Raw genomic sequence first — 50,112 nt, 5'->3', positions numbered from 1 at the left:
TCATCGAGTAATCGGTGATCCCGAGACACGCCTGGTTGCTCCAGGAGATTTTCCCCCGGAAAATCTGCCAAGTGCAAAAAGGGCGACAAACAGAAAAGGCCGCTCCCCCGGAGCGGCCTTTTTCATGTCCTCAAACGATCCGATAACCGAGATTATTCGACGAATAATCTCGCAGGCCGCCACGCAGTGCGCCGTTTTCGATCGCGGTGAACTGGGTCACAGACAGAATCATTACGCTGGGTCAATCTGTCTGTGTCAGTCAAGACAGGGAGTGAGACAAATGCCGTTCCTCAGCAAAACCAATCCCGCCAGGATTATTGAAGCCGTTTACCGGTCGATCGCCCTTTGCGCGATGATGCAGAATCGTGTGAACAAGCTGCACTGATCCGTTGCTCCTTCGGCCGGATCGTTCTGGCCGTCGGAAACACGGGCCGAACCAGGCAGTTCCAGGGTCACACTATGCTTGGGTCAGGTCGACGGAGACCACGGACTCCGCCCGACCATAAGGTCCGCTTCTTCCGTTATGTCGTTCATATGACGTTCAAGGCTCTGGCGCAGTGTCTCGATCTCTTCTTCCGATGCCTTGCGCGGCACCGGATCGTGCCATTCCCGACACAAGAACACACCTTCGTTGCGCCAGGGGCGCGGTAGCAGCAGCCGGTCCCAACTCCCCATCTCGCGTCCATGCCGGACAGAATAGGTAATACCGAACACCCGCTTTCCTGAACTGCGCGCCCAGATCAGCGGGACAGTGGACGAAACCCGTTCCGGCCCGCGCGGGCCGTCCGCTGCAATCCCGATGGAAATTCCGTCCTTCATCTTGCCCAGCACCTCGCGCGAGAGGGCCACATGGCGTTTGTGGCTGGACATGGCGATGGTATCCATGCCGAAGAGCTTCTGCACCCGGCCCACCATGCTGCCTGCACGCGCGGCAGAAGTAATCGAACAGATCCGCCCCTTGTCGAGCGGAAAGAAATAGGGCGATTGCGCCAGTCGCTGGTGCCATAGCACCACGATCACCGGTTCCCCCGCAGCCGCCAATTGATCCAGTTCCTCATAGCCGATCCGCTGCCATTTGGTGTTGCGATGTATCAGGCGGATATAGGATGCGATCCGTCGGGCGACCCAATTCAGCACTGCTTCGCTGTCGGCGATCTTCTTGCGCAGGCTCATGGCGCCTCCTTCGGTTTGGACCGCTTCTGTCATACCCGACGAGAGGCGCGGTGCAACGCCTTTCCCTGCTCTCTTTTTGCGCCTGCTTGGCGAAAAGGGGCTTGAGTCCGCCGCATCGGTGGCATATCTCCATCGCCACGATAGGGGTATAGCTCAGTTGGTAGAGCGACGGTCTCCAAAACCGTAGGTCGCGGGTTCGAACCCTGCTGCCCCTGCCATTTTCCGACTTGATCAGTATTCGGCGACGCAGCGGACCCGGTGTCACGCTGATTTCTCTGCTCGGCCCGTGCACGCGGTCTGAAGAGGTATGCTGTTACGCTGGAACGTCTGTTCCGGCGTCGGTGGCAACCTTCCGTCGAGAGAATTGGAGTCTTGCGAAATTGCGCATGAGTGGTTTCATAAATCGATAAACCGAAGAAATATGAAAGCAAAGTGAGTGACAGTTTTCTGAACCGGGTCTATAACCACGGATACAGGAGGCGCGAGTGATGGACGCGGAAGCACGACAGCACGAGATATTGCAGAAGCTGCGCCAGCAGGAGCGGGTTGGGGTCGACGAACTCACCCAGGATTTCGGGGTCAGCAGTCAGACGGTGCGGGCCGATCTGCGCGATCTGCACGACCGCGGACTGCTCAAGCGAACCCATGGCGGCGCGGTGCGGGTCGAGACGGTGTCGAACCGTGAATATGGTGCGCGCCGGCAGCTGCACCGTGGGCAAAAGGCGGCGATGGGGGCGCTGGCGGCAACGCTGATCCCCGATGACAGCTCGGTCACCCTGAATATCGGGACCTCGACGGAACAGGTCGCCCGCGCATTGGCCGGGCATCGCGGGCTGACGGTTCTGTCCAACAATATCAACATCATCAACCTGTTGATCGGCACGCCGTCCAAGGAACTGGTGCTGGTCGGCGGTGCCGTCCGGCAAAGCGATGGCGCCATCGTGGGCGAGGATGCGGTCGAGTTCATCTCGCGCTACAAGGTGGATTTTGCGGTCATCGGCGCCTCGGCGATGGATGCCGACGGCGCGATCCTGGATTTCGACGCGCGCGAGGTCTCGGTGGCGCGCGCCATCCTGCGCAATGCGCGCAGCCGCATTCTGGTCTGTGACGGGTCCAAGTTCGACATCGCCGCCCCGGTGCGGATCTGCGATCTGGCCGAGCTTGATTACGTGGTGACCGACCGGGCACCACCGGCCGAGTTCCTGCGGCGTGCCGAAGCGGCAGAGACCGAAATTCTGATTGCGGAGTATACCGATGACTGAGACCGACAACCGGGTCTATGACCTTTTCGTCATTGGTGGCGGGATCAACGGCTGCGGCATCGCGCGCGATGCGGCGGGGCGGGGGTTGTCGGTGGCCCTGGCCGAGATGAAGGATCTGGCCTGGGCCACCTCATCGGCCTCGACCAAGTTGTTTCATGGCGGGCTGCGCTATCTGGAGTATTTCGAGTTCCGGCTGGTGCGCGAGGCGCTGATCGAGCGCGAGACGCTGCTGCGTGCGATGCCGCATATCAGCTGGCCGATGCGTTTCGTGCTGCCCTATCACCCCGACATGCGGTTCGAGAATGACACGCCCACCTCGCGGCTGTTATCGACGGTCATGCCCTGGATGAAGGGACGCCGCCCGGCCTGGCTGATCCGGTTGGGCCTGTTCATGTATGACCACCTGGGCGGGCGCAAGATCCTGCCCGGCACCCGGACGCTGGACCTGAGCAGCGACCCGGCGGGGGCGCCCTTGCAAGAGCGTTTTCGCAAGGCCTACGAGTACTCCGACTGCTGGGTCGAGGATGCTCGCCTTGTCGTGCTGAACGCACGCGACGCGGCGGCGCGCGGGGCGCGGATCATGACGCGGACACGGGTGGTTTCAGCCGCGCGCGGTGCCGATCACTGGACTGTCACGCTCGAGGATACGGTGACGGGAGAGACCCGCGAGCTCTGCGCCCGGGTGTTGGTGAACGCCGGCGGTCCCTGGGTGGGAGAGCTGATCCACGGCGCGCTGCGGCTCAACTCTTCAGAGCGGGTGAGGCTGGTGCGGGGCAGCCATATCGTGACCCGGCGGCTGTTCGATCATGACCGCTGCTATTTCTTTCAGGGCACTGATGGGCGGATCATATTCGCGATCCCCTATGAGGGAGAGTTCACCCTGATCGGTACCACCGATCAGGAGCATGACGAGCCGGGCACAAGCCCCACCTGCACCAAGGGTGAGCGGGATTATCTGCTGCGCTTCGCCTCGGACTATTTCAAGCAACAGCTGACGCCCGAGGATGTGGTCTGGACCTATTCCGGGGTACGCCCACTTTATGATGACGGGGCCAGTTCGGCCACCGCGGCGACGCGCGACTATGTGCTCAAGGTCGATCAGGCGGGCGGGGCGCCGGTGCTGAACGTCTTTGGTGGCAAGATCACCACCTATCGGCGGCTGGCGGAATCGGCTTTGGACAAGATCGCGCCTTTCTTTCCGGGCCTCTCCGGAAAATGGACGGCGGGTGTTGCCCTGCCGGGTGGCGACTTTCCGGTCGACGGGGTGGCGACGCTGACCGGGGACCTGCTGCGGCAATACCCGTTCCTGACGCAGGCCTGGGCCGCACGTCTGGTGCGGGCCTATGGCACCGAGGCGGCAGAGATGCTGGGCAAGGCCGACAGCGCCGAGGCGCTGGGCGAGGATTTCGGCGCCACCATCACCGCGCGCGAGCTGGATTGGGCCATGTCACGGGAATGGGTGCGCAGCGCCGAGGACTTTCTGTGGCGCCGCACCAAGCTGGGTTTGCGGCTCACCCCGGAACAGGTGGCGCGGGTCGAGGCCCATATCGCGGCGCGCGGCTGACCCCGCGCCCGTTCATCCGCGCAGGGTGGCAGGCACCCGGGTCGAGATCGACACGCCGCGAATGAACTCTTCGCATTGGTCAGGCGCGGTGATCGGCAGCATATGGCCGCGCCCGGGCAACAGTTCGCAACGCAGGCCGAATTTCTTCATCGGAACACCATGCTGGGTGGGGAGCAGCACCGCGTCCTCGGCCCCGAACAGGATGGCACCGGGGACATCGAGTTCGCGATAGCGCTGTGCCTGTGCCGCTATGCTGGCATCTGCGCCCACAACGTCCTCAGATGCGGTGACAAAGGCCTGTGGCCTGAGCCCCAGCGCACCACCGGCCCGGTCCAGGAAATCCTCGGGGAAATCCTCGGGGGCAAAGACCTGGGTCAGGGTCTGCTCTGCGGTCCAGTTCGCCATCGGCACCGCGATCGTATCCCCGATCAGGTGGCGCAGCCGGGTATTGCGGATTTCCAGCGGGCGGAACACGGCGGGCGGGCCTGCCATGTGATGGGTGAGCGGACAGATCAGCGCCAGCCCCGCCACCTTTCGCGGGCGGTCCAGTGCCATGGCAAGCGCGATCGCGCCGCCAAGCGAATGACCCACCAGTACCGGATCCTTGACCCCCTTGGCGTCCAGGAACTCTCCGATCATCCGGGCCTGTTCCGGCAGCTTGGCCAGCGCGGCCCCATTTCGGGTGGAATAGCCGCAGCCGGGCCGGTCCAGCGCGATGACGTGATGATCCTGCGCCAGCCGGTCAACCAGCGCATAGGTGAAATGCTGCAACTGCCCGGCCAGCCCGTGGATCAGCACCAGTGTCTGTTTGGCCGGGTCGCCGGCCTCGACATAGTGGATGGTGCCGCCGGTCACCGGTTGCACCTCGCCCGCCTGCGGTACCAGCGCCGCGCCGCGCCGCGCCAGCGACCGCGTTCTGAGCCAGCCCAATCCCAGCATCACGCCAATCAAGGCAAAGGGCAGACAGACGAGCAGAAGCAGGGTGGACATGGCAGCTCCGGGATCAGGTATGCGTCGGGGGCGAGGTTAGATATTGTTCCATCCCGGCGCCAGCCATGCGTTTGCGATATTCGCCAACCGTGCCGGGCCAGAGTGTGGTGTTGCGGCCGGTGCTGTCCTGATACCACGAGGAACAGCCGCCGGCCTGCCAGACCGAGTCCGTCAACCGCTCCTGCATCTCGGCTTCAAACGCGGCCTGCGCCTGTGGTTTCGGCGAGATCCTGGCGAGACGTTGTTTCTGCATGGCGTCCAGCAGCCGCCCGATATGTTCGACCTGCGCCTCGATCATCAGCACGACCGAGTTATGGCCCAACCCGGTATGCGGCCCGAGCAGGACGAAGAAGTTGGGAAAGCCTGCAACCGAAGTGCCCAGATGCGCGGACATGCCCTTGGCCCAGGCTGTGCGGATGGTCAGCCCGTGGGCGCCGGTGATGTCCAGCCGCTCGGCAGCGTCGGTGACGTGGAACCCGGTGCCCCAGATCAGGACGTCGGCCTGAACCCGGGTGCCGTCGGTGGCAACCAACGTGTCACCTTCGACCCGTGCCACGCCATGGGGGATCACCTCGACATTCTTCCGCGCCAAGGCCGGGTACCAGTCGTTGGAACTGAGGATACGCTTGCAGCCGATGCGATAGGGCGGGGTCAGCCTGGCCTGTTCCTCGGGGTCGGGGATGGCATCGGTCAGTGCCTTTTGCCACATGCGCATGGCGAAATCGACGGCCCTCGGCTTGCCGCGAAACACCGCGTGGCGGAACTCGAACACCGCATAGATCAGAGCGCGGCGGATACGTGGCAACAGTGGCAGGCGGGCATAGAGCCGCCGTACCCAGGGGGCGATTGGCCCGTCCGGTCGGGGCAGGACATAGGGCGGTGTGCGCTGAAAGATGCTGACCTGGGCGGCCTTGGGCGCGATTTCGGGCACGAATTGCACCGCCGAGGCGCCGGTGCCCACGACCGCAATCCGTTTGTCCGCCAGATCGACGCCATGATCCCATCGGGCCGAGTGAAAAGCCGGACCGGGAAAGCTGTCGGCGCCGGGCAGGTCGGGGATGTTCGGCACATGCAGCGCGCCGATGGCCGAGACCAGGAACCGCGCCGACCAATGCTGCCCCTCGGCGGTCTCGACCTGCCAGCGCACGCCGTCCCAGCGGGCCGCGCGCAGGGTCTGGCCGAAATGGCAGAGGTCATAGAGCGTCTCGTCGCGGGCGACCTTTTGCAGATAGCATTGGATTTCGCCGCCACCCGCATAGGCCGTGGACCAGCCCGGATTCGGGTGACTGGCCAATGAATAGAGATGCGAGGGCACGTCGCAGGCAACACCGGGATAGGTGTTCTCGCGCCAGGTGCCGCCGATATCATCGGCCTTTTCCAGAATGTCGATCCGCGCAAGGCCGCGTTTGCGGGCCTCCATCGCCATGATCAGCCCGGAAAACCCTGCCCCCACGATGAGCATATCCGTTTCGCGTGTCGCCATTCTGTCCGGCCTCCGCTCCTTGCCATGATCAAGTCTAGCGGATCCGCGTCGCAGGGACACAGTCTTGTCGTGGGGTCAATCCGTGGTATTCAGATCGGCCAGTCTGGGCAGGGGCAACGTGTCAAGCAGGGCAAAGACCTGTTCGCGGCAGGCAGGCCCGGTCCAGCCCCTGGGCTGGAAGGCCAGGGGCAAATCCGGGTGGCGCAGCGCTACCCGTCGCCAGCGATGCACCAGCAATGTCCGCAGCGTCGCCACCTGAACCGGTGTCAGAAACGCCGGTATGCCCGCCGCCCGCAACGCGGCACAGTCCTGTTGCAGGCTGTGACAGGCCGCCCCCAGATCTTCGGGAAAGAGCCGGGTCTGAAGCCAGCCGGGAACGGCATGCGCGGTAACTTCGAACCCGGCCAGATCGTCGCAATCGCCCGGCACCGGCCCCGACCCCAGCGCCACGGTGCGGCCTAGCCCGGTATAGGTATCGGTCAGCAACAGGTCGTTGAGCGTGTTCAGGCTGCCGCCATCCTCGGCGATCAGGATATGCCAGGTCTCGGGCAACTCGGGTGCGCGGGTATAGATGCGCGGTGTCACCCGGTCCGATTGCGTGCGGCCAAACTCGGACAGGTAATGGACCGAGCTGCGCCCCTCGCGGCTGCTTTCGATCCAGCCGTCCTTGCGCAGCCGGTGCAGGGCCACGCGCATCGCTTCGGGCTTGATACCCATCGGCTGGGTGATGCGGGTCAGTGCGCTGCCCGAGATCCGGTCGCCCTTGCGCCGGGCGAGATCACCGAACAACGAGACGATGATCGACCAGACCCGCTGGTTCTGCGGGTCGGTCAGCCGGGTGACGGCCGTGTCAAACCAAGAGGTATCTCGTATCATGCAGACAGTCTAAGCCGCCCGGACATAAATGAGAATCGCTTTCTGGCCCCCGCCGCCATGACCGGGGGCCAGTGCATTCAATAGGCGTTCATGGTCAACAGCTCGTATTCCGCGACCATCTCGTCATCCTGGTTGGTCAGCGTCACATGCCAGCGGACCTCGCCGTATTCGTCGGTGCGGCGGGTCTTTTTCTTGACTGTCAGGCGCACCTTGATGCTGTCCCCGGCCGAAACCGGTTTCATGAAGCGCAGACCATCCAGCCCGGTATTGGCCAGCACCGGGCCTTCGTTCGGTTCGACGAACAGACCGGCGGCAAAGCTGAGCAACAGATAGCCATGCGCCACCCGGCCCGGGAAGAACGGATTCCGCTTGGCGGCGGCGTCATCCATATGGGCATAGAATGTGTCGCCGGTGAAATGGGCGAAATGTTCGATATCGTCCATGGTGACGGTGCGCGACTGGGTATGCAGCGTCTCGCCAATCGACAACTCGTTGTAGCGACGGGTAAAGGGATGCGCGGGGCCTGCAACCTCGGTCGCGCCGGGCACCCATTTGCCGCCGATCCGGGCCAGCATCTCGGGCGAGCCCTGCACGGCGGTGCGCTGCATGTAATGCTTCACGCCCCGCACACCGCCCATTTCCTCGCCACCGCCGGCGCGACCCGGGCCGCCATGCACCATATGCGGCAGGGGCGAGCCGTGGCCGGTCGACTCCTTCATCGAGTCGCGGTTGTTGATGTAGATGCGCCCATGAAACGCGCCCGCGCCCATCACTACATCGCGGGCCACATCGGCGTCATGGGTGATCAGCGAGGTCACCAGCGATCCGCCGCCGCGATTGGCCAGCGCGACCGCATGATCCATGTCGCGATAACCCATGACGGTCGAGACCGGGCCAAAGGCTTCGGTATCGTGCACGCGCTGGGCGCGGTCGGGATCGGCGCAGTGGAACAGCATCGGCGGCACGAATGCGCCGTTGGCCAGGTCGCCGGACAGGCCGGGATCCATGGAGAACACCTGTTCGGCCTCTTGCCCGATGATCGCGGCCTTGGCCAGCACATCGGCCTTTTGTCCGTTTGATACCAGCGCGCCCATGCGGGTCGCCTCGTCACGCGGGTCGCCGATCACGGTCTTGGACAGGCGCGCGCTCAGCGCCTCGATCACCGCCTCGACACGCGGCTGCGGCGCGATGATGCGGCGGATCGCGGTGCATTTCTGCCCCGCCTTGGTGGTCATCTCGCGCGCGACCTCCTTGATGAAGAGGTCGAATTCGGGCGTGCCGGGTTCCGCATCGGGGCCAAGGATCGAGGCGTTCAGACTGTCCTGTTCGGCCACGAAACGCACCGCGTTTTGCAGGATCACCGGGTTCGAGCGCAGTTTCAGCGCGGTATCGGCGGAGCCGGTGAAACTGACCACATCCTGGCAGTCCAGATGATCCAGCATGTCGCCAAGGCCGCCCGACACCAGTTGCAGGGCGCCCGCGGGCAGAATGTCGGCCTCCAGCATGATGCGCACGGCCAGTTCGGTGACATAGCAGCTGTTGGTCGCGGGCTTCACGATCGAGGGGACACCGGCCAGCAGAGTGGGGGCCAGCTTCTCCAGCATGCCCCAGACAGGGAAGTTGAAGGCGTTGATATGCACCGCGACCCCTTTCAGCGGGGTGCAGACGTGCTGGCCCAGGAAGGTGCCGTTGCGGCTCAGCTGTTCCACCTCGCCGTCCAGATAGATCTGGCCGTCCGGCATCTCGCGCCGCCCCTTGGAGGCGAAGACGAACATGGTGCCGATGCCGCCGTCGATGTCGATCAGGTGGTCGGATTGGGTGGCGCCTGTGTCGAAGCTAGCGGCGTAAAGCTCTGCCTTGCGGGCGTTCAGCGCCTGACCCAGCGCCTTGATCATGCGGGCGCGGTCATGGAACCCCAGCTTGCGCAGGGCGGGGCCGCCGGTGTTGCGGGCATGATCGAGCATCGCCAGAACATCGAGCGCGTCATTGCCCGCGCTGGCGATCGGCGCGCCGGTGATGGCCGAGGCGATGGTGCGGGCGCCGGCGCCGGGCGCAACCCACTGACCGGCGGCAAAGCTGGAAATCTGTTGAAGGGCCATGGCAGTCTCCTGTTCCTGTCGCCCGCCAGTCTAGCCGGTTCCGGGCGCGAATTGTGAGGGATGGTATTCGCGACCGAACGGTCGGTCAATAAAATTCCAACATAGTGGCGCGCGTAAACGAAAACCGCCGGACCTTGCGGCCCGGCGGATCAGGGGTCAGTGGCCCATCGCGCCCATCTGCTGGGGCAGGTAGAGCACCACCACCGGCACCAGCACGATCAGCGCCAGCCGGAAGATGTCGGCGATCCAGAACGGGGTCACCCCGCGAAAGATCGTGCCGGTCGACACATCGCCCACCACGCCCTTGAGGATGAACACATTGAGGCCCACCGGTGGCGTGATCAGGCTGATCTCGGTCACCACCACCACAACAATGCCGAACCAGATCGGGTCATATCCCAGCGAGGTGACCAGCGGAAAAAAGATCGGCACGGTGAGCAACAGCATCGACAGCGATTCGAACACGCAGCCCAGAATGATGTAGATGCCGAGGATCATCAGGATCACCACAAAGGGCGCCACATCATAGGCGGTGACCATGGCGATCAGCGCCTCGGGCAGGCCGGCGAGGTTGATGAAGTTGGAAAACACCTGCGCCCCGATCAGCACCGAAAACAGGGACGCGGCGGTAAAGCTGGTCTCTTTCAGCACCTCGAAGGTGGAGCCAACCGTCAATCCGCCCCGGAAAAGCGCGATCAGAAAGGCGCCTGCTGCACCCATGCCCGCCGCCTCGGTCGGCGAGAAGGTCAGGTTCAGCGGGTGAAAGTCGAAAGCACCATACAGCCCGCCGATCACCAGGAAGAACAGCAAGAGCACCGCCCAGACCGACCCCAGCGCGCGGAACCGCTCGCCCCATCCGGCGCGCTCGCCGGCCGGACCCGCCGCGGGATTGCGCCACACGGTCCAGCGCACGGCGAAGAGGTAGAACAGGATGCCCAGGACACCCGGAATGATCCCCGCCATGAACAGCTTGCCGATCGAGGTTTCGGTCAAGAGGCCATAGATCACCAGAATGACCGAAGGCGGGATCAGAATGCCCAGCGTGCCGCCCGCCGCGATGGAGGCGGTCGACAGCTCGTCAGTATAGCCGTATCGGCGCATTTCCGGCATCGCGACCTTGGACATGGTCGCGGCTGTGGCCAGCGAAGAGCCGCAGATGGCCGAGAAGCCACCACAGGCGGCAACCGTTGCCATGGCGATGCCACCCCGGAAATGACCAAGAAAGGCGTTCGACACTGCATAAAGCTCGCGCGCCATGCCGCCCTTGTTGACGAAAAGCCCCATAAGGATGAACAGCGGCACCACGCTCAGGCCATAATCCTGCGCGGTATCCATCACCTGACGCCCCACCATGGACATCGCGGCCTTGAGCCCGCGTTCATCCAGGATCGAGCCGCCGCGCTCATAGGCAAAGCCCAGCGTGCCGACCAGACCCATGGCAAAGACGATGGGCAGGCGCAGCAGCACGAGCACCAGGACAAGTGCGAAACCGATCAGTGCGGCAGTCATTTCAGGGCCTCCGAAAGCAGGCGGGGAGCAAAGAGATGCAAGAGGCCGGTTACGATCAGCGCCACCGCGCTGATGCCCACCGAAATGGCGATGAACCAGCCCACGATATAGGTCGGGATCGCCAGATACTCGGTCACGTCGCCATAGTCGCGCGAGCGCTCGGCCAGGATCCAGACTCGGCTCATCGGCCAGTACAGCATGATGCCGCTGACCAGATGGATCACCCCGTCACGGATCCGGTCCAGCCGCAGGCGATGAAACAGGCCATCGGTCAGGTCGACGGCGATCTGGCCGTTGGTGACCGAGATGATGGGCAGGACCGAGAACACCAGCACCGCCATCAGGATGCGGGTCAGTTCGGTCGCGGCCTCGATGGGCGCGTTCAGGACGGATCTGAGGATCACGTCGCAGAAGGTCATCACCATCAGGATGAAGAGGGCAAGGCAGGCCACCAGCACAGGCGCAAAGCTGGCGTGGCGGGCAAGCCGGATCAGGGACGTCATGGGTTCCTCCGGCGGGCTGTCTGGGGCGGCGAAAGACGCCGCCCCGGTGAAAAGGCTCAGTTGGCGGCCATTTCCGATTTGATCAGGTCATAAGCGGCCTGGGCGTCGACCCCGGCGGCGGCGACCTCGGCAATCACCTTTTCGCGCACATCGGCGGCGATGGTGGCGAATTTCTCAAGATCGGCGGCCGAGGCAGCGTTGATCGCGTTGCCTGCGGTTGCTTCGGTCTCGGTCCGGCCGATGGCATCGATCTCGTCCCAGATCTTGCCGATCTCACGGCTCAGCGGCTCGCCGAACACCTTTTCCTCCAGCGCCTGCTGAACGTCCTCGGGCAGGTCGGCAAAGGTATCTTCGTTCATGATGAAGGCAAACGACCCACGATAGAGGCCACCGGGCATCTCATAGACGTTCTGGGCAACCTCGGTCAGCTTGAAACCCTTGCGCGATTCCATCGGCATCACCACGCCATCGGCGGCCTTGGAGGCGAGCGTTTCATAGACCTTGGGGGCCGGAACCTGGATGCCCGTGGCGCCCAGAGCGGTGCCCACATCGCCGCCGACACCGCCGGGGATGCGCACCTTGAGGCCCGCGATCTGCGCCATGTCGGTGACAGGTGCGGTCGAGTGCAGCTGTGCCGGGCCATGTGTATGCAGGGCGATCAGCTTGACGCCACGATGCTCGTCGGCCTTGCTCAGATATTGGTCATAGGCGCGCCAATAGGCGACCGAAGCGGCCTCGGCCGAACCCTCATAGCCCGGCAGTTCGATCAGCTTGGAGGTGACAAATCGGCCCGGCTGGTAGCCGTGGAAGATGATCGACAGATCGGCGGCACCGTCCTGGATCAGGTCCATCTGCGCGGGGGGCGGGGCGATGCCCAGTTTCAGTTCGGCGGTGACCTGACCGTCGGTGGCCTCTTCGACCATTTCGACGAATTTGGGCCACATCATCGCGTTGATGCCGTGGGTCGGGGGCGCCCAGCTGGAGATGGTCAGCGTATAGTCCGCCGCCATCGCGATGGTGCCGCTGACGGCCATCGCCGCCGAGGCCAGAAGGGTGCTGAGTTTGGTCAGTTTCATGGGTTTTACTCCTCCCTGAAAACGTGAGTCGAGAATGCGTTAATGGTCCTTTTTGTAACCATCAACGGCGGTTAGATTTCTGCTGGCGGGTTTCCCCGTGTCGCCAGAATCCACGAGCCGGGACTTTCTGTGACGACCAATGTCATGATTTCAATGGTTTTTTCCCAACCTTGCGATTGGGCCAGATGCATCGGCCCGCCCCGGTGCCGGGGAAAGCCGTATCCGTGCAGTTGCACCATATCGACATCCTCGGCGCGCTCGGCGATGCCTTCGGAAACGATTCGCGCGCCCTCGTTGGCGAGCACCGCAAGCAGGCGCTGGGCGATCTCTTCGGCGCTGAACGGGCGCCGGGTGATGCCCCGTTTGGCCGAGTAGTCGACGATCAGCGCCTCGACCTTGGGGTCGCGTTCGGGGGAACGCGATCCCTCGGAGTAGCGGTACCAGCCCTTGCCGCTGCGCTGGCCCAGACGATCCATCTCGCAGAGCGTATCGGCGATGCGCTCATAGCGTTCGGCGGGGTCGCGGGTGGCGGCCTGCCGCTTGCGGTTGGCCCAGGCAATTTGCAGCCCGGTCAGGTCCTGCAACTCGAACGGACCCATCGGCAGCCCCTCGGCCCGCATCGCGGCGTCCACCTCATGCGGCAGGGCGCCGTCGGCCAGCAGGTATTCCGCCTCGCGCCGATAGGCGGCCAGCATCCGGTTGCCGATGAACCCGTCGCAGATGCCCGACAGGACCGAGACCTTGCGCAGCCGCTTGCCGAGCGCAAAGCCGGTGGCCAGCACCTCGGGCGCGGTATCGGGGGTTTTGACGATTTCGAGCAGCTTCATCACATGCGCGGGGCTGAAGAAATGCAGGCCCAGGCAGCGCTCCGGGTTCGGGATACCGGCAAAGATCAGTTGCGGATCGAGGTAGGAGGTATTGGTCGCCAGAATGGAATCGGGCCGCATCACGGCGGCCAGATCAGCAAAGACCGCGCGCTTGACGTCGAGATCCTCGAACACCGCTTCGATGGCCAGATCAGCATCAGATGCACCGGCATAGGTGTCGGTGGTGCTGAGCCGCGCCAGCATATCGGCCTCGGCGCTGGGGCTGATCTTGCCGCGCTTGACGCCCGCCGCGACCAGTCCGGCAACCCGTTCATGTGCCGTTTGTGCCGACGCCGCGTCGCGTTCGATGACGGTGACGGACAGCCCGCCGCCAAGACAGGCCATGGCGATCCCGGCACCCATCAGCCCGCCGCCGACAATGGCAACGCGGCTCAGCTCGCGCGGGGCGACCCCGGCGATGGCATCGGGCCGGGCGACAAGACGCTCGGCAAAAAAGGCATAGCGCAGGGCGCGGCTTTCGTTGGACTGGCGCAGATCCAGATGCAGGGCGCGTTCGCGCGGCTGACCCTGGTCAAAGGGCAATGCGGCCCATTGCAGCGCGTCGAGATTGTGCAGCGGCGCAGCGCGGCCCTTGGCTGCCTTGGTCAGGGCGTCTGTGGCATCGGCGAGCGCGGAGCTATCCAGCGCCTGCACCTGCCGCAGCCGGGTCTTTTCCGGGCGCGGCGGCAGGTTACTGACAAAAGCCTGTGCGGCGGCCCGCAAATCGCCCTCGGCAATCTGGTCGAGGCCCCCCAGCGCCAGCATCTGCTCGGCGCCCAGCATCTTGCCGGAACAGGCCATGTCGATGGCTGCCTGCATGCCGATCAGTCGCGGCGCGCGTTGGGTGCCGCCCGCACCGGGGATCAGGCCCACATTGACCTCGGGCAGGCCGAATTTGGTTCCCGGCGCGGCGATGCGCCAGGCGCAAGCCAGTGCGATCTCGAAACCGCCGCCAAGAACCGTGCCATGCATCGCCGCGACAAAGGGTGTTTCGCTGTCCTCGATCATCTGCACAACGTCGGGCAGATGCGGTTCCTCGGCGGGACGGTCGAACTCGGTCATGTCGCCACCGGCGACAAAGGTGCGGCCGGCGCAGGTCAGGATCGCGACGCGGGCGCCCTGCACCTCGGCCACCGCACGGGCCAGCCCGGCACGCACCGGGGTCGAGGTCGCGTTGACCGGCGGGCTGTCGATTTCGACCCAGGCGATATCGCCCTCGCGCCTTACCGTAACCACCTCGTTTTCGCCCATCGCTCCGCCTCCACCGGTCGAGAATCAATTGCGAAGAATTTATTGACCAACCGTTCGGTTTATGCAAGATGGTTGTTGAAACATTCGCAAAGCGGGGCGGAGATGAGCGATACGATTCTTGCGCAAGATCATGGGAACTGGGTGGAAATCACGCTGAACCGCCCGGATCGGCTGAACAGCTTCACCGACGAGATGCACCTGGCCCTGCGTGCCGCGCTTGAGGCCGCGCGTGACAATGGCGCCCGTGCGGTACTGCTCACCGGGGCCGGGCGCGGGTTCTGCGCCGGCCAGGACCTGGGCGACCGCGACCCGTCGAAAATGGATGGCCCACCCGATCTGGGCTATACCGTGCGCACCTTCTATGCGCCTTTGGTGCGGCTCATCCGCTCGCTCGATTTCCCGGTGATCTGCGCCGTCAACGGCGTGGCCGCGGGGGCGGGCGCCAATATCGCGCTGGCCTGCGACATCGTGCTGGCGGGCGAAAGCGCCAAGTTCATCCAGTCCTTTGCCAAGGTGGGGCTGATCCCCGATACTGGCGGCTCATGGCACTTGCCGCGCCTCTTGGGCGAGGCGCGCGCCAAGGGGTTGGCGCTGACCGCACAACCCCTGCCTGCGAAACAGGCCGAGGACTGGGGCCTGATCTGGAAGGCGCTGCCCGACGATCAACTGATGACCGAGGCCCGCGCCATGGCCGAGCAATTCGCCAATGGCCCGACGCTGGGTTTTGGCCTGACCAAGCGCTGCATTCAGGCGGCCTGCGTCGACACGCTCGAAGATCATCTTGAACTCGAGGCGGATGCCATGAAAACCTGTGGTGAAAGCGCCGATTATGCCGAAGGTGTCAGCGCCTTTCTGGAAAAGCGCGCACCAAGGTTTCAGGGTAAGTGAGCATGACACCAAAAGAACGGGCGGAACGGTCGGCTGCGGCCATGTGGTCGGACGACAACGCCTCGAAATGGGCGGGGATGGAGATTGCCCGCGTCGACGAGGGGCTGGCGGTGCTGGAACTGACCGTCGCCGCGCATCACTGCAACGGGCATGGCATCTGCCATGGCGGCGTGACCTTCATGCTGGCCGACAGCGCCTTTGCCTTTGCCTGCAACAGCCGCAACCAGTCGACCGTCGCCCAGCATAACGTGATCAGCTATATCGCGCCGGGCCAATTGGGCGACCGACTGACCGCCACCGCGACCGAGCTCAGCCTGACCGGACGCAGCGGGATTTACGACGTGAAAGTGACCAATCAGGACGGCCGCACCATCGCCGAATTCCGGGGCATGTCCCGGGCGATCAAGGGCCACCTGTTCGACGAGGATTAAGGCGAGGAGGACGTCATGAAGGACCTGAGCCCCAAGAAAGAAGACCTGGACCCGATCGAGATCGCCTCGATCGACGAGATCCGCGCATTGCAGTTGGACCGCCTGAAATGGTCGCTGCGCCATGCCTATGACAACGTGCCGATGTACAAGCAGCGGTTCGACGAGGCGGGCGTGCACCCCGAAGACCTGCAAACGCTGGCCGATCTGGCCAAGTTCCCGTTCACCTACAAGAACGACCTGCGCGACAACTATCCCTTTGGCCTGTTTGCCGTGCCGCGCGAGCAGATCATCCGCCTGCATGCTTCGTCGGGCACCACGGGCAAGCCGACCGTGGTGGGTTATACAAAGGGTGACATCGACAATTGGGCCGATCTGGTGGCGCGCAGCTTGCGCGCGGCGGGGCTGCGCAAGGGCGACATGATCCACAACGCCTATGGTTACGGCCTGTTCACCGGGGGCCTTGGCGCCCATTACGGGATCGAGCGGCTGGGCGCCACCGTGGTGCCGATGTCGGGCGGCCAGACCGAGAAGCAGGTGGGTCTGATCACCGATTTCAAACCCACCGGCATCATGGTGACCCCGTCCTATATGCTCAACATCCTTGAGCAGTATCACAAGGTCGGCATGGATCCGCGTGAAAGCTCGCTCCAGGTGGGTGTATTCGGTGCCGAACCCTGGACCGACGCCATGCGGCGCGAGGTCGAGGAAGCGTTCGACATGCACGCCGTCGATATCTACGGCCTGTCCGAGATCATGGGGCCGGGTGTGGCCAATGAATGCGTCGAGACCAAGGACGGCCCGGTCATCTGGGAGGATCACTTCCTGCCCGAGATCATCGACCCGGCCACCGGTGAGGTGCTGCCCGATGGCGAGATGGGTGAACTGGTGTTCACCACGCTGACCAAAGAGGGCCTGCCGATGATCCGCTATCGTACCCGCGACCTGACCCGGCTGTTGCCCGGCACCGCGCGCTCGATGCGGCGGATGGAAAAGATCACCGGTCGCAGCGACGACATGATCATCCTGCGTGGCGTCAACGTCTTCCCCAGCCAGGTCGAGGAACAGGTGATGGCCACTGGCGGCATTGCCCCGCATTACCAGATCGAACTGTACAAGGCTGGGCGCATGGACGCGATGCGCGTCTTTGTCGAAGCGCTGCCCAACAAGACCGACGAACTCAGCAAGACCGCCGCCGCGCGGATGCTGACCAAGCGGATCAAGGACATTGTTGGCGTTTCGACCGAGATTGTTGTAGGCAACCCCGGAGATGTCGAACGCAGCCAGGGCAAGGCCAAGCGCGTCGTCGACAACCGTGACAAGGAGTAGGGTTTGGCCCGGACGATTGCCAAGGACCACGATCAGAAGCGCGCCCAGATATTGAAGTCTGCGGCGCGCGTCTTTGCACGCGAGGGGTTCGACCGCGCCTCGATGACCCAGCTCGCGCGCGAATGCGGGATCTCAAAGGCCAATATCTATCACTATTACGACAGCAAGGATGCGATCCTGTTCGACATCCTCGAAACCTATCTGCACGACCTGCGCGACCGCATCTGCGGCATCGAGATCGAAGGGCTGAGCGGGCCGCAGCGGTTGCATACCGTGGTGCGAGAAATTCTGCTGGCCTATCAGGGCGTGGATGACGAACACCGGGTGCAGACCAGCGGCATGTCCGCCCTGCCTGCCGAGCAGCAGAAACAGCTGCGCGGCTATCAACGCGACATGATCGGGTTTCTCAGCGATATCCTGAACGGCATCGCGCCCGAAACCTTTGCTGGCAACCCCGGCAAGCTGCGCGGCGCCACCATGTCGGTATTCGGCATGCTGAACTGGTATTACATGTGGAATTCCGGCGCCGACACCGCCGCGCGCGAGGACTATGCCCGCATGGTCAGCGACCTGACGCTGCACGGGCTCAAGGGGCTCTGATCCCGGGGAAGAGGCGCCGGGTATCGCTCTACACAGGCGGGCTTGCGTCTCCCCGGGCGTGCTGCTCAAGAGGTGCCGCGTTGGTTTGATACGGGATACGGCGCTTTTCGTTTTCCGAGTCCGCCATGCGGGACGAATTTGCCGTTCAGTTTGCTCATCTGAACGTCCGCTCTGCTGCGGGTGTGGTTTGATGTTGTACACCCCTCCTTCTGCCTTCAGCTTTCAATGATATGTCCGCGAAGCTTACTTTCTTAGAATATCATCGGCGGGGCAGGAAAACGCAAAGGCGCTTTGCGCCTATGAAGATTGCAGGAGGCACTTTTTGTTCACTAGAGAAGAAGCTGGAGTTTTTGTTAAGGCAAACCAAGCGCACGTAAACCGACTCCGAAAGACCATCACAAACCTTATGACGATGAGGCACGTCCTCTACTTCTATGACCGCCTCGATGGGCTTACGTACGACGATCAGGGCCAATCATTGAAAGATGGTGTTTTCGAGGCAGAGGCTTTCATGACTGCCATCGTGATGTCGTACGGTCGCCTTTTTGCAGAGAGCAAAGGCGCTCCAGTGTTTAAGAAAAAACTCATCCCGAAGCACCTTATCGACGCACATGATGAGATAATCGGATTTCGAAACGAGCGATATGCGCATCATGGTGATCACGCTACTACAGCGGCGGAGATAGAGCTATTTGTCGGGGAAAATGAGGTCGAAGTGAAATTGCATTGGCGTGCGAGCATGTATAACGGAGCACCGCCACACTGGCGGGAACTGTTTAAGTGGGTCGATGAATACCTAAAAGCCTCATTTAAAAAACAAGTTGCGCATCTCAGCGCGACCTCTGGCAAGGATTGGCTCCCGTTTGAGCCAGATATGGACATTGAGAGCATCACAATGGACGAGACCGACAAGCTCGATCTACCGCCGTTGATCGCGAAATGAATCACAGAAAATTCAGTTTTGGGGACCGTTACATAGCTCCAGTAAGAGCGCTCAACTGAAACGGCAAAAACAGTCGTTTTGGGCACTTTTCATGGCTGACCCAACGGGACCGGACATTCGCGCACAGCGCAGCATCGGTCAAAGTGTGCTCAACCCCGCCATTCTCCAATCCAGTCGTTGTGTATCGGCGTACGCACCCATGGCGATAACATGGAAAGCCAAGGGCGGAACCATCCGGCGCGCTTTGCGGTGCCATTCTCGCAGTGTCAGCGGGCAGCAATCCGGGTGGTTGAAGACCGGCCTACCGGGCCGGTCTCCGCGTGCCATACCGGGGCGCTTGGGGCGCCCCGGCGGCAATTCACGGGCGTTTCAGGCCCAGGCTGTCCAGCAGGTTGGCGGCTTCGGCCTCCCAGCGGGTGCGCATCTCTGCATTGCCGGTGCGGCGCAGGCCCATGGCGCGCAGCGCCTCGGTCCGCCCGGCGCTGCCGGTGCCAAAGCTGGCGGCGACACGCGGCCACCAGTAATCGGCAGAGGCTTGCAGGGCCGCGGCACCGCCGTCTTCGACCAGCTTTGCCGCGCCTTCCAGCGCCAGCTCGCCATGCCGGGTCTCGATCGGGGCAATGGTGCGGAACGCCTCGGCCAGCGGCTGATACGAGATCATGGTGAAATCGGCCAGCTGCACCACCACGGCGCGTGCCATCAAGAGGTTCATCATCACCGCGTCGGCCCAGCCCTGGATAGGATAATTGAACACTGCCAGGCGCATGTCCTGCTCGGTCCGGGCGGCGCCGATATCGGCGTCCCGCTCCAGCCGCGCGGTCCAGGGGTGATGGTTGGCATAGCGCTGGGTGTCGGCCCCGAACTCTCCCATGATCCGCAGCACGCGGTCGGCATTGTCGGTCTTTTCCAGCACGATCTTGGCGGCGGCGATCCGCTCCTTGATGCCCGGCCCCTGATTGATGATATCGGCAAAGCCCGCCGCACCGGCCAGTTCGCTGTCCACGAATGTGGCCATCAGCTTCATCAGCTCGGCGCGATAGCGCGCGGGCACGTTGGTTGGATTTGTCAGCATCCCGCCAGCGGCGAGATAGCTGTCGATCGTCATATCTTCGGCCATGTCTCTCTCCTCACTGGTCGTAGTCGACAACGACATTGTCGGTCAGCGGATAGGCCTGACAGCTGAGCACATAGCCCTTCTCGACCTCGTAATCCTCAAGCGCGTGGTTGGCGACCATTTCGACCTCGCCTTCCAGCACCCTACAGCGACATGTTGAACAAACTCCTGCCTTGCAGGCATAAGGCGCATCCAGGCTGTTTTGCAGGGCCGCATCCAGGATCGACAGGTCCTTGGGCATGTCGAAACTCTGGGTCGAACCGTCCAGCGTGACGGCGGCACGCGTCTGGTTGCCCCCCTTGGCCGCCTCGGCCGAGACCGCCTTGCGCTTGGCCCGGCCGGGCTGGGCGCTGGCGAACAGCTCAAACTTGATCTGCGCATCGCTCAGCCCGTGCGCGCGCAACGCGGCGGCAATGCCCAGCATCATCGGCTCAGGCCCGCAGATAAAGGCGGTGTCGACATGCTGGATGTCGATCCAGTGCTCGAACAGCTGGGTGCATTTCTCTTCGGTCACCAGACCGGTGAACAGCTCGATCTCCTGCGCATCCGTCTCCAGGATATGCAGCACGTTGAACCGGCCCATGTAGAGGTTCTTCAGATCCTCCAGCTCCTCGCGGAACATGATCGTGTTCACGCCCTTGTTGGCATATACCAAGGTAAACTCCGACCGGGGCTCGCGCGCCAGCGTGGTCTTGATGATCGACAGCACCGGGGTGATGCCCGAGCCACCGGCAAAGCCCAGATACTGTTTCTCGGCGCCGGGATCGAGCGGGGTGTGAAAGCCCCCCATCGGCGGCATCGCCTGAACTGTGTCGCCCACCTTCAACTCTTCGTTGGCCCAAGTCGAGAAGGCGCCGCCATCGACGCGCTTGATCCCGATCTGGAGCACGCCGTCATCCTTGCCCGAACAGATCGAGTAGGACCGGCGCAGCTCTTCGCCCTCGAATTCGCGGCGAAAGGTCAGGTATTGGCCTTGGGTGAAATCAAACTCGCTGGCCGCGCCGTTGACGGGTTTCAGCGTGACCACGACAGCGTCGCGGATCGTCTTGTGGATGTCGGTGACTTCCAGATCGTGAAAGCGTGCCATCCGGTCCTCCTCAGATACATTTGAAATAGTCGAAGGGTTCCAGGCAGTCGGTACAGCGCCAATGGGCCTTGCACGGGGTCGAGCCGAACTGGCTCACCTTTTCGACCGCCTTGCTGCCGCAGCGCGGACAGCGTTCGGGGCCACCGGCAGGGCGGGGCGGGGCGATGCCGTATTCCTCCAGCTTCACCTTGCCCTTGTCGCTAAGCCAGTCGGTGGTCCAGGCGGGCGATATCTGGGTCTTGACCCGGATATCCCTGACCCCCCGGTTGCGCAGCGCGGATTCGATATCCATCGAGATGATCGCGGTTGCGGGGCAGCCCGAATAAGTGGGGGTGACGGTCACGGTCAGAGTCTCCCCCTCCCAGGCGACATCGCGCACGATGCCCAGATCGACAACCGAGATCACGGGGATCTCGGGGTCTGGAACGGTGTCGAGCCAATCCCAGACCTGCTGTTCCGACGGCTGGTCCATGGGCTTACCAGCGTGCGCCGGGATAGGCGCGTTGCAGCCATTGCATGCTGGTCAGGAGATGGCCCAGATGCTCGGTATGCATGCGCCCGTCGCGGCCGCCCTTGTGGGCGAAACCCGATTTCGGAATGCTCAGCGTCGCCTCGGCCATGACCTCGGCCAGGATCGCGTCGTAATCGGCGCGCAGGCTGGCCGGATCCGGGGCAATGCCTGCCGCGACCATCTCTGCATCCACCGCGTCGCCGGTGAACAGCTCGCCCACATAGGGCCACAGGTAGTCCAGCGCCTCTTGCATGCGCGCATGGCTTTCCTCGGTGCCGTCGCCCAGGCCGATCACCGTGTCGCGCGAGCGTTCCACGTGATAGGTGACCTCTTTCACCGCCTTTTCGGCGATGGCGGCGACACGCTCGTCCGAGGACCCCTTGAGCCGCTCAAGCATCAGCTTGTGCCAGCTGTCGAACAGGAACTGGCGCATCAGGGTGCGGCCGAAATCGCCGTTGGGCACCTCGACCAGCAGCGCGTTGCGGAAATCCCAGGCGTCGCGCAGAAAGGCCAGGTCATCGGCGCTCTTGCCGTCGCCCTGTACCTCGCCGGCGAGGGCCAGCCACATCTGCGTCTGGCCGATCAGGTCCAGCGCGGTATTGGCCAGCGCGATATCCTCTTCCAGCACCGGTGCGTGACCGCACCATTCGCTGACCCGGTGGCCAAGGACCAGTGTATTGTCCCCCATCCTGAGCAGGAATTGCAGGAATGCGTCGTCGCGGGTCATTACATGGCCCCCACTTCTTCGGGAATGTCGAAGAAGGTCGGGTGACGATAGACCTTGCTTTCGCTGGGCTCGTAGAGCGGGCCCTTGTCGCTGGGCGAACTGGCGGCGACATGCTGTGCCTCGACCACCCAGATGCTGACGCCTTCGTTGCGGCGGGTATAGACGTCGCGGGCGTTCTTGATCGCCATTGCCGCGTCGGGGGCGTGCAGGCTGCCCACATGGCGGTGGCTCATGCCGTGCTGGCCGCGGATAAAGATTTCCCACAGGGGCCATTCGTTTTTCATCAGTCGATCTCCTCCTGACTGGGCGCGGGGCAAGAAGCCGGTGGCAATACCCCGGAGCCGCGCGCTGCGATGCTTTGCGTTTTGTGTCTTCGGTCTTACTCGGCCGCTATCCGGGCGGCTGCTTTCTTGCGGGAATGGGCCAGCAAACCGTCGCGCACCCATTGGCCGTCGTCCCAGGCCTTGCGGCGGGCTGCCAGGCGGTCGGTGTTGCAGGGGCCGTTGCCCTTGATCACGTTGAAGAATTCCGACCAGTCCGGGTCCGAGAAATCGTAATGGCCACGTTCCTCGTTCCACTGGATATTCGGGTCGGGCAGATCGAGGCCCAGATACAGGATCTGCGGCACCGTCTGGTCCACGAATTGCTGGCGAAGCTCGTCGTTGGTCTTGATCTTGATCTTCCAGGCCATCGACTGTTCAGAATGGACCGAGTCCTTGTCCGAGGGGCCGAACATCATCAGCGCCGGGAACCACAGCCGGTTGACCGCGTCCTGTGCCATCTTCTTCTGCTCCGGCGTACCAAACGCCATCGCCATGATCGCGTGATACCCTTGGCGGGCATGAAAGCTCTCTTCCTTGCAGATGCGGATCATCGCGCGGCTGTAGGGGCCGTAAGAGGTGCGCTGCAACGCCACCTGGTTGATGATCGCCGCCCCATCGACCAGCCAGCCGACCGCGCCGATATCGGCCCAGTTGAGGGTCGGGTAGTTGAAGATCGAAGAGTATTTCATCTTGCCCGACAGCAGCATCTCGACCAGTTCATCGCGGCTGACACCCAGGGTCTCGGCGGCAGAGTAGAGGTAGAGTCCGTGGCCTGCCTCGTCCTGCACCTTGGCCAGCAGGATCGCCTTGCGTTCCAGCGTCGGCGCGCGGGTGATCCAGTTGCCCTCGGGCAGCTGGCCGACAACTTCGGAATGGGCGTGCTGGCCGATCTGGCGGATCAATGTGCGGCGATAATCCTCCGGCATCCAGTCCTTGGGTTCGATCTTGATATCCGCGTCGATCTTGTCCTGGAACGTGCGTTCCTCGTCGGACATCTCATCGCGGGATTTAATGCCATCGCTGGCGGTCTTGATCATCTGCGCATACATTCGGGCTCTCCTCCCTTACACACGTTCCAGGATCAGGGCAGCGCCCTGACCAACTCCGACGCACATGGTGCAGAGCGCATAGCGCCCGCCGGTGCGTTTCAACTGATAGGCCGCGGTCATCACCAGACGCGCGCCCGACATGCCCAGCGGGTGGCCGATGGCTATGGCGCCGCCATTGGGGTTCACATGCGGCGCATCGTCGGCAACCCCCAGCGCCCGCAGAGTCGCCAGACCCTGCGAAGCGAAGGCTTCGTTCAACTCTATCACATCCATCTGCTCGATGGTGAGCCCCGCGCGTGCAAGTACCTTGCGGCTGGCGGGAACCGGGCCGATGCCCATCACGCGCGGCTCGACACCTGCGACAGACATGCCCACCACGCGGGCGATCGGGGTCAGGCCGTTTTTGGCGGCGCTGGCTTCGTTGGCCATCAGGATCGCGGCGGCGCCGTCATTGACACCCGAGGCATTGCCTGCGGTCACGCTCTTGTCGGGGCCGTTCACGCCCTTGAGCTTGCCCAGCTGCTCGGCGCTGGTGCCGGGGCGGGGGTGTTCGTCGGTATCCACCACGATGGCGTCGCCCTTGCGCTGGGGGATGGTCACGGGGGTAATCTCGTCGCCAAAGACGCCAGCCGCATGGGCAGCCGCCCAGCGGGCCTGGCTGCGCGCGGCGAATGCGTCCTGATCGGCGCGCGAGATGTCGTAGTCCTCGGCCACGTTGTCGGCGGTCTGCGGCATCGAGTCGGTGCCGTACATCTCGTGCATCTTCTTGTTGATGAAGCGCCAGCCGATGGTGGTGTCATAGACCGCGTTGGCGCGGGTAAAGGCGCTGGTGGCCTTGGGCATCACGAAAGGCGCCCGGCTCATGCTCTCGACACCGCCGGCTACGGCCATGTCATAATCACCGGCCTTGATGGCGCGGGCGGCCATGCCCACCGCATCCATGCCGCTGGCACAGAGGCGGTTCACCGTGGTGCCGGGTACGTCGACCGGAAGCCCGGCCAGCAGAGCGGCCATGCGGGCAACGTTGCGGTTGCTTTCACCGGCCTGATTGGCGTCGCCATAGATCACATCGTCAAGGCTGGCCCAGTCCACCTGCGGGTTGCGCGCGACCAGGGCGGCCAGCGGCACGGCGGCCAGATCGTCGGTGCGTACCTGGCTCAGGGCGCCACCATAGCGTCCGATCGGGGTGCGCTGCGCGTCGCAGATGAATGCGTCCATGGTCATGTTCTCTCCGTCTCCTCCGCCACCATTAGGTGACCGCTTGGTCGGGTAATACGATGGAAAACGATTCGCGGCAAGTTAAATGTAACAGAGACAAGTCATGAATTGAAATTCGGTAACATGTTTGCTGACGCGAAACCGCGAAACGGGTTGGACCAGAAAATTCGTCGAATTTTCTGGTCAAATTTTCGTTGAAAATTTGGTGCTCTTGTCCGGGGTCAGACGCGGTCGCTCATCACCCATCGGATGATGTCCGCCCGCCGCAAGCCACGTGCGGCCAACTCCGCATCGGTCAGGGCGGACAGGGCATTGATACGGCGGATCCGGGCGTTTGCCTCGCCGATGCGGACCAGAGCGTCGAAGATGCCTGCCAAGATATCGCCCAGCACGTAGGGCAGGGTCGCAAGCGAGCGGAGGTGGAGGGTCGACTGGGCCATGGCGCGATCCTGATCTTTGGGTCATCCGAATTGCCCGACTGTATAGGCTGCTCGGTCCGGATGTGCCATGTCGCGGAAGGCATAGCTGACGTGCATCGCGCGCAAATCTGCGGCGAAAACCCTTCTTTTCGACGCGGCGCTCAGGCCTTGAAGAGATCGTCCACAGGCACCTGCAATCCCGTTACGATGCCGTTGGTCTGCATTGCCATGCCGATCACGGCCAACATCTCGCTATGTTGCGCAGGCGTCATGCCCTTGGCCCGCGCCGCCGCAGTATGGGAATGGACGCAGTATTCACAGCCATTGGCGGTCGAGACCGCGACATAGATCATTTCCTTGACAAGCGGGTCCAGCGCGCCGGGGCCCATAACCACCTTCAGACGTTCCCATGTGGCGCGTAACAACGCCGGGTCATGCGCCAGGGCCCGCCAGAAATTGTTGACGTAATCGGTGCCGCGGGTGGCGCGGATGTCGTCGAAGACGGCCAGCGTCTCGGCGCTGGCCTCCTCGTCACTCAGCAGAGGGACAGTTGCCATGGTTCAGACCATGGCAAAGATGCGGGCAGGGCCACCCGAGCCGCCGCGATGATTGGGGGCGCCGACGATCAGGGTGGCGCCGCTGGCGGGTACCTTGTCGAGATTGGCGAGGTTCTCGATCCCATAGCGGTTGGTGGGCAGCCAGGCGTAGTGGGTGGCGAAATCGGCCGAGGGGCCGTGATCGAGCGACAGCGTGTCCACAGCCATGGCCACGGCACCGGTTTCCTCGATCAGCATCTGCGCCGCCTCGACATGGAAGCCGGGGAAATGCATCTTGCCTTCGCTGTCGGCGTTGCGGAAGCCGGGCCCGCCTGTCTTGCCGCCCCATCCCGAGTGCATCGCCACACAGGCGCCGTCGGGGATCGGGCCATGGGCGCTGATCCAGGCCTTGAGGTCATCGGGGGTGACCTGCGCATCGGCATCCGCTGCCGCCTTTTCATGGATATGCACTACGCAGAGCGGGCAGATCAGGTTGCCAACGGGAATCTCGTCAACCGACTGGCCATCGGCCGAGAAATGCAACGGTGCGTCCACATGGGTGCCGGTATGTTCGTTCAGCGTGAGCGTGAACAGGTTGAAGCCGTGTTCCTTGAAATTGAAGTTCTGCGTGGCCTCAACGCCGGGTGCCCCGAAATAGGTGGGGAAATCGGCGTCATAGACATGAGTCATATCCGTCACTTCGCCGATGCCGGCCGCCATGGCCGGGGGTGCCGCCACGGTGCCAAGCGCCGCCCCTGCGGCAACCGCCGCGCCCGAGCGGAACAGGTCGCGGCGGCTCAGCATCCGGTCTTTCACTGCTTTCATTACGCAAATATCACACATATGTGGTCTCCCTGTCTGGTGGTGATCCGGCGTCTGCTGCGCCCTGTAACCAAGGGGCAGCCTAGCACAGTTACTTCGGTTTCGGGTCAAGTCTTTGGTACTGGCCGCGCTGACGGTCACGTTTGTGTGCGCCCCCGCGTTGCACCCTGCGCGCGCCGGTCCTAGGGTTGGCACATCTAAGCAAGGTGAAGACGATGGCGGGACAGACCGAACAGGTTTTGAATGGGGTGCTCGAAGATATCGAGCATGGCCGCCTGGGGCCTGGCGATCTGCTGGAGGAGGCCGCGCTGACCGAGCGGCATGGCGTGTCGCGCACCCCGGTGCGCGAGGCGCTGATCCAGCTGGAAACCCAAGGTCTGATCCGCCGGCTGCCGCGCAAGGGCGCGGTCGTGTTCAAGCCGACCTTGGAAGAGTTCCTGGCCATTCTGGAGGTTCACGCCCGCTTGGAGGGGCAGGCGGCAGGGCTTGCCGCACGGCGCATGAACGCCGCGCAGGCGGCCGAACTGGAGGCGGTGGTGGCCGCCTGCGAGGCCCATGCCCGCGACAAGGGCGACGGGGATCCGTTCGGCTATTACCGGTTGAACCTGAAGTTTCACGAGACCGTCGCGCTGGGCGCGGGCAATCCCTATCTGGTCGAGATGATCAAGACCCATGCCCGCAAGCTGTTGGCCTATTACCGGGCGCGTTACAGCTATCCGGGGTCAATCCCGGCCTCGGCGCGGGAGCACCGCGAAATCGCCACGCTGATCTTTGACCGGCGGCGCGAGGAAGCCGAGGCGGCGATGATCCGCCATGTGCAGTTCGATCAGGTGACGGTGATGGACCTGCTGGCCGCGCTGGGGTGAGCCTGTCCTGGCCGTTGCGGCGGCCGAGGGGGCGGGATTTGAGTATTTTTGACCAGAAAGAAGCAGCAGGGCTGGTGTGCCCTATTCGGGGCGCGCCTGTTCGAAGAAGCGCGCGATGCTTTCGGCAAAGGCGTCCATATCCGAGGGGTGGGCAAGCGAGGCCAGGGCGCGGGCACAGATCTCTTCTCCCAGCTCCTCGGCCATTTCCTCGGTCAGCGCCTCGACGAAATCATGGGTCATCTCTGGGTGATGCTGGGTGGTATAGATATGCTGGCCAAGCACGAAGCCAGTCACCGGGCAATCCGGCCCTTCGGCAATCACGCGTGCGCCCTGTGGCAAGGCGGTCACCTGTTCCATGTGAGATCCATAAAGCCTGACCTCGTCCGGCAGGTCGCGCGTCCAGTCTGGGCGCTCCAGCATCCGGTTGCGGGTCAGCCCATGCACCCAGCCACCGGGATTGCGCCCGATGCTGCCCCCCAAAGCCAGCGCGATGGCCTGATGGCCGAAGCAGGCGCCAAAGACCGGCAGGCGGCGCGCGTGCATGTCCCGGATCAGGTCCAGCAGCCGCGCGATCCAGGGCGCGTCGTCCAATACCGAGGCAGGGCTGCCGGTGATCATCGCCCCGTCGACCCCGTCAAGCGTTTCCGGAAACTGCCCGTCCTTGACCACATAGGCCGTGGTGGTCCAGTCGGGGCGCGCCATCTGGATCAGCTCTGCGAATTTCTGCTCGTCCTTGGGGTGGCGTTGGGCGAAATCGCTTTCGTCCGTATTTGTCATCAGGATCGCCAAGTGCATGATTTTCCCCAAGAGATTTTCGTTTACATATTTAGGACCTCTTATAATATACATATGTTCGCGACATGAGGGAAGGTGAAAAACATGACGGTCTGGACCCCCACCGATGACGGCCATGCCGATCTGACCAGCCATGACGCTTTTGCCGGAGGCGCGCCGCACAACACCTTTGCCCGGCTGCGTCGCGAGGATCCGCTGCACTGGACCGAATATGCCGATGGGCAGGATTTCTGGTCGGTCACCCGCCATGCCGACATTGCCGAGATGAACAAGAACACCGCGGTGTTTTCCTCGGCCCGCGGCATCCGGATGGAGGATCAGAGCTATGAGGAATACCTGGCGCGCCGCACCTTTCAGGAGACCGACCCGCCCGAGCACAGCCAGACCCGGATGAAGCTGATGAAGGCGTTCTCGCGCACCACCATGGCGCAGTATGAGGACGACATCCGGGCGATCTGCGTCGATATCCTGGACGAGGTGCTGGACAAGGGCACGTTCGACGCCACCAAGGAAATCGCGCGCCAGCTGCCGATGCGCATGCTGGGCCGCATCGTCGGCCTGCCCGATGCCGATCTGCCCTGGCTGGTGGAAAAGGGCGACGCGCTGATCGCCAATACCGATCCCGATTTCACCACCCATGTGCTCGACAAGCTCGACACCGACGAATACCGGATGATGCCCTTCAACTCGCCCGCCGGGGCCGAGCTGTACCTCTATGCCAAGGACCTGATGGAGCAGAAGGAGAAGGCCGGCGATACCTCGGGCGTGCTGCACATGATCCTGCAACCGTCCAAGGACGGCTCGGTCATCAGCGATACCGAGTTCCGCAACTTCTTTTGCCTCGTGGTGGCGGCGGGCAACGACACCACGCGCTATTCCATCGCCGCCGGTATCCAGGCCATGTGCCACCAGCCCGAGTTGCTGGAACAGATGCAGGCGGGCGGCGACATCTGGGAGACCGCGCCGGACGAGATCATCCGCTGGGCGACGCCCGCGCTCTATTTCCGGCGCACCGCGCTTCGGGATCACGAGATGCATGGCAAGACGATCCGGGCGGGCGACAAGGTGCTTTATTGGTGGTCTTCGGCCAATCGCGACGAGACGGTGTTCGACGACCCGTTCCGGGTCGATCTCTACCGCAACCCGAACCGGCATCTGAGTTTCGGGCAGGGTGGACCGCATGTCTGCCTGGGCATGTGGCTGGCCCGGCTCGAGGTCAAAGTGCTGTTCCAGGAGCTGGCCAAGCGGTTAAGCTCGATCGAACCGGCCGGACCGCACAAGTTCCTGCGCTCGAATTTCGTGGGCGGGATCAAGGAACTGCCGGTCACCGTCCGCCGCGCCTGACCCGGCATCAGAACAGGCTCAACAGGGAGGAGCCCCGACATGAAAGACAGATTGCGCGCGATGTTCTGCGACCATCTCAGCGTGATGCGGGGCAAATACCTGCCCAATTCCAAGATCGCCGACAGTTCCACCAGGTTCTGCCGCTCGACCTTTGGCGTGCATTACGACCGCGACCTGCTGGATGCGCCCGGCGCGATGATGAAGCAGGGGCTGCCGGATATGGAACTGAAATGGGTCCATGACGATATCCGCGACAGCTGGCACACCGGCACCAAGGTGGTTCTGGGCGATCTCTATGACGACCAGGACCAGCCGCTGCCGCTCTGCCCGCGCGGCGCGCTGAAACGGGCGGTGGCCGATTGGCAGGCGCATGGTCTCAGCCCCAAGGTTGGGATCGAACTGGAATGTTTCGCGCTTCAGGCCGACGACAATGGGCGGCTGGTGCCCTATGACGCGCCGGGCGGCGTGGTCTATGGCACCGGTCCCTTTGCCGATCCGCTGCGGTTCAACGACCGGATCTGGGCGATGGCCGAGGAGATGGGTTTCTCCCTCGACATGATCACCGCCGAGTTCGACAGCCCGCAGTTCGAATACACGCTGACCTTTGACGATGCGCTCAAGGCGGTGGACGATATCGTGCTGTTCCGCCTGATGGCGCGCGAGATCGCGCTGGAATACGGCATCGTGCTGACCTTCATGCCGAAACCGATTGCCGAGGCGGGCGGCTCGGGCATGCATATCAACTTCTCCTTCCAGGATGCGACCGGCGCCAATGCGCTGTCCTCCGGCCCGCGCGGCGGGCCCGAGCATATGAACGATCTGGCGCGTGGGTGCCTGGCGGGGCTCTTGCACCACCACAAGGGGCTGGCGGGGCTGATTGCGCCCACCGCCAATTCCTACATGCGGCTGCAACCGGGTTCGCTGTCGGGGTACTGGCAGAACTGGGGCGGCGATCACCGCAACGTCACCACCCGCATCAGCTCCGAAGGCGGCGCCAAGGCGCGGCTGGAACACCGGATGGCCGATGCCTCGTCAAACCCCTATACCGCCGTTGCCGCCGTGTTGCAGGCGGCAAGGCTGGGGGTCGAGAACGGTCATGCGCTGCCGCCGATGGAGACCGGCGACGGGTTCGACAGCACCGATGCCAAGGAGGGCACCGCCATCGACCTGGCCGGCGCGGTGCGCGATCTGGAGCGTGACACCGTGCTGGCCCAGGCGGTGGGCGCCGAGCTGGTCGCCAACCATGTGTTCATGAAGGCCAAGGAAGTGCGCAAGACCCGCGATCTCGAAGGCGATGCGCTGCGCGATTTCTATGTCTACTTCATCTGAGGAGCTTGCCATGCGCGTGATCTGGAAACTGGCCGACGGTCGCGAGATTGCGGCCGAGGTCGCCCCTGGCCTGTCGCTGATGGAGGCGGCGCAGGCCAACAACGTGCCCGGCGTGATCGGCGAATGCGGCGGCTGCCTGAGCTGTGCCACCTGCCACGTGGTGGTGGATCCGGCCTGGGCCGAGCGGACCGGCGTTCCGGGCGAGTTCGAAGACGCGATGCTGGACATCACCGCCGCCGAGCGTCAGCCGCGAAGCCGCCTCAGTTGCCAGATCGAGGCGCATCCAGATCTCGACGGGCTGGTTTTGCACGTGCCCGAGGCCTGACAACTGCCGACACCTGTTCAGCGCATGGCTCTGCCCCTTTCACTTTGCTGAATATACTCCCGCCGGAGGCATCCCAAACCAGCGGCAGACGCCTCATTTTCCAAGGCGAACACCGCATAAGGCTTGCCTTTTCGCCCCTTGAAACACAGGATGCGCGCAAGACAAGCATAAGGTGAGGCAAGGCAGTGCCCGAAACGAATTCCGTCGCCGCCGAGTGTCTGGGCATCAAGGTCCCGGCCTCGCGGTTTCTCAACGAGACCCGGATCGAACGCATCAACACCGCCCGCTATGAGGGGCAGGAAATCGCGGGCGCGCTGCATGTCACCGGCCCCAAGGACGTGGTGCTGGAAATCGGCGCCGGGCTTGGCATCGTCGGCGCGGTGGTGGCCAGGAACGCCAAGCCGAAATCGGTGACCTCGTTCGAGGCCAACCCCGAACTGGTGCCAGAGATCGAGGCGCTTTATGCGCTCAACCGGCTGGGCAAGAAGATCAGTCTGCGCAACCAGATCCTGATCAGCGCGCCGGACCGGCCCGAAACCATCCCCTTTCACATCCGCAGCAGCTATCTCGGCTCGTCGCTTCTCAACCCGGCCGAGCGGCCCTCGACCGTGGTCGAGGTGCCCACTGCCGATTTCGCCGAGGTCTGTGCCGAGACCGGTGCCACCGTTCTGATCATGGATATCGAGGGCGGCGAACTGGAACTGCTGCGCCATGCCGATCTAAGCCAGTTCCGTGCCATCGTGCTGGAATTCCACCCCGAGGCCTATGAGATCGCAGGCATGCGCGAATGCAAGAGTATCCTGACCCAGGCAGGGTTCACGAAGGTAGAGGAGAAATCTACCCGCACCGTCTGGACCTGTCTGCGTCCTGACGCCTGACCCTAGGCCGCGCCGGGATAGTCCGGTGGACAGAACCCGCCGGTGCGCTGGGTCAGGTCAAGTGCCGCCGCCTTGAGTGCGGCGCGCACGCGGCTCTTGAGTTCGGCGGTCATCCGCGACACGGGCGCCGCCACCGCCAGTGCCCCGATCGGGCGCTGGTCGGCGCCAAAGATCGGGGCCGCGTGGGAATATACATCCGCCTCGAACCCGCCCACCGATTCCGCGATACCGCTCTCATGTGCCTCGGCCAGCGCATGGCGCAGGCGCTCGGGGTCGGTTTCGGTCTGGGGTGTGTGTTTGACCAGCGGTGCCGACAGCGCGCGCGTTACCACCTCTTCGGGTGAGAAGGCGAGGAAGGCCAGGCCCGACCCGGTGGCATGCAGCGACAGTATCTCGGCATCCTCCATCGCCACGCGGGTGCCGTGGTGGCTGCTATAGGCATGGGTCAGCGTGGTCAGCTGCCCATTGCGCTGGATCGACATATGCGAGGTCTCTCCGGTCTCGTCGCACAGGCGCCGCAGCACGTCGCGCGACACCGACAGCAGCGGCACCGCTGCCTCGCGCAAAGCGGCCAACCGCAGCACTTCGGGACCCAGCCGATAGGCCCGGTCGCCGTTCATCTGTTCGACGAATCCCGCCGCCTGAAGCTCGGTCATCATCCGATAGACCGTTGCCTTGTTCATGCCCGACAGGCGTGTCAGCTCGCTCAGGCCCATTTCGAGCCGCCCGTGGTTGAACAATGCCAGCAGGGACAATGCCTTGGAAACCGTTCCCATCCTGCCTTTCCGTCACCGATCTGTGCGAAACAGGGGCGTTTCGCGATTTCAGGGCGCCTTTTGGCAGAAATAGTTGACAGATGGTAGTCTCGCCTGTCAATCTGTAATTAAACCACAGGTTCAAATAATGAACCGACTTGCGGAAGAAAACCGAACTGGGAGGACAACATGACCATCAAGACCAAGATCGCGGGCGCCCTTGCGACCGCAGCGATTGCGCTGAGCGCAGGCATGGCCGCAGCCGAATACCCCGAGAAGCCGGTGAATTTCATCGTGCCGTGGCCGCCGGGCGATCTCGAGGACGTGCTGACCCGCATGATCGCCGATGATTTCCAGGAGAAATACGGTGTCGCGGCAGCCGTGGTGAACAAGCCCGGCGGTGGCGGTGGCCCCTTCCCGGGTGCCATCGAGGTCGCCAATGCGCCCGCCGACGGCTATACTATCGGCTCTTTCGTGATCGGGGTGCCGGTGATGGGCCACCAGATCGACATCGCGCCGCTGACGCCCGCGAAATTCGACCCGCTGGGGATTTTCCTGACCTATCCCTTTGTCATCGCCACCTCGGGCGACGCGCCCTATAGCAGCATGGCGGAACTGGCCGAATACGCCAAATCCAACGACGTGGCGCTGGGCCATTTTGGCGACGTTCTGACCCCGACTCAGGTGACGAAGGCGTTCGCCAAGAATGCCGGTTTCGAATGGGGATCGGACGCGGCCTTTGACGCGCTCGACTGCAACACGCTTGCCTCGGGCGATGCGGATGTAATCAACACCACGCTGCAACTGATCCTGCCCTGTCTGGACAGCGTCAAGGTGCTGACCTCGATCACCGACGAGCGTATCCCGCTGGTGCCGGATGCGCCCGCCATCGGCGAGCTGGATGCCGATCTGAACATCGCGCTTTGGAACGGCCTCTTCGTGACCAAGGACACGCCGCAGGACGTGCGCGACAAGATCGTTGCCGTCGCCAAGGAATCGATGATGAGCGATCGCGCCCAGGCGGTGGCCAAGGAGACCGGCGCGCTGGTCTATTGGCAGGACGCGGCCGAAAGCGCCGCGCGGATCGACAATGACATCGCCACCATGGCCCGTATCGGCGGCCTGCTGGAATGATGCCGACCGGGCCGGGGCCATGCGCCCCGGCCCCTTTCTCTGCCGGAACCCTGCCTCATGCCCACTGAACGCGAGCGCCGCTTTGTCGGTCCCCGGCGCGGCCAGCTGATCTTTGCCCTGTTCTTTGTCGCGGTGTCGATCCTGCTGCTCGGCCAGATCGGGACCGAGACCCGCTGGGTCGCCAAGACCAAGCTGTTCGCCCAGCCCCGGTTCTGGCCCGCCGTCGGATTGGGCGGCATGGTGCTGCTGGGTGGGGTTCACCTCTATCTGCTGCCCTGGCGCCGGGCGACCCGCTATGACTGGTGGGAGCTGCGCAAATGGGCGCAGGTGCTGGAATTCGCGATCTGGTTCCTGGCCTATGTGCTGCTGGTGCCGCTGATCGGCTATCTGCCGGTGACGCTGGTCTTTGTGCCGCTGCTGGCCTGGCGGATGGGCTATAGAGACCGGCGGATGCTGGGCCTGTCGATCCTGTTCGCGGTGGCGGTGGTGGTTCTGTTCAAGGGGCTGTTGGGGGTCAAGATCCCCGGCGGCGCGATCTACGAATACCTTCCCGGCGCGTTGCGCAGCTTCTTTATCCTGTATCTCTGATGGACCTGCTTCTTTCCGCTCTCGACATCCTGATGCGCTGGGACGTGGCGCTGGCGCTGCTGACCGGCTCGGTGGGCGGGGTCCTGATCGGCGCCATTCCCGGTGTCGGCCCTGCTGTGGCCATCGCCATCCTGCTGCCGGCCACCTTTTCGATGGACCCGATCGTGGGGCTGACCGTGCTGTTGGGGATCTATGGCAGTTCCATGTATGGCGGCGCGATTCCCGCCATCCTGATCAACACGCCCGGCACCGCGGTGAACGCGCTGACCACCTATGACGGCTATCCGATGACCGCGCGGGGCGAGCCGCGCCGGGCGCTGAGCCTGGCCTATTCCGCCAGTTTCTTCGGTGGCATCTTCTCGGTGATCTGCCTGATCCTGTTCGCGCCGGTGCTGGCGCGGGTGGCGCCCTATTTCGGCAGTCGCGAGATCTTTCTTGCCGCCCTTCTGGGCATCATCCTGATGGTGGTGGCCCATCGCGGGCAGACCCTGATCGCAGGCGCGCTGGCGGCCTTTGGCATCTTCATCCAGTCGATCGGGCTGGAGCCGGTGAAATACACCTCGCGCTATACGTTCGACCAGCCGTTCCTGTCGGGCGGCATCAACCTGATCGTGGTGGTGCTGGGCCTGTTCGCGCTCAGCCAGGCCTTTGTCCTGCTCACCTCGGAAGATGAGAAAATCCGCATGACCCGCCTGAGGGGCGGCATGTTCCAGGGCCTGCGCGAACTGGCGCGTCACCCGCGCGTGGCGACGGTATCGGCCAGTTTCGGCGTGGTGATGGGGATGATCCCCGGCGTCGGCGAGTTCACCGCGCAGTTCATGTCCTATACCTATGCGCAGCGCTCGTCCAAGCGGCCGCAGGATTTCGGCAATGGCTCTTCCGAAGGGCTGATCGCCGCCGAGACCGCCAACAACGCGGTGCCCGCCGCCGCCATGGTGCCGCTCTTGGCACTGGGCATTCCGGGCGAGGCGCTGACCGCGATGATGCTGAGCGTGTTCTACGTGCATAACGTGGTTCCCGGCCCGGGCCTGTTCCAGAACCAGATGGATTTCGTGGTGGCGCTCTACCTCGCGCTCCTCATCCTCAACGTGCTGGTTCTGGTGTTCCTGCTGTTCGCCACCCGGTCGCTGATCCAGGTGGTGCGGATCCCCAACCGCTTTCTGGGGGTCTGTATCCTGACGCTCAGCTTTGTCGGGGTCTATTCGCTGCGCAATTCGGCCACCGATTGCGTGATGGCCGCGCTGTTCGGGGTGCTGGGCTATATCCTCAAACGCCTGTCGATGCCTTCGGTGCCGATCATCCTCGGCATGGTCCTGGGCGGTATCATGGAGGTCAAGCTGCGCGCTGGCATGGCCCGCGTCAAGGAGCCGCTCGATTTCATCGACCGTCCGGTCGCATTCCTGCTGTTCCTTGCCATCGTGCTGGTGCTGATCGGCCATTTCCGCCGGGTTCTGCGCGAGCGGGCCGAGGTCAAGGCCGCCGAACGGGGCGCGCTGAAATCGGGGCACCGGTTCGGCCAGATGCTGGGACGGCGGCGCGGGCGCTTCGTCAAGGACCGGTTCAAGCTGGTGCGCGCCCGCCATGCCAAGCGGCTGCGCGCGCTCAAGGACCTGTTCTAGGGCCGCATCCGCGCGGCGTCGGACTCCAACCGGACCCTACGTCGCTTTGGCCATTCCCCCTTGATCTCGGATGCGCGGCGGATCACCCTGCCAGCGCGCGGAACGCCATTTCGCAGATTGAAACAGGGAGGAGAGGCCCCATGCCCGAGGCCATCGGATACGAACGCGTTGGAGATATCGTCATTCTGGCGGCCGACAATCCGCCGGTCAATGCGCTGGGCCACGCGGTGCGTCAGGGGCTGGCCGACGGGCTTGACCGGGCCGAGGCCGAGGGTGCGCGCGGGGTACTGATCTATGGCACCGGGCGGACCTTTTTTGCCGGGGCCGATATTCGTGAATTCGGCAAGCCGCCCAAGGAACCGCACCTGCCCGAGCTGTGCAACCGGATCGAGGCCTCGCCGCTGCTTGTCGTGTCGGCGCTGCACGGCACCGCGCTGGGCGGCGGGCTCGAGGTGGCGCTGTCCACCCATTACCGGATCGCGGTACCGCAAGCCAAGGTCGGGTTGCCCGAGGTGCATCTGGGCATCCTGCCGGGCGCAGGTGGCACCCAACGCCTGCCCCGCGTCGCCGGGGTCGAGGCGGCGCTCGATATGATCACCACCGGTCGCCATGTGCGCGCCGACGAGGCGCTGCGCCTGGGGGTGATCGACCGCGTTGCCGAGGGTGAGCCGCGCGAGATCGGCCTGAGCTACCTGCGCGAACTGCTGGACGAGGGTGCCTCGCGCCGCCCGGTCGGTGAAATGCCCGCGCCCGCGCCGGTCGATTTCGACGCGGTCTATGCCGCCGTGCTGAAAAAGGGCCGGGGCCAGCTGTCGCCCGCAACTGCCGTGCGGGCGGTGCAGGCGGCGTGCGAGGCCGAGAGCTTTGCCGCCGGGCTGAAGCGCGAGCGTGAGCTGTTCATGGAGCTCATGAACTCGGACCAGCGCGAGGGGCTGATCCATGCGTTCTTCGCCGACCGCGCGGTGGGCAAGCTGCCGGAACTGGAAGGTGTGGCGCCGCGCCCGCTGGCCGCGATCGGCGTCATCGGCGGCGGCACCATGGGGGCGGGTATCGCCACCGCCGCGCTCTTGTCGGGGTTGACGGTCACCATGCTGGAGATGACGCCCGAGGCCGCCGAGGCCGCAAAGGGCCGGATCGAGGGCAATCTGTCGGGTGCGCTGAAACGCGGCAAGCTGACATCGCAGCAGTTCGACACCCTGACCACCAAGGCGCTGACGCTGGCCACCGATTACGCGGCGCTTTCCGAGGCCGATCTGGTGATCGAGGCGGTGTTCGAGGACATGGAGGTCAAGAAGCAGGTGTTCACCAAGCTTGACGCCGTGTGCAAGCCGGGTGCGGTGCTGGCCTCGAACACCTCGTATCTCGATATCAACCAGATCGCGGCGGTGACGAGTCGGCCGCAGGATGTGCTGGGGCTGCATTTCTTCTCGCCCGCGCATGTGATGAAGCTTTTGGAGGTCGTCATTGCCGACGAGACCGCGCCCGATGTGGCGGCCACCGGCTTTGCGCTTGGCAAGCGGCTGGGCAAGGTCTCGGTCCGGGCCGGGGTCTGTGACGGGTTCATCGGCAACCGCATCCTGTCGGTCTATCGTACCTGCGCCGATCACATGATCCTGGACGGGGCATCGCCCTATGAGATCGACGAGGCGCTGGAAGAGTTCGGATTTGCCATGGGTCCGTTCGCAGTGGCCGACCTGGCCGGGCTGGATATCGGCTGGGCGGTGCGCAAGCGCAAGCGGGCCGAGGCGCTGGACCCGCGCGCCCGCGACAGCGCCTATGCCGACAAGCTGTGCGAGGCGGGTCATTTTGGCCAGAAGACCGGCAAGGGCTATTACGACTATGCCGCCGGTGCCAAGGCACGCGTGCCGAACCCCGAGGTGATGCCGCTGATCGAGGCGGAGCGCGCCCAGCAGGGGATCACCCCGCGCGCGTTCAGCAAGGACGAGATCGTGCGCCGCTACATGGCGGCGATGGTCAACGAGGCAGCCAAGGTGGTGGGCGAGGGCATCGCGCGCCGTCCGCTCGATGTGGATGTGACCCTGCTCTACGGTTACGGCTTTCCGCGCTATCGCGGCGGGCCGCTGAAATGGGCCGATATGCAGGGCCTGCCGGAACTGCTGGCCGATATCAAACGCTGGGCGGCGGAGGATGCCTATTTCTGGCAACCCGCGCCGCTCTTGGAACAACTGGTGGCCGAGGGCCGCTCTTTCGACGATCTGAACAAGGAAGCCGTGTCATGAAACAAGCCGTTATCGTATCCACCGCCCGGACCGGGCTGGCGAAGTCCTTTCGCGGGTCGTTCAACGTGACCCACGGGGCCACCATGGGTGGCCATGCGGTTCAGGCGGCGGTGTCGCGCGCGGGGCTGGATGGCTCGGAGATTGAGGATTGCATCATCGGCTGCGGGTTCCCCGAGGGTGAGACCGGAAGCAATATCGGCCGCCAGATCGCCATTCGCGCAGGCCTGCCGATCACCGCATCGGGCATGACGGTGAACCGGTTCTGCTCGTCTGGCCTGCAAACCGTGGCCCTGGCGGCGCAGGCGATCACCGAGGGTGGGTCGGGTCCGATGGTGGCAGGCGGGGTCGAGAGCATCTCGATGGTGCAGCCCAAGACGCGCCCGGCGCCCGAGGCCTGGATCCAGGAGCACAAGCCCGCCATCTACATGGCGATGATCGAGACGGCGGATATCGTGGCACAGCGCTATGGCCTCAGCCGCGAGTATCAAGACGAGTATTCGCTGCGCAGCCAGCAGCGCATCGCGGCGGCGCAGGCCGAGGGCAAGTTCGCCGACGAGATCGTGCCGATGCAAACCAAGATGGCGGTGAAGGACAAGGACAGCGGCGAAATCTCGATGCACGAGGTCACCGTGGACCGCGACGAATGCAACCGCCCCTCGACCACGCTGGAGGGTCTGGCGGGGCTGGAGCCGGTGCGGGGCGCGGGCAATTTCGTGACCGCCGGCAATGCCTCGCAACTGTCGGACGGTGCCGCGGCGCTGGTGCTGATGGAGGCGAAAGAGGCCGAGCGCCGGGGGCTGGAACCGCTGGGCGCGTTCAAGGGGTTCTGTGTGGCGGGCTGTGAGCCGGACGAGATGGGCATCGGGCCGGTGTTCGCGGTGCCGCGCCTGCTGGAGCGGCACGGGCTGAAGGTCGACGATATCGACCTGTGGGAATTGAACGAGGCCTTTGCCAGCCAGTGCCTCTATAGCCGCGACCAGCTGGGCATCGACCCGGAAAAATACAACGTGAACGGCGGCTCGATCGCCATTGGTCACCCGTTCGGCATGACGGGCGCGCGGATGACCGGTCATCTGATGCTGGAAGGCAAGCGGCGCGGCGCCAAGCTGGGCGTGGTCAGCATGTGCATCGGCGGCGGCATGGGCGCGGCCGGACTGTTCGAGATTTTCTGAGCGGGCATGTGCGTCCGGGCGGGCCATCGAGGCCCGCCCGGACGCGGCCCGGCGCGGGGCGTCGGGCAAAGCCGCCCGAAACGGGCGGCAAGGGAGGAAAGCGGATATGGACCTGAACTACAGCGACGAGGAAAAGGCGTTTCGCGCCGAGGTGCGCGCCTTTCTGGCCGAAAACCTGCCGGTGGACGTGTCCGACAAGGTGCGCCGCGGCATCAGCCTGGGCAAGGAAGGCCATGAGAAATGGCATGCCACGCTGAACGCGCGCGGCTGGCTGGCCTATAACTGGCCGCGCGAGTTTGGCGGGGCCGAGTGGAACGCGGTGCAGCGGCACATCTTTGAAGAGGAATGCGCCGCCGCCTATGCGCCCCGCATCGTGCCCTTTGGCCTGTCGATGCTGGCGCCGGTGTTGCAGAAATTCGGTACCAAGGAACAGCAGGACCATTACCTGCCGCGCATCCTGTCGGGCGAGGACTGGTGGTGTCAGGGCTATTCCGAGCCCGGCGCCGGATCCGACCTGGCCTCGCTGAAAACCCGCGCGGTGCGGGACGGTGACCACTATGTCGTCAACGGGCAGAAGACATGGACCACGCTGGGCCAATACGCCAACTGGATCTTTTGCCTGGTCCGCACCGACCCCGAGGCCAAGCAGCAGGAGGGCATCAGTTTCCTGCTGATCGACATGACCACGCCGGGCATCACCGTGCGCCCCATCGTGCTGCTGGACGGCACGCCCGAGGTGAACGAGGTCTTCTTTGACGACGTGCGGGTGCCGGTCGAGAATCTGGTGGGCGAGGAGAACAAGGGCTGGACCTATGCCAAGTACCTGCTGACCCATGAGCGCACCAATATCGCGGGCGTGGGCTTCAGCCAGGCGGGGCTGGACGCGGTCAAGCGTATCGCGCGGATCGAGACGGCCAACGGTCGCCCCTTGATCGAGAACCCGCATTTCGCCGCCCGTCTGGCCCAGATCGAGATCGACCTGATGGCGATGGCCACCACCAACATGCGCATCATCAGCCAGGCCGCCAGTGGCCAGGCGCCGGGCGTCGAAAGCTCGATGCTCAAGGTCAAGGGCACCATCATCCGGCAAGAGATCAACGACCTGACCCGCCGCGCGGTGGGGCCTTATGCGATGCCCTTCGCCTCGGAAGCGGTCGAGGGCGACAATGCGCCCATTGGCCCCGACTATGCCGGGCCGGTGGCGGCGCATTATTTCAACAACCGCAAACTGTCGATCTTTGGCGGGTCGAACGAGATCCAGCGCGGGATCATCGCCAAGGTCAAGATGGGGGGCTGAGGGATATGGATTTCAACCTGACCGAAGAACGCCAGATGTTGCAGGATACCCTGCGCCGCTATCTGGCTGATCGTTACACAACCTCGGTTCGCAATACGATTCTGGACAGTGACAGCGGCATGAGCGCGGAGATCTGGGCCGGGCTGGCGGAACTGGGCGTGATCGGGGCGCTGTTTTCCGAGGAGGACGGCGGGTTTGGCGGCGCCGGTTTCGACATTGCCACCGTGTTCGAGGAACTGGGCCGCGCGGGCGTGGTCGAGCCGATGCTGGACAGTGCCATTCTGGGCGGACGTCTGATCGCGGCGCTGGGAGACGATACTCAGCGCGGCCTGCTGGAGGAGATCATCGGCGGGGCGGCGCATCTGGCGCTGGCCCATGGCGAACCGGCCAGCCGCTATGACCTGACGCGGGTGGAGACCACCTCACGCGTTGACGGTGACGAGATCGTGCTGAATGGTCGCAAGGCGGTGGTGGTGAATGCCGAAGCTGCCGGCCACCTGATCGTCTCGGCCCGCGAAAGCGGCGGGATCTTTGACCTGGACGGTATTTCGCTGTTCCTTGTGCCCGCAGGCACGCCGGGCGTGACGCTGCATGGCTATCCGATGCTGGCAGGAGGACGCGCCGCCGAGGTGACGCTGGACAATGTCCACCTGCCGCAGTCGGCGCGGTTGGGCGCGGCGGGGGCCGGGCTGGCGCCGCTGATGGATGCGATTGCCGCCGCCAATGTGGCGCTTTGTGCCGAATGCGTGGGCGCGATGCAAAGCGCGGTGGAACTGACGCGCGGCTATCTGATGACGCGCAAGCAGTTTGGCCGTCCCATCGGCACGTTTCAGGCGCTGCAACACCGGTTCGCCGACATGCTGATCGAGCTGGAACAGGCGCGCTCGGCCCTGATCAATGCGAGCGGCCACCTCGACAGCGCCGACCGCGACCGCCAGATCGCCGCCGCCCGCAATCTGATCGCGCGGGTGGGCCGGCTGGTGGCCGAAGAGGCGATCCAGATGCATGGCGGTATCGCGATGACGCAGGAATACGAGCTGGCCCATATCGCCAAGCGCATCGTGATGGCCGATCACCGGTTCGGCGATGCCGATTACCATCTGGAGCGGTTCATTGCCCTCAGCGCCGCCTGACCTGTCCGCATCCTGGACCCGCGAGAAATCCGGCTGCCAGTCGATGGTGGGTTACGAATTGGACCATGACCGGACCGGCGTCAGCAGGGCCTGTCACCTGGACCTTGGGCCACAGCACCTGAACTATCACGGCATCCTGCATGGCGGACTGGTGTCGATGCTGCTGGACGTGGCCTGTGGCCAGACCGCATCGGCGATGTTCCGGCCCGAGGATCCGATCCCGGTGGTCACCGTCTCGCTCAACGTGCAGTTCGTGGCGGCCGCGCGGGGCGGCCGGGTGACGGCGGTGGGCATCCCGTCGGGCAATGGCCGCACGCTGGCCTATGTGAACGGCGAGTTGCGCGACGAGGACGGCCGCCTGCTGGCCACGGCGGCGGGCGTGTTCAAACGCGGCAGCCTGAGGAAGAAGACATGACGCTGGCGCGCGTGGATGACCGGGGCGACCGGCTGGTCGTGGTCAACATGAACAGCGCCCGGCGCGGCGCGCTGTCGCCCGATCTTTATGCCGCGATTGCCGAGGCAATGGAACAGGCGGTGGAACCGCGCATTCGCGCGGTGATCCTGTCGTCCGAAGGCGGGTTCTTTTGCGCAGGCGGCGACCTGAACGTGCTGATCGAACGGCGCCAGCTGAGCGAGGCCGAACGGCGCGGCAAGGTCGATCTGTTGCACGACCTGATCCGCGCCATCCGCGCCTGCCCGGTACCGGTGATCGCAGCGGTCGAAGGCGGTGCCGCGGGCGCTGGCGCCTCGCTGGCGCTGGCCTGCGACCTGTTGGTCGCGGCCGAGGGTGCGAAATTCACCGCCGCCTATGTCAAGGCGGGGCTGGTGCCCGATGCTGGCCTCACCTCGGCGCTCGCGCGGATGCTGCCCCGGCAACTCGCGATGGAGATGTGCCTCCTGGCCCGACCGGTCACAGCTGAGCGCATGGCCGAACTGGGGGTGGTCAACGTACTGGCGTCGCCGGGTGAGGCCGAGACGCAGGCCCATGCGCTGGCCGATGCGCTGGCACAGGGGCCGCGCGGCGCCCAAGGCGTGATCCGGCGACTGGTGGCGGAAGCTTATGAAGCGAGCGAGGCGCAGCAACTGGATGCCGAGCGCGACGCCATGGCGCGCGCGGCGGGCGGGGACGAGGCTGCCGAAGGGATCGCGGCCTTTCTGGACAAGCGCAAGCCCCGGTTCTGACCGGGCAACAGGGGATCAGGCGATGGAGAAATGGCACGACTACCCCGGCGCACAGATCGCCAGCCGCCCCGACGCGCCCGCGTTTTCCGACAGCGGCGGCGCTGACTGGAGCTATGGCGATCTGGACCGCGCCATTTCGGCGCTGGTCGATGTGCTTGCCGCCCAGGGCGTGCAGGCCAACGACCGGGTGATGATCCTGGCCGAGAATTGCTGTGCGGTGGTGGCCGCCCTCTTTGCCGTCTCGCGGCTGGGGGCCTGCGCGGTGCCGATCAACGCGCGCCAGACCGGGCCCGAGGTGGACAAGATCGTCGCCCATACCGAACCCGCCGCGATCCTCTGCGCCTCGGACATATCGACGGATGCCGCCGCCCATGCCGTGCGTCTGGGCGCGCATCCGATCGAAGGCGCCTTTGGCCGGATGCATCTGGTCACACCCTGCCCCAGCAACCCTGATCCGGTGCTGAGCGATGTGGCGGTGATGCTGTTCACCACCGGCACCACTGGAACACCCAAGGGGGTGATGCTGACCCATGGCAACCTGCGCTTCGGCGGCCGCAGTTCGGCGGAACTGCGCGGCATGACGCCGGACGACGTGATCTATGGCGTGCTGCCGGTCACCCATGTGTTTGGCCTCGCCTCGGTGGTGACGGCGGCCAGCTATATCGGCGCGCCGGTACGGCTCGATGCGCGCTTCACCGCCGCGCGCAGCTATGCGGCGCTGACCTCGGGCGTGACCTTGTTTTCCGCCGTGCCGCAGATGCATGCGCTCTTGATGCAATACGCCCGCGAACAGGGATATGATCATCTACCGGGCGGCACGCTGCGCTATACCTCCTCGGGTGCGGCGCCGCTCGACCCTGCGTGGAAACGCAAGGCCGAGGCGTTCTATGGCGTCGCCCTGCAAAACGGCTATGGCCTGACCGAGACCACCGCCGGCGTCTCGGCCACGCGCAACCGGATCGGCCTGCCGGATATCTCGGTCGGTAAGCCCCTGCCGCAGGTCGAGGTCCGGCTGGACGAGGCGGTTACTGGCGGTGGCGATGGCGTGGGCGAGGTGCTGACCCGCGGCCCGCATGTGATGAAGGGCTATTACCGCAACCCGCAGGCGACCGAGGCCGCACTGCAAGACGGATGGTTCCGCACCGGCGACCTGGGCCGCCATGATGCCGATGGCAACCTGCATATCGCGGGGCGCAGCAAGGAGCTGATCATCCACGGCGGTTTCAACGTCTACCCGCCCGAGGTCGAGGCGGCGCTGAACGACCACCCGCAGGTGATCCAGGCGGCGGTGGTGGGGCGCATGGTTGCGGGCGATGAAAAAGTGGTCGCCTTTGTTCAGGTTGCACTTGGCGCCACCCCCGACCCTGACGAGTTGCGGGCCTTCGCCGCCGCGCGGCTAGCGGGCTACAAACGCCCCAGCCAGATCGTCGTCGCCACGGCGTTGCCAGCCGCACCCACCGGCAAGATCCTCAAACACAAACTGCTCGACCATTTCGCCGATCAACTCGATTGATCACGACCAAGGGCCCAAATGGGCGCCCCAAATGGGGCCGCCCATGCCTCCGGCGGGAGTATTGTGGACCAGAAAGAAGCGCCAAAGGGCCCGCTCCTCCTTCATTTCGCTGCAAAATACTCCGGGGGAGGCACGGCTGGCCGTGCCGGGGGCAGCGCCCCCATCGCCGCGCATCACGCGGCGCCCGGCCCAACGGGAGGCGGTGTTTTCGTCAGAAAACGCCAACGACGGGCGGGAGCGCGCCGCTTGCCGAGGCGTCAGGCCCAGACGCCTTCGGCGGCGGCGCGGATCTCGGCAATGTTCTGGCCATAAACGCCCGGATTGTCGACCGAACCGCCCCGGAACACCGCCGAACCCGCGACCAGCACATCAGCCCCGGCCTGCGCCACCAGCGGCGCGGTCTTCGGGTCAACGCCGCCGTCGATCTCGATATGCACGGGCCGGTCGCCGATCATCTCGCGCAGGCGGGCGATCTTGGCGGTCATGTCGATGAATTTCTGGCCGCCAAAGCCCGGGTTCACCGTCATCACGCAGATGAGGTCGGTGAGATCCAGCAGATGCGCCACCGCCTCGGCCGGGGTGCCGGGGTTCAGCGCCACGCCCGCCTTCATCCCCGCGCCCCGGATCGCTTGCAGCGTGCGGTGGATATGCGGGCCGGCCTCGACATGGGCGGTCAGCACATCGGCGCCCGCGTCGGCATAGGCGTCGATATAGGGATCGACCGGCGCGATCATCAGATGCACATCCATCACCGTCTTCACATGCGGGCGGAACGCCTTGACCGCCATCGGGCCAAAGGTCAGGTTCGGCACGAAATGGCCGTCCATCACGTCCACATGCACCCAATCGGCGCCCTCGGCCTCGATGGCGCGGATCTCGGCGCCGAAATTGGCGAAATCGGCGGACAGGATCGACGGGGCGATCTTGATCTTGCGGTCAAAGCTCATGGCGGCCTCACGGTGGAAACAGAGTCGCCCGCCCTATACAGGCTCTCGTCGCCGATGGGTAGGGTCAGCTCAGACCCGCCTCGGCCCGACCCTCGGCCGTCTTCAGCGAGAAATCGGTCCCCCGATGCGCATCGCCCCCCGGACCGCAGAGATAGGCCAGCGCCTGTGCCACCCAATCGGCCGGTATATGCGCCGAAGGGTCCATCCGGCTGACCGGGTTGATCCCCGAGGCGCGGATCTGCACCTGCATCCCGGTCGCAACTGTCCCGGGGCTCAGTCCGATCACCCGGATGCCCTGATCGCGATACTCGCGGTCGGCGCAGCGGGTCAGCGCCAGCACCGCCGCCTTGGTGGCGCAATAATGGCTCCACCCCTCCAGCGCCGAGGTGGCCGCGCCCGAGGACAGGTTCAACACCGTGCCGCCCCCGGTGGCCAGCATCCCCGGCAGCACCGCGCGCAGCCCGTGATAGACACCCTTGAGGTTCACATCGACCACCCGGCCCCAGTCCTTCGGGTCGCTGTCGGCCAGCCGGGCGATCGGGTCGATCAGCCCGGCATTGTTGATCAGCACGTGGATTGGGCCAAACCGCGCCTCTGTCGCCGCAACCGCCGCCGCGACCGCCGCCCAGTCGCCCATGTCACAGGGCAGGGCCAGCGCCTGATTGCCAATATCGCCCGCCAGCGCCTCCAGCGCCGCGCCATCGCGCGCCAGCAGCGCCACCTGAGCCCCGAGACCCGCAAAATGGCGCGCTGTGGCGGCGCCGATACCCCGGCTTGCGCCGGTGATCACCACGGTCTGTCCTGTCAGATCGGTCATGTCTCTTCTCCCGCTATGCTGGGCAGACACTAGGCGGGCGAATGATGCGGAAAAATACTGTCTTTCCCATCATGTTCGTGCAAAATCTGCATGAATGGATACGGATACCCTGAAAACCCTCCTGTTGATCGCCCGGCAGGGCAGCCTTGCCGGTGCGGCCCGCGTGCTCGACACTGATCCGTCGGTGCTCTCGCGCCTGCTTTCCGGGGCCGAGGACAGGTTGGGCTTTCGCCTGTTCCATCGCAGCACAAGGCGGCTGTCGGTCACCGAGGCGGGGCAGGATTACCTGACCCGGATCGAACCGCTGGTCGAGGCGCTTGAGGCCGCCCGTGACACCGCTGCAGGGGCCGACCGCGTGCTGCGCGGTCCTGTGCGGCTCACCACTTCCACCGCTTTCGGGCAGGTCTGCGTGCTGCCGCATCTGCCCGCCTTGCGCCGGGCCTGTCCCGAGATCACGCTGGAGCTTCTGCTTGACGACGCTCCCCGCGATCTGGTGGCCGAGCATATCGACCTGGCCCTGCGCCTCGCGCCTGTGCCACGCGGCGACCTGATGTCGACCCGGCTGATGCGGACCCGCTACCATGTCTGCGCGACCCCCGGCTATCTGGCGCAACACGGCACCCCGGAGCATCCCACGGGCCTTTCCCGGCACGACTGCCTGCGCATGGCCTTGCCCGAGTTCCGCACCCGCTGGCTGTTCCGCGACACCCGGGGAGAGACCGAAGAGGTGCCCATCAACGGCACCCTGATCCTTTCGGGCGCGCTGGCACTGCGCGAGGCGGCGCTCCTCGGTCTCGGGCCCGCGCTCTTGGCCGATTGGCTGGCGGCCGAGGCGCTGGCAAGCGGCGCGCTGGTCGATCTCTTTCCCGACCATCAGGTCACCGCGACCGGCTTCGACACCGGCGTCTGGGCGCTTTACCCCGACCGGGCACATCTGCCCGCCCGTACCCGCGCGGTGCTGGATGTCCTGCGCCGGAACCTTGGGCGCGGGCCGGGGCGCGTTACAAAACTTTCACCCCCCTGACATATCGGCTTCGTCTGGCAGGCTTAGCACCCCCCTCGACAAGACCGGGGGAAACACGTGCTGCGGATCGACAAACTGACCAAACGGTTCGGCGACAATATCGCGGTGAATGCCGCGACGCTGGATGTGGACAAGCCCTGCATGATCGGCATCATCGGCCGCTCGGGCGCGGGGAAATCGACGCTGTTGCGGATGATCAACCGGCTGAGTGATGCCAGTGACGGCCGCATCCTGTTTCAGGGCCGCGACATCACCCGCCTGCGCGGCGCCGAAAAACGCGCCTGGCAGGCGCAATGCGCGATGATCTTTCAGCAGTTCAATCTGGTGCCGCGCATGGATGTGGTCTCGAACGTGCTGCACGGCACGCTGAACCGCCGCTCGACGCTGGCCACCATGTTCAACCTCTACCCGACCGAGGATATCCACCGCGCCATCGACATTCTCGACCGGCTCGGCATCGCGGCTCATGCGGCCAAACGGGCCGAGGCGCTGTCGGGCGGCCAGCAACAGCGCGTCGCCATCGCCCGCGCCCTGATGCAGGACCCGGCGATCATCCTTGCTGACGAACCCATCGCCTCGCTCGACCCGATGAATGCGCAAGTGGTCATGCAATCCCTGCGACGCATCCACGAAGAGGACGGCCGCACCGTCATCGCCAACCTGCACACGCTGGATACCGCGCGCCGCTATTGCGACCGTGTCATCGGCATGCGCGACGGGCGCATCGTGTTCGACGGGCTGCCCGAGCAACTGACGACCGGTGTCGCGCGCGAGATCTATGGCGCCGATGCCAGCTTTTCCGAGGCCGCGACCTCGACAGAGATCGACACGCTCGATGCCCCGCATCCCGTGCCGCGGCGCGCCGGGGCCACGGCCTGACCCTTTTCCACCGCAATCCCGGCCTTGGGATGGGCCGGACCAACCAACCGGAGATATCAGAGATGAAAAAGCTTGTTGCAGTTCTGGCGGCCACCACCGCCCTTGCCACCCCGGCGCTGGCGCAGGAGATCACCGAATTCCGCATCGGCATCCTGGGCGGCGAAAACGCCCAGGACCGTCTGAATTCCAACGAGTGCCTGCGCGAAAAGGCCGAGGAACTGCTGGGTGTCGAGACCAAGCTCTTTGCCCCCGCCGACTACAACGGTGTCATTCAGGGCCTCTTGGGCGGCACCATCGACATGGCCTGGCTGGGCGCCTCGGGCTATGCCAAGACCTATCTGAGCGACCCCGAGGCGGTCGAGCCGATCCTGGTCAAGGTCAACAATGACGGCGGTTACGGCTACTACTCCATCGGGTTCGCCCGCAAGGACAGCGGCATCACCTCGCTGGCGGACATGAAGGGCAAGGTCTTCGGCTTTGGCGATCCGAACTCGACCAGCGGCTTCCTGATACCCTCGATCGAGATCCCGCAGGAAACCGGCGCCTCCATGACCTCGGGCGATTATTTCGGTGAGGTCAAGTTCACCGGCGGCCATGAACAGACCATCGTCGCGGTCGGCAATGGCGAGGTTGACGGCGGCGTGACCTGGGCCGACGGTCTGGGCGCGTGGGAAGACGGGTTCAACTCGGGCGCGCTGCGCAAGGCGGTCGATGCCGGTCTGGTCGACATGAACGACCTGGTGCAGATCTGGCAGTCGAAACCGATCCCCGAAGGCCCGTTTGTCGTCCGCAAGGCGCTGCCCGCCGACGTCAAGGTCAAGATGACCGGCCTCCTGGCCTCGCTCAAGTCGATGGACGAGGAGTGCGCCTATGGCGTGCTGCAGGGCGATGCCAAGGGGTTCATGCCGATCACCCATGACGCCTATCAGGTGATCATCGAGGCGCGCAAGCTCAAGTCGAACTGATCCGGGTTCATTCTTCAGGCGGGGTCCGCGCCAAGCGGGCCCCGTTCCTGCATCGGGAGCATTCCATGACAGACCTCACCGCCGGGCAAGGCGAGCTTGCCCGCATCCGCGAGGACTATACCGCGCTTACACGGCGCAAACGGGTCTATGGCGGTATCCTCCTGATCCTCTTCGTCTCCCTGATGGCAGCAGGGTTCCACACCGCCGACGACCGCAACGCGGGCGGATTCGTTGATGGCTGGCGGCGCATCCTTGACTATCCGGCCGAGGTTCTGACCGAGGCGCTGGAGAAATCGGCGCAACTGCCCGGCCATCTGGTGCATTTCCTGCCCGCGCTGGTCGAGACGCTGAACATCGCCGCTGCCGCCACCCTGTTGGGCGCGCTCGGCGGCACCGTTCTGGCGCTCCTCTCGACCCGCGGTCTGGCCTATTGGCCGCGCCTCATCCCGCTGTTTCGCCGCATCGCCGATATCTGCCGCGCGGTGCCCGAGATCGTCATCGCGCTGGTGCTGATCTTTGTGCTGGGCGGCGGCCCGGTGCCCGCGATGATCGCCATCGCCATCCATACCGCCGGGGCGCTGGGCAAGCTCTTCTCCGAGGTTGCCGAGAATGCCTCGCTGAAACCGGTCGAGGGGCTGGAATCCACCGGCGCCAACTGGGCGCA

At 64.5% G+C, this 50,112-nt stretch carries 50 protein-coding genes and 1 tRNA gene (1 of these 51 running past the window's edge); 28 read left to right on the top strand and 23 right to left on the bottom strand.

The window, feature by feature from the left end:
- Window positions 1-385, top strand: a 385-nt coding sequence (locus tag MB818_RS15245) for a hypothetical protein (protein ID WP_238905645.1), incomplete at its 5' end; no start/stop codon positions are given.
- An 83-nt stretch (window positions 386-468) separates the two neighbouring features.
- Here MB818_RS15245 and MB818_RS15240 read toward each other — a convergent pair.
- On the bottom strand, window positions 469-1,173 hold the full coding sequence (locus tag MB818_RS15240; RefSeq protein WP_234143029.1) for a lysophospholipid acyltransferase family protein: 705 nt from the start codon (window positions 1,171-1,173) through the stop codon (window positions 469-471).
- Between the two features lie 142 nt (window positions 1,174-1,315).
- Here MB818_RS15240 and MB818_RS15235 point away from each other — a divergent pair.
- The 3 genes from MB818_RS15235 to glpD all read left to right on the top strand — a co-directional run bounded on the left by MB818_RS15235 (window position 1,316) and on the right by glpD (window position 3,999).
- Window positions 1,316-1,391: transfer RNA gene (locus tag MB818_RS15235), tRNA-Trp, on the top strand.
- A 270-nt stretch (window positions 1,392-1,661) separates the two neighbouring features.
- Window positions 1,662-2,435, top strand: a complete 774-nt coding sequence (locus MB818_RS15230) for a DeoR/GlpR family DNA-binding transcription regulator (RefSeq protein WP_234140112.1) — start codon at window positions 1,662-1,664, stop codon at window positions 2,433-2,435.
- Window positions 2,428-3,999, top strand: a complete 1,572-nt coding sequence (gene glpD, locus MB818_RS15225; RefSeq protein ID WP_234140111.1) for a glycerol-3-phosphate dehydrogenase — start codon at window positions 2,428-2,430, stop codon at window positions 3,997-3,999. Before MB818_RS15230 ends, glpD begins: the two co-directional genes overlap by 8 nt.
- Before the next feature lie 12 nt (window positions 4,000-4,011).
- Here glpD and MB818_RS15220 read toward each other — a convergent pair whose 3' ends face one another.
- The 8 genes from MB818_RS15220 to MB818_RS15185 all read right to left on the bottom strand — a co-directional run bounded on the left by MB818_RS15220 (window position 4,012) and on the right by MB818_RS15185 (window position 14,652).
- The gene (locus MB818_RS15220; RefSeq protein ID WP_234164053.1) at window positions 4,012-4,989 is read right to left on the bottom strand and encodes an alpha/beta hydrolase; all 978 of its coding nucleotides are present in this window, start codon (window positions 4,987-4,989) and stop codon (window positions 4,012-4,014) included.
- A gap of 13 nt (window positions 4,990-5,002) precedes the next feature.
- The gene (locus tag MB818_RS15215; protein ID WP_238905642.1) at window positions 5,003-6,472 is read right to left on the bottom strand and encodes a flavin-containing monooxygenase; all 1,470 of its coding nucleotides are present in this window, start codon (window positions 6,470-6,472) and stop codon (window positions 5,003-5,005) included.
- 75 nt (window positions 6,473-6,547) lie between these two features.
- A complete protein-coding gene (locus tag MB818_RS15210) occupies window positions 6,548-7,348 on the bottom strand; it encodes a PaaX family transcriptional regulator C-terminal domain-containing protein (RefSeq protein WP_238905640.1) in 801 nt (266 codons plus the stop codon).
- 77 nt (window positions 7,349-7,425) lie between these two features.
- A complete protein-coding gene (paaZ, locus tag MB818_RS15205; RefSeq protein WP_238905638.1) occupies window positions 7,426-9,447 on the bottom strand; it encodes a phenylacetic acid degradation bifunctional protein PaaZ in 2,022 nt (673 codons plus the stop codon).
- Window positions 9,448-9,603: 156 nt separating this feature from the next.
- Window positions 9,604-10,956, bottom strand: a complete 1,353-nt coding sequence (locus MB818_RS15200) for a TRAP transporter large permease (protein WP_234140106.1) — start codon at window positions 10,954-10,956, stop codon at window positions 9,604-9,606.
- Complete coding sequence (locus MB818_RS15195; protein ID WP_234140105.1) at window positions 10,953-11,459, bottom strand: TRAP transporter small permease; 507 nt, start codon at window positions 11,457-11,459, stop codon at window positions 10,953-10,955. The genes MB818_RS15200 and MB818_RS15195 overlap by 4 nt, the downstream gene beginning before the upstream one ends.
- 56 nt (window positions 11,460-11,515) lie before the next feature.
- The gene (locus tag MB818_RS15190; RefSeq protein WP_234140104.1) at window positions 11,516-12,535 is read right to left on the bottom strand and encodes a TRAP transporter substrate-binding protein; all 1,020 of its coding nucleotides are present in this window, start codon (window positions 12,533-12,535) and stop codon (window positions 11,516-11,518) included.
- A gap of 71 nt (window positions 12,536-12,606) precedes the next feature.
- Window positions 12,607-14,652 carry an FAD-dependent oxidoreductase gene (locus tag MB818_RS15185; RefSeq protein WP_238905636.1) on the bottom strand — a complete coding sequence of 682 codons (2,046 nt, stop codon included), beginning with the start codon at window positions 14,650-14,652 and terminating at the stop codon, window positions 12,607-12,609.
- Between the two features lie 102 nt (window positions 14,653-14,754).
- On the opposite strand from MB818_RS15185, the gene paaG reads away from it, so the two are divergent.
- From paaG to MB818_RS15160, 5 genes are all read left to right on the top strand, one after another.
- Window positions 14,755-15,540, top strand: a complete 786-nt coding sequence (gene paaG, locus MB818_RS15180; RefSeq protein WP_234164040.1) for a 2-(1,2-epoxy-1,2-dihydrophenyl)acetyl-CoA isomerase PaaG — start codon at window positions 14,755-14,757, stop codon at window positions 15,538-15,540.
- Between the two features lie 2 nt (window positions 15,541-15,542).
- Window positions 15,543-15,971 (top strand): hydroxyphenylacetyl-CoA thioesterase PaaI, encoded by a 429-nt coding sequence (gene paaI / locus MB818_RS15175; RefSeq protein WP_234177991.1) that lies wholly within the window; start codon window positions 15,543-15,545, stop codon window positions 15,969-15,971.
- Between the two features lie 15 nt (window positions 15,972-15,986).
- Entirely contained in the window at window positions 15,987-17,297 is a 1,311-nt protein-coding gene (paaK, locus tag MB818_RS15170) for a phenylacetate--CoA ligase PaaK (protein WP_234164034.1), read from the top strand.
- Window positions 17,298-17,300: 3 nt separating this feature from the next.
- Window positions 17,301-17,897, top strand: a complete 597-nt coding sequence (locus MB818_RS15165) for a TetR/AcrR family transcriptional regulator (RefSeq protein WP_234177990.1) — start codon at window positions 17,301-17,303, stop codon at window positions 17,895-17,897.
- Between the two features lie 511 nt (window positions 17,898-18,408).
- Entirely contained in the window at window positions 18,409-18,840 is a 432-nt protein-coding gene (locus MB818_RS15160) for a hypothetical protein (RefSeq protein WP_234177989.1), read from the top strand.
- Window positions 18,841-19,198: 358 nt separating this feature from the next.
- Here MB818_RS15160 and MB818_RS15155 read toward each other — a convergent pair whose 3' ends face one another.
- The 10 genes from MB818_RS15155 to MB818_RS15110 all read right to left on the bottom strand — a co-directional run bounded on the left by MB818_RS15155 (window position 19,199) and on the right by MB818_RS15110 (window position 26,667).
- Window positions 19,199-19,957, bottom strand: a complete 759-nt coding sequence (locus MB818_RS15155) for a Phenylacetic acid catabolic protein (RefSeq protein WP_234177988.1) — start codon at window positions 19,955-19,957, stop codon at window positions 19,199-19,201.
- Window positions 19,958-19,967: 10 nt separating this feature from the next.
- Window positions 19,968-21,041, bottom strand: coding sequence for a 1,2-phenylacetyl-CoA epoxidase subunit PaaE (gene paaE / locus MB818_RS15150; RefSeq protein ID WP_234177987.1), 1,074 nt, complete (start codon window positions 21,039-21,041; stop codon window positions 19,968-19,970).
- A gap of 10 nt (window positions 21,042-21,051) precedes the next feature.
- Window positions 21,052-21,513: a 1,2-phenylacetyl-CoA epoxidase subunit PaaD gene (paaD, locus tag MB818_RS15145; protein ID WP_238905635.1), complete on the bottom strand. Its 462-nt coding sequence runs from the start codon at window positions 21,511-21,513 to the stop codon at window positions 21,052-21,054.
- A 4-nt stretch (window positions 21,514-21,517) separates the two neighbouring features.
- Window positions 21,518-22,279, bottom strand: coding sequence for a 1,2-phenylacetyl-CoA epoxidase subunit PaaC (paaC, locus tag MB818_RS15140; protein ID WP_234140094.1), 762 nt, complete (start codon window positions 22,277-22,279; stop codon window positions 21,518-21,520).
- On the bottom strand, window positions 22,279-22,563 hold the full coding sequence (paaB, locus tag MB818_RS15135; RefSeq protein WP_011046505.1) for a 1,2-phenylacetyl-CoA epoxidase subunit PaaB: 285 nt from the start codon (window positions 22,561-22,563) through the stop codon (window positions 22,279-22,281). Before paaB ends, paaC begins: the two co-directional genes overlap by 1 nt.
- Window positions 22,564-22,658: 95 nt before the next feature.
- Entirely contained in the window at window positions 22,659-23,651 is a 993-nt protein-coding gene (gene paaA / locus MB818_RS15130) for a 1,2-phenylacetyl-CoA epoxidase subunit PaaA (RefSeq protein WP_238905634.1), read from the bottom strand.
- Between the two features lie 15 nt (window positions 23,652-23,666).
- Window positions 23,667-24,869 carry a 3-oxoadipyl-CoA thiolase gene (gene pcaF, locus MB818_RS15125; RefSeq protein WP_234143597.1) on the bottom strand — a complete coding sequence of 401 codons (1,203 nt, stop codon included), beginning with the start codon at window positions 24,867-24,869 and terminating at the stop codon, window positions 23,667-23,669.
- A 221-nt stretch (window positions 24,870-25,090) separates the two neighbouring features.
- Window positions 25,091-25,309, bottom strand: a complete 219-nt coding sequence (locus tag MB818_RS15120) for a DUF1127 domain-containing protein (protein ID WP_234167315.1) — start codon at window positions 25,307-25,309, stop codon at window positions 25,091-25,093.
- A gap of 140 nt (window positions 25,310-25,449) precedes the next feature.
- A complete protein-coding gene (locus MB818_RS15115; protein WP_238905633.1) occupies window positions 25,450-25,845 on the bottom strand; it encodes a carboxymuconolactone decarboxylase family protein in 396 nt (131 codons plus the stop codon).
- A gap of 3 nt (window positions 25,846-25,848) precedes the next feature.
- Window positions 25,849-26,667, bottom strand: coding sequence for a cyclase family protein (locus tag MB818_RS15110; RefSeq protein WP_238905631.1), 819 nt, complete (start codon window positions 26,665-26,667; stop codon window positions 25,849-25,851).
- A 194-nt stretch (window positions 26,668-26,861) separates the two neighbouring features.
- Here MB818_RS15110 and MB818_RS15105 point away from each other — a divergent pair, with 194 nt between their 5' ends.
- Entirely contained in the window at window positions 26,862-27,512 is a 651-nt protein-coding gene (locus MB818_RS15105; protein ID WP_234140089.1) for a GntR family transcriptional regulator, read from the top strand.
- 81 nt (window positions 27,513-27,593) lie between these two features.
- Here MB818_RS15105 and MB818_RS15100 read toward each other — a convergent pair whose 3' ends face one another.
- Window positions 27,594-28,307, bottom strand: a complete 714-nt coding sequence (locus MB818_RS15100; protein ID WP_234140088.1) for a type 1 glutamine amidotransferase — start codon at window positions 28,305-28,307, stop codon at window positions 27,594-27,596.
- Window positions 28,308-28,391: 84 nt separating this feature from the next.
- Here MB818_RS15100 and MB818_RS15095 point away from each other — a divergent pair, with 84 nt between their 5' ends.
- The 4 genes from MB818_RS15095 (at window position 28,392) to MB818_RS15080 (ending at window position 32,183) form a co-directional block, all read left to right on the top strand.
- A complete protein-coding gene (locus MB818_RS15095) occupies window positions 28,392-29,651 on the top strand; it encodes a cytochrome P450 (protein WP_238905629.1) in 1,260 nt (419 codons plus the stop codon).
- Between the two features lie 39 nt (window positions 29,652-29,690).
- On the top strand, window positions 29,691-30,980 hold the full coding sequence (locus MB818_RS15090) for a type I glutamate--ammonia ligase (RefSeq protein WP_234140086.1): 1,290 nt from the start codon (window positions 29,691-29,693) through the stop codon (window positions 30,978-30,980).
- A 10-nt stretch (window positions 30,981-30,990) separates the two neighbouring features.
- Window positions 30,991-31,305, top strand: a complete 315-nt coding sequence (locus MB818_RS15085) for a 2Fe-2S iron-sulfur cluster-binding protein (RefSeq protein WP_238905626.1) — start codon at window positions 30,991-30,993, stop codon at window positions 31,303-31,305.
- A gap of 185 nt (window positions 31,306-31,490) precedes the next feature.
- Window positions 31,491-32,183: an FkbM family methyltransferase gene (locus tag MB818_RS15080; RefSeq protein WP_234177984.1), complete on the top strand. Its 693-nt coding sequence runs from the start codon at window positions 31,491-31,493 to the stop codon at window positions 32,181-32,183.
- Between the two features lie 2 nt (window positions 32,184-32,185).
- Here MB818_RS15080 and MB818_RS15075 read toward each other — a convergent pair whose 3' ends face one another.
- Window positions 32,186-32,959: an IclR family transcriptional regulator gene (locus MB818_RS15075; RefSeq protein WP_238905624.1), complete on the bottom strand. Its 774-nt coding sequence runs from the start codon at window positions 32,957-32,959 to the stop codon at window positions 32,186-32,188.
- A gap of 168 nt (window positions 32,960-33,127) precedes the next feature.
- Between MB818_RS15075 and MB818_RS15070 the strand changes: the two genes are divergently transcribed.
- The 10 genes from MB818_RS15070 (at window position 33,128) to MB818_RS15025 (ending at window position 44,816) form a co-directional block, all read left to right on the top strand.
- Entirely contained in the window at window positions 33,128-34,072 is a 945-nt protein-coding gene (locus MB818_RS15070) for a tripartite tricarboxylate transporter substrate binding protein (protein ID WP_234140082.1), read from the top strand.
- Between the two features lie 57 nt (window positions 34,073-34,129).
- Entirely contained in the window at window positions 34,130-34,660 is a 531-nt protein-coding gene (locus tag MB818_RS15065) for a tripartite tricarboxylate transporter TctB family protein (RefSeq protein ID WP_234140081.1), read from the top strand.
- Window positions 34,660-36,279, top strand: coding sequence for a tripartite tricarboxylate transporter permease (locus MB818_RS15060; protein ID WP_234143053.1), 1,620 nt, complete (start codon window positions 34,660-34,662; stop codon window positions 36,277-36,279). Before MB818_RS15065 ends, MB818_RS15060 begins: the two co-directional genes overlap by 1 nt.
- 140 nt (window positions 36,280-36,419) lie before the next feature.
- Window positions 36,420-38,519, top strand: a complete 2,100-nt coding sequence (locus tag MB818_RS15055) for a 3-hydroxyacyl-CoA dehydrogenase NAD-binding domain-containing protein (protein ID WP_238905622.1) — start codon at window positions 36,420-36,422, stop codon at window positions 38,517-38,519.
- Window positions 38,516-39,691, top strand: coding sequence for an acetyl-CoA C-acyltransferase (locus tag MB818_RS15050; RefSeq protein WP_234140078.1), 1,176 nt, complete (start codon window positions 38,516-38,518; stop codon window positions 39,689-39,691). Before MB818_RS15055 ends, MB818_RS15050 begins: the two co-directional genes overlap by 4 nt.
- A gap of 106 nt (window positions 39,692-39,797) precedes the next feature.
- The gene (locus MB818_RS15045; protein WP_238905620.1) at window positions 39,798-40,988 is read left to right on the top strand and encodes an acyl-CoA dehydrogenase family protein; all 1,191 of its coding nucleotides are present in this window, start codon (window positions 39,798-39,800) and stop codon (window positions 40,986-40,988) included.
- A 5-nt stretch (window positions 40,989-40,993) separates the two neighbouring features.
- Window positions 40,994-42,121 carry an acyl-CoA dehydrogenase family protein gene (locus tag MB818_RS15040; protein ID WP_238905618.1) on the top strand — a complete coding sequence of 376 codons (1,128 nt, stop codon included), beginning with the start codon at window positions 40,994-40,996 and terminating at the stop codon, window positions 42,119-42,121.
- Entirely contained in the window at window positions 42,102-42,536 is a 435-nt protein-coding gene (locus MB818_RS15035; RefSeq protein ID WP_238905617.1) for a PaaI family thioesterase, read from the top strand. Before MB818_RS15040 ends, MB818_RS15035 begins: the two co-directional genes overlap by 20 nt.
- Window positions 42,533-43,303 carry an oxepin-CoA hydrolase, alternative type gene (locus MB818_RS15030; protein WP_238905616.1) on the top strand — a complete coding sequence of 257 codons (771 nt, stop codon included), beginning with the start codon at window positions 42,533-42,535 and terminating at the stop codon, window positions 43,301-43,303. Before MB818_RS15035 ends, MB818_RS15030 begins: the two co-directional genes overlap by 4 nt.
- A gap of 22 nt (window positions 43,304-43,325) precedes the next feature.
- On the top strand, window positions 43,326-44,816 hold the full coding sequence (locus MB818_RS15025) for a class I adenylate-forming enzyme family protein (RefSeq protein WP_238905615.1): 1,491 nt from the start codon (window positions 43,326-43,328) through the stop codon (window positions 44,814-44,816).
- 257 nt (window positions 44,817-45,073) lie between these two features.
- Here the strand turns inward: MB818_RS15025 and rpe are convergent, their stop codons facing one another.
- The gene (gene rpe / locus MB818_RS15020) at window positions 45,074-45,763 is read right to left on the bottom strand and encodes a ribulose-phosphate 3-epimerase (RefSeq protein WP_234140072.1); all 690 of its coding nucleotides are present in this window, start codon (window positions 45,761-45,763) and stop codon (window positions 45,074-45,076) included.
- 64 nt (window positions 45,764-45,827) lie between these two features.
- On the bottom strand, window positions 45,828-46,580 hold the full coding sequence (locus MB818_RS15015; protein WP_234140071.1) for an SDR family oxidoreductase: 753 nt from the start codon (window positions 46,578-46,580) through the stop codon (window positions 45,828-45,830).
- Between the two features lie 94 nt (window positions 46,581-46,674).
- On the opposite strand from MB818_RS15015, the gene MB818_RS15010 reads away from it, so the two are divergent.
- The 4 genes from MB818_RS15010 to phnE form a co-directional block, all read left to right on the top strand.
- A complete protein-coding gene (locus MB818_RS15010; RefSeq protein ID WP_238905613.1) occupies window positions 46,675-47,604 on the top strand; it encodes a LysR family transcriptional regulator in 930 nt (309 codons plus the stop codon).
- Window positions 47,605-47,661: 57 nt separating this feature from the next.
- On the top strand, window positions 47,662-48,483 hold the full coding sequence (gene phnC / locus MB818_RS15005; protein WP_238905611.1) for a phosphonate ABC transporter ATP-binding protein: 822 nt from the start codon (window positions 47,662-47,664) through the stop codon (window positions 48,481-48,483).
- A gap of 62 nt (window positions 48,484-48,545) precedes the next feature.
- On the top strand, window positions 48,546-49,448 hold the full coding sequence (gene phnD / locus MB818_RS15000) for a phosphonate ABC transporter substrate-binding protein (protein WP_238905610.1): 903 nt from the start codon (window positions 48,546-48,548) through the stop codon (window positions 49,446-49,448).
- Window positions 49,449-49,513: 65 nt separating this feature from the next.
- A protein-coding gene (gene phnE / locus MB818_RS14995) for a phosphonate ABC transporter, permease protein PhnE (protein WP_238905609.1) crosses the window boundary here: on the top strand, window positions 49,514-50,112 show its 5' portion. The gene runs 283 nt beyond the window's last position; the window shows 599 of its 882 coding nt (coding positions 1-599); the start codon lies at window positions 49,514-49,516; its stop codon lies beyond the right edge, outside the window.

The sequence above is a fragment of the Ruegeria alba genome (assembly GCF_022321465.1).
In the GTDB taxonomy this organism is placed as follows: domain Bacteria; phylum Pseudomonadota; class Alphaproteobacteria; order Rhodobacterales; family Rhodobacteraceae; genus Ruegeria_B; species Ruegeria_B alba.
The sequence above is the reverse complement of the archived record's forward strand: the minus strand, read 5'-3'. Positions and strand labels throughout refer to the sequence as shown.

Bases quoted from the DNA above. Each gene is read 5' to 3' on its own strand.
- MB818_RS15240 (WP_234143029.1), bottom strand. From the start codon at position 1,173: ATGAGCCTGCGCAAGAAGATCGCCGACAGCGAAGCAGTGCTGAATTGG.
- MB818_RS15230 (WP_234140112.1), top strand. From the start codon at position 1,662: ATGGACGCGGAAGCACGACAGCACGAGATATTGCAGAAGCTGCGCCAG.
- glpD (WP_234140111.1), top strand. From the start codon at position 2,428: ATGACTGAGACCGACAACCGGGTCTATGACCTTTTCGTCATTGGTGGC.
- MB818_RS15220 (WP_234164053.1), bottom strand. From the start codon at position 4,989: ATGTCCACCCTGCTTCTGCTCGTCTGTCTGCCCTTTGCCTTGATTGGC.
- MB818_RS15215 (WP_238905642.1), bottom strand. From the start codon at position 6,472: ATGGCGACACGCGAAACGGATATGCTCATCGTGGGGGCAGGGTTTTCC.
- MB818_RS15210 (WP_238905640.1), bottom strand. From the start codon at position 7,348: ATGATACGAGATACCTCTTGGTTTGACACGGCCGTCACCCGGCTGACC.
- paaZ (WP_238905638.1), bottom strand. From the start codon at position 9,447: ATGGCCCTTCAACAGATTTCCAGCTTTGCCGCCGGTCAGTGGGTTGCG.
- MB818_RS15200 (WP_234140106.1), bottom strand. From the start codon at position 10,956: ATGACTGCCGCACTGATCGGTTTCGCACTTGTCCTGGTGCTCGTGCTG.
- MB818_RS15195 (WP_234140105.1), bottom strand. From the start codon at position 11,459: ATGACGTCCCTGATCCGGCTTGCCCGCCACGCCAGCTTTGCGCCTGTG.
- MB818_RS15190 (WP_234140104.1), bottom strand. From the start codon at position 12,535: ATGAAACTGACCAAACTCAGCACCCTTCTGGCCTCGGCGGCGATGGCC.
- MB818_RS15185 (WP_238905636.1), bottom strand. From the start codon at position 14,652: ATGGGCGAAAACGAGGTGGTTACGGTAAGGCGCGAGGGCGATATCGCC.
- paaG (WP_234164040.1), top strand. From the start codon at position 14,755: ATGAGCGATACGATTCTTGCGCAAGATCATGGGAACTGGGTGGAAATC.
- paaI (WP_234177991.1), top strand. From the start codon at position 15,543: ATGACACCAAAAGAACGGGCGGAACGGTCGGCTGCGGCCATGTGGTCG.
- paaK (WP_234164034.1), top strand. From the start codon at position 15,987: ATGAAGGACCTGAGCCCCAAGAAAGAAGACCTGGACCCGATCGAGATC.
- MB818_RS15160 (WP_234177989.1), top strand. From the start codon at position 18,409: ATGACTGCCATCGTGATGTCGTACGGTCGCCTTTTTGCAGAGAGCAAA.
- MB818_RS15155 (WP_234177988.1), bottom strand. From the start codon at position 19,957: ATGGCCGAAGATATGACGATCGACAGCTATCTCGCCGCTGGCGGGATG.
- paaE (WP_234177987.1), bottom strand. From the start codon at position 21,041: ATGGCACGCTTTCACGATCTGGAAGTCACCGACATCCACAAGACGATC.
- paaD (WP_238905635.1), bottom strand. From the start codon at position 21,513: ATGGACCAGCCGTCGGAACAGCAGGTCTGGGATTGGCTCGACACCGTT.
- paaC (WP_234140094.1), bottom strand. From the start codon at position 22,279: ATGACCCGCGACGACGCATTCCTGCAATTCCTGCTCAGGATGGGGGAC.
- paaB (WP_011046505.1), bottom strand. From the start codon at position 22,563: ATGAAAAACGAATGGCCCCTGTGGGAAATCTTTATCCGCGGCCAGCAC.
- paaA (WP_238905634.1), bottom strand. From the start codon at position 23,651: ATGTATGCGCAGATGATCAAGACCGCCAGCGATGGCATTAAATCCCGC.
- pcaF (WP_234143597.1), bottom strand. From the start codon at position 24,869: ATGGACGCATTCATCTGCGACGCGCAGCGCACCCCGATCGGACGCTAT.
- MB818_RS15120 (WP_234167315.1), bottom strand. From the start codon at position 25,309: ATGGCCCAGTCGACCCTCCACCTCCGCTCGCTTGCGACCCTGCCCTAC.
- MB818_RS15115 (WP_238905633.1), bottom strand. From the start codon at position 25,845: ATGGCAACTGTCCCTCTGCTGAGTGACGAGGAGGCCAGCGCCGAGACG.
- MB818_RS15110 (WP_238905631.1), bottom strand. From the start codon at position 26,667: ATGTGTGATATTTGCGTAATGAAAGCAGTGAAAGACCGGATGCTGAGC.
- MB818_RS15105 (WP_234140089.1), top strand. From the start codon at position 26,862: ATGGCGGGACAGACCGAACAGGTTTTGAATGGGGTGCTCGAAGATATC.
- MB818_RS15100 (WP_234140088.1), bottom strand. From the start codon at position 28,307: ATGCACTTGGCGATCCTGATGACAAATACGGACGAAAGCGATTTCGCC.
- MB818_RS15095 (WP_238905629.1), top strand. From the start codon at position 28,392: ATGACGGTCTGGACCCCCACCGATGACGGCCATGCCGATCTGACCAGC.
- MB818_RS15090 (WP_234140086.1), top strand. From the start codon at position 29,691: ATGAAAGACAGATTGCGCGCGATGTTCTGCGACCATCTCAGCGTGATG.
- MB818_RS15085 (WP_238905626.1), top strand. From the start codon at position 30,991: ATGCGCGTGATCTGGAAACTGGCCGACGGTCGCGAGATTGCGGCCGAG.
- MB818_RS15075 (WP_238905624.1), bottom strand. From the start codon at position 32,959: ATGGGAACGGTTTCCAAGGCATTGTCCCTGCTGGCATTGTTCAACCAC.
- MB818_RS15070 (WP_234140082.1), top strand. From the start codon at position 33,128: ATGACCATCAAGACCAAGATCGCGGGCGCCCTTGCGACCGCAGCGATT.
- MB818_RS15065 (WP_234140081.1), top strand. From the start codon at position 34,130: ATGCCCACTGAACGCGAGCGCCGCTTTGTCGGTCCCCGGCGCGGCCAG.
- MB818_RS15060 (WP_234143053.1), top strand. From the start codon at position 34,660: ATGGACCTGCTTCTTTCCGCTCTCGACATCCTGATGCGCTGGGACGTG.
- MB818_RS15055 (WP_238905622.1), top strand. From the start codon at position 36,420: ATGCCCGAGGCCATCGGATACGAACGCGTTGGAGATATCGTCATTCTG.
- MB818_RS15050 (WP_234140078.1), top strand. From the start codon at position 38,516: ATGAAACAAGCCGTTATCGTATCCACCGCCCGGACCGGGCTGGCGAAG.
- MB818_RS15045 (WP_238905620.1), top strand. From the start codon at position 39,798: ATGGACCTGAACTACAGCGACGAGGAAAAGGCGTTTCGCGCCGAGGTG.
- MB818_RS15040 (WP_238905618.1), top strand. From the start codon at position 40,994: ATGGATTTCAACCTGACCGAAGAACGCCAGATGTTGCAGGATACCCTG.
- MB818_RS15030 (WP_238905616.1), top strand. From the start codon at position 42,533: ATGACGCTGGCGCGCGTGGATGACCGGGGCGACCGGCTGGTCGTGGTC.
- MB818_RS15025 (WP_238905615.1), top strand. From the start codon at position 43,326: ATGGAGAAATGGCACGACTACCCCGGCGCACAGATCGCCAGCCGCCCC.
- rpe (WP_234140072.1), bottom strand. From the start codon at position 45,763: ATGAGCTTTGACCGCAAGATCAAGATCGCCCCGTCGATCCTGTCCGCC.
- MB818_RS15015 (WP_234140071.1), bottom strand. From the start codon at position 46,580: ATGACCGATCTGACAGGACAGACCGTGGTGATCACCGGCGCAAGCCGG.
- MB818_RS15010 (WP_238905613.1), top strand. From the start codon at position 46,675: ATGGATACGGATACCCTGAAAACCCTCCTGTTGATCGCCCGGCAGGGC.
- phnD (WP_238905610.1), top strand. From the start codon at position 48,546: ATGAAAAAGCTTGTTGCAGTTCTGGCGGCCACCACCGCCCTTGCCACC.